The sequence below is a fragment of the Pseudomonas sp. IT-P171 genome (genome assembly GCF_949767765.1).
Classification (GTDB): Bacteria; Pseudomonadota; Gammaproteobacteria; order Pseudomonadales; family Pseudomonadaceae; genus Aquipseudomonas; species Aquipseudomonas fluorescens_B.
On the sequence record NZ_CATKQN010000011.1, the window covers coordinates 514,308 to 571,978 of the forward strand.

Below are 57,671 nucleotides of genomic sequence, written 5' to 3' on the forward strand. Positions count from 1 at the left end.
GGCCAGCCAGGCGCTGCTCAAGCAGCGTCAGAGTGAGGAACGCCGTCGCCGTACACTCAAGGAGCGCGCGGCGATTTCCGGTGAAGAGTGGGAAAAATCCAGCACCGATGTCTCGGTGGCCCAGGCCGATTTGATGCGCAACCAGGCTAACCTGGGTTTTGCCCAGGCCAATGTGCATCTGGCCATCGCCGCATTGGCCGAGGCTGAGCACGACCTGGAGCGCACGCGGGTCGAATCGCCGGTCAGTGGCTACGTCACCAATCTGCTGACCCGACAGGGCGACTATGCGACCGCGGGTGGTCCGTTGGTGGCGCTGGTGGACAGCGACTCCTTTTACATCAGCGGCTATTTTGAAGAAACCAAACTACCGAGAATCGGGGAGGGCGACCGGGTCGACATTGAATTGATGAGTGGCGAACGTTTTGGCGGCACCGTGCAAAGCATCGCTTTCGCCATTGCCGACCGGGAAAACCTGCCTGGCGGCCGTTTGCTGGCCAACATCAATCCCAGTTACACCTGGGTCAAACTGGCACAGCGGGTGCCGGTGCGGATCAAGATCGACGCCGACTATGCCGGCAAGGACAAACTGCGGGCGGGGACGACGGCGACAGTGACCATCCAGGAAAGCCACAATGCTCAAGATCACCGTTAATCCCCTGTGGGAGCGAGACTGGCTTGCCGGTCTCGCTCCCACAGGGGAATGCAACATAACTGCAGACAAAAAAAAGCCCCGCGACCGAATGAGGCGCGGGGCAAAAAAAGGGTTGGTTGCGGCCAACCAAAAGAGCTCTGTTACTGGCTGGCGACCGTCTCCGGTTGCCAGCCGCCGCCAAGGGCCTTGTAGATCGCGACAATGCCGCGATACAGATCGACTTCAGCCTGGGCCTGGGTATCTTCCGCCGCCAGACGTTCGCGTTGGGCATCAAGCAGGACGAGGAAGTCCGACGACCCTTCGCGGTAGCGAATTTCTGCCAGGTCGGCGGCTGCGCGGCTGGATTCACTCTGACGAATCAGAGAAATCAGGCGTTGCTGGCGTTTGCCGTAATCGCTGAAGGCGTTTTCCGATTCTTCCAGCGCCAGCAGCACTTGCTGCTCGTAGGTCGCCAGAGCGCCTTCGGCCTCCGCGTCGGCACCGCGCAAGCGAGCTCGAACACTGCCCAGGTCAAACGCTGCCCAGGTGATGCTTGGGCCCAGTGCCCAGGCGTTGGCCGCCGAGGAACCGATCTGCGAACCACGCCCGGCAGTAAAGCCGAGGAAACCACTGAGACTGACCCGCGGGAACAGATCCGCCTTGGCCACACCGATACGGGCCGTGGCCGAAGCCAGTTTGCGTTCGGCGCTGAGAATATCCGGACGACGCTGCAGCAGTTCGCCGGGATCACCGATCGGCAGCGCCTTGGCAATCGCTGGCAATTCTTTCGGACTCAGGTCCACCGTCAGCTTGTCCGGGCGCTCACCCAGCAACGTGGCGATGCGGTTTTTCTGCCGCACCTGTTCAGCCTGCAACTGCGGCACGCTGGCTTCGACGGCCGCCAGGCGAGCATCGGCGCGGACCACATCGAGCTGATCGCCGACGCCGGCATCACGCAGGCTTTCGGTGATCTTGCGCGACTCCTGCTGGTTGTTCAGGTTGGCCAGGGCAATCTTTTCCCGCAGTTGTGCGCCGCGCAGTTGACCGTAAGCATCCACCAATTCGGCAATCATGCTGACTTGCAGTTGGTACAGGTCGGCTTCGGCCGCTTGCTGTTCGGCGTCGCTGGATTCCAGGTTGCGCTGGATGCGACCGAACAGGTCCAGTTCCCAGGCCATGTCCAGACCCAGGTCATAGCGTTCGCTGTTGACCCGTTTGGTGGTCTGGCCCGGAATCTGACCTTTGCCCAGATCACTGCTGACGCGGCTGGTGATGGTCGGCATGGCGTCATTGCTGGCGTCATCGCGAATCGCCCGGGCCGCTTTCCAGCGCGCGAAGGCCACGCGCAAATCACGGTTGCCCTGCAGCGATTGCGTCACCAACTGGTTGAGAGTCGGGTCTTCGAACTGCTGCCACCAGATACCTTCGAAACGCGAGCGGTCGAAGTTCTTCTGGCCGGCAGCGCCATCGGTGGCGGTGGTGATGTTGGCCGGTTCAGTGGCTGGGGTCTTGTAGTCCGGGCCGACGGCACAGGCACTCAGGGCCAGTACCAGCAGGCTCGGCAGGAAGGCTTTCAGGCTCATTGTTGCGCCTCCAGTTTCAGGGCCTTGGCCGCTTTGCGTTTCTCACCGCGCTCCACAAAGTTACGAATCAATACGTAGAACACCGGTGTCAGCAACAGACCGAAGAAGGTCACCCCGAGCATCCCGGAGAACACCGCCACACCCATGGCATGACGCATTTCAGCACCGGCACCGCTGGAGAACACCAGTGGCACCACACCCATGATGAACGCGAAGGAGGTCATCAGGATCGGCCGCAGACGCAGGCGGCAGGCTTCGAGCACCGCAGCCAGCGGGGTCATGCCTTCGTCCTGCTGTTTATCCTTGGCGAACTCGACGATCAGAATCGCGTTCTTGCACGCAAGTCCCACCAGTACGATCAGGCCGATCTGGGTGAAGATGTTGTTGTCGCCTCCCGAAGCAATCACACCCGTGATGGCCGACAGCAGGGTCATCGGTACGATCAGGATCACTGCCAGTGGCAGGCTCCAGCTTTCGTACTGGGCCGCGAGTACCAGGAACGCCAGCAATACGCAGAGCGGGAACACGAACAGCGCGGTGTTGCCGGACAGAATCTGCTGGTAGGTCAGGTCGGTCCACTCGTAGGTCATGCCGTTCGGAAGTTCTTCCTTGAGCAGTTTCTCGATGGCCGCCTGAGCCTGGCCGGAGCTGTAGCCTGGGGCTGCTGCACCGTTGATTTCAGCGGTGATGAAGCCGTTGTAGTGCATCACGCGGTCCGGGCCCGAGGTGTCGCTGACCTTGATAAAGGTCGCCAGCGGGATCATCTCGCCTTTGTTGTTACGCACTTTCAGCTGACCGATCTGGTCCGGCTCGAGGCGGAACTGTTGCTCAGCCTGAACGTTGACCTGATAGGTGCGACCGAAGCGGTTGAAGTCGTTGGCATACAGCGAACCCAGGTAGATCTGCAGGGTGTCGAAGATGTCGCTGACAGCCACGCCATGGGTCTTGGCTTTTTCCCGGTCGATAGCGGCATCGACCTGCGGCACGTTCACGGTGTAACTGGTGAACAGCGCGGCCAGTTCCGGCACGTTGTGGCTCTTGGTGATGATGTTCATGGTTTCTTTGTACAGCTCGTCGTAGCCCAGGTTGCCCCGGTCTTCGATCTGCAGGCGGAAACCACCGATGGTGCCAAGGCCTTGTACCGGCGGTGGCGGGAAGATCGCCATGTAGGCTTCCTGAATCCCGGCGAACTGACCGTTCAAGGCACCGGCAATCGCACCGGCGGACATGCTCGGGTCTTTACGCTCGTCGAACGGTTTCAGGGTCACGAACACAATGCCGGCGTTCGGGCTGTTGGTGAAACCGTTGATCGACAGGCCCGGGAACGCTACAGCGCTTTCCACACCAGGCTGTTTCAAGGCCAGGTCGGACATGCGTTTGATCACGTCTTCGGTGCGGTCCAGGCTCGAAGCGTCCGGCAGTTGCGCGAACGCCACCAGGTATTGCTTGTCCTGGCCGGGTACGAAACCGGTCGGGGTGTGAGCGAAACCGAAGAAGGTCAGCACCATCAGGCCTGCGTACAACAGCAGGGCAATACCGCTGCTGCGGATAACCCGGGCTACGGTGCCGACATAGCCATGGCTGGCGCGTTCGAAGAACCGGTTGAACGGACGGAACAGCCAGCCGCCCAAAAGCTTATCAAGCACTTTGGTAAAGCGATCTTTCGGCGCATGGTGGCTCTTGAGCAGCACGGCGGCCAGGGCAGGGGACAGTGTCAGCGAGTTGAACGCCGAGATCACGGTCGAGATGGCAATGGTCAGGGCAAATTGTTTGTAGAACTGGCCGGTGAGTCCGGAAATGAACGCCGCCGGGATAAATACCGCACACAGCACCAGCGCCGTCGCGATGATCGGTCCGGTCACCTCTCGCATGGCTTTCTTGGTGGCTTCTACGGGCGTTTCTCCCAGCTCGATGTGCCTTTCCACGTTCTCCACCACCACGATGGCGTCGTCCACCACGATACCGATGGCCAATACCAATCCGAACAATGACAAGGCGTTCAGCGAGAAGCCGAACAGGTGCATGACCGCAAACGTACCGATCAGCGAAACCGGCACCGCCACCAACGGAATGATCGAGGCACGCCAGGTTTGCAGGAACAGGATCACCACCAGAACCACGAGGATCAGTGCTTCGAAGAGGGTGTGAACCACCGCTTCGATGGAACCGCGCACGAAGATCGTAGGGTCATAGACGATGCTGAAGTCCATGCCTTCCGGGAAGCTCTTCTTCAGCTCCGCCATCTTGTCGCGCACTTCGTTGGAGATTTCGATCGCGTTGGAACCCGGACGCTGGAAGATCGGGATCGCCACCGCCGGTTGGTTGTTCAGCAAGGAGCGCAGGGCGTATTGGCTGGAACCCAGCTCAACGCGTGCGATGTCTTTCAGACGTGTGATTTCACCGTCGTCGCCGGAGCGAATGATGATGTTCTCGAACTCTTCTTCAGAAACCAGGCGACCTTGGGTGTTGACCGACAACTGGAACGCAGTGGCATTCGGTGCAGGCGGGGCGCCCAAGGCACCGGCAGCCACTTGACGGTTCTGCTCACGAATCGCGGTGACCACATCGGTGGCGGTCAGGTTGCGCGAAGCGGTCTTGTTCGGGTCGAGCCACACTCGCAGGGAGTAGTCGCCCATACCGAACAGTTGCACATCACCAACACCGCCCAGGCGCGCCAGCTCATCCTTGATATTGAGCAAGGCGTAGTTGGACAGGTAGAGCATGTCGTAGCGTTTGTCCGGCGAGGTCAAGTGCACAACCATGGTCAGGTCGGGCGATGCCTTGTCCACGGTGATACCGATACGCGTCACTTCTTCTGGAAGCTTCGGTTCGGTCCGGGTCACGCGGTTCTGCACCTGCACCTGTGCGTTGTCCAGGTCAGTGCCCAGCGCAAAGGTGATGGTCAGGGTGATCTTGCCGTCAGCGGTGGACTGCGAGGACATGTACAGCATGTTCTCGACGCCGGTGATGGCTTGCTCCAGTGGAGCGGCCACGGTTTCACCGATGACTTTTGGGTTGGCGCCCGGGAAGTTGGCACGGACCACAACGGTCGGCGGCACGACTTCCGGGTATTCGCTGATCGGCAACTGGAACAGCGAGATGGCGCCGGCGATCAGGATCAGCAGCGACAGAACCGCTGCAAAGATCGGCCGTGAAATGAAGAATTGGGAAAAATTCATCGGAGTTGTTGTCCCTTAACCGCGTGGAGTCGCAGCAGCCAGTTTCACAACCGAACCCGGCGCGGCCTTGGCAGGCGCGACTTGGGGCAGGTTGCTGGCTTCCAGCGCTTGTCGTTGTTGTGCGAGTGCCGCGAGGGTTTGTTCGCTGGCCATCGGGATCACTTCAGGGGTGACTGGCGAACCGGGACGTACCCGTTGCAGGCCCTTGACGATGATCGTGTCGTCCTTGTTCAGGCCGTTGCGCACGATGCGCAGACCTTCGATTTTCGGACCCAGCTCGACCGCGCGGTAGGCGGTTTTGTTGTCGGCATCCATCACCAACACGAACTTTTTACCCAGGTCGGTGCCGACGGCTTCATCGTTGATCAGCACGGCGGAGTAGGTGCCGCTGCCAACCAGTTTCAGACGGGCGTAAAGGCCAGGGGTGTAAATGCCGTCGGTGTTGTCGAACACTGCGCGACCGCGGATGGTGCCGGTTTTCGGGTTGACCTGGTTGTCGACGAAGTTCATCACGCCCTGGTGCGGGTTGCCGTCCTCATTGGAAAGGCCCAGGTACACCGGGGTGGTGGCGCCGCGTTTGCCCTGGCGAGCGAGCTGGGTGTATTTGAGGAACACACGCTCGTCGGCGTCGAAGTAGGCGTAAACCTTGTCGGTGGACACAACGCTGGTCAGCGCGGTGGTATCGGCGGTGACCAGGTTGCCAGCGGTGATTTTCGCGCGGCTGACGCGGCCGCTGATTGGCGCGGTGACGCGGGTGAAGCTCAGGTTAAGTTTCGCCAGATCCAGTTGCGCTTGAAGGGCACCCACTGCGGCGCGGGCTTCTTGTGCCGCACTTGTGCGCGAATCGGCCAATTCGGCGGAAATCGCGTTGCTGGTGCGCAGACGTTCACCGCGCTGGGCTTCATTTTCACTGCGGGTGGCATTGGCGCGGGATTGGGCAACCAGCGCTTCGAGGCGGCGGACCTCAGCCTGGAACGGGCGTGGGTCGATCTGGAACAGCAAGTCACCTTTCTTGACCAGTGCGCCTTCGGTAAAGGCCACATCATCGATCTGGCCGGAGACCCTTGGGCGAATCTCTACCGTTTCCGGCGCTTCAAGGCGCCCGGTGAATTCGTCCCACTCGTTGACCGGTTGTTCCAGCACCTTGGCGACACTGACTTTCGCCGCAGGCATGGTCGCGGCAGACTCCGGAGCCTTGCCGCAAGCGCTCATCACCAGCACGGCCAACATGGCCAAGGGGAAGCGCAAATGTTTGAGTGACTGTTCCATGGATGCATCCGCCAATGTATTGAGATGGGCGGATGATGCTCGGCGAGGTGGTATGGCACGAATCGAATGAAGCGAAGGTAACTATCATTCGGAATGATATAAGGTCGAAGCAAGCCCTCTAGCATGCGCCTGCCGTACGAGGGCGATCAATGTGCTTGACGGCAATTCTGTGTTGCCGGGAATGCAAGTAATCGGCGTGAGACCGAGTCGCTTCCCTCGTGGGCAAGCCGCGCGCCTACAGTCAATTGCATACTCCTGTAGGCGCGAGGATTGCCCGCGAAGGGGGCGTATACCCCAACAAAATGCCAGGCTCAGGACAGGCTGTCCGGATCCCCGAAGAACATCTGAATCCGCGACCTCAGCCAGCGTTCTCCTGGATCATTGTCCTGCGACCCACGCCATGCCATGTGCAATTCAAAGCTGCGCACCGGCAACGGCGGATCTTCCGCCCGCACACCGCCGGCTGCCGTCAATGCTTCCGCCGTGTAATCCGGCACGGTGGCGACAATGTCAGTGCCGCTGATCAGCGTGCTCAACCCGTTGAACTGGGGCACCGCGAGCACGACATGCCGTTTGCGTCCGAGTTTTTCCAGTTCTTCATCGATAAAGCCGCTGAGGTCACCAGCGAAAGACACCAGCGCGTGGGGGCGTTCGCAGAAGTCGTCCAGGCTCAACGGCCCCGGCACCGTATCGGCACGCAACAGCTTGGGCAGGCTGCGACGCAGCACTTTGCGCTTGGCGTTGGCCGGCAAGTCGGCGGTGTAGCTGACGCCGATTGAAATCTCGCCCGAAGCCAGCAGGCTCGGCATCAGAATGTAGTTGGCACGACGCACCACCAGCACAATCCCCGGTGATTCGGCGCGCAGGCGTTTGAGCAGCATCGGCAGCAACGCGAATTCGACATCGTCCGACAGGCCGATGCGGAACACCGCAGTGCTGGTCGCCGGGTCGAATTCCGCCGCACGGCTGACGGCGGTGGAAATCGAGTCCAGGGCCGGCGAAAGCAGGGCGAAGATCTCCACCGCCCGGGCGGACGGTTCCATGCTGCGGCCGGTGCGCACGAACAACGGGTCATCGAACAGCCCGCGCAGGCGCGAGAGCGCCGCACTGATGGCGGGCTGGCCGAGGAACAATTTCTCCGCAGCGCGGGTCACACTGCGTTCGTGCATCAATGTTTCGAATACGATCAACAGGTTCAGGTCGACACGACGCAGGTCATTACGATTCATCTGGAGTCCTGGCAGAGTCATCAAGCTTGACGAGAGCGGCCATATGAGAACAATGGCCGGCATGAATATTACGGGGAAAGGCTGCTACTCTGCACCGAGTAATTCAGTTTTCCTACAAAGGCTGCTTCGGTTTCTTACGACATTTGAAGATGTCGCCGTCGCTGCGGAATCAATGACAGGCATGTCGACTATTAATAGCCACTGATAGTCTTGGGTAGAAAGCCCAGATAGAGTTCAGGGCATTAGAGGTTTCTTTGACGAGGTTTGCGATGTCCCGCACGATCCGTTTTCACAAGTTTGGTCCAGCCGAGGTGCTCAAATGCGAAGAGCATGCGGCCGCTCTCCCTGCGCCGGGCGAAGTGCAGGTGCGCGTCGAGGCGATTGGCATCAGCTGGTACGACATTCTCTGGCGCCAGAACCTGGCCTCGTCCCACGCTCGTTTGCCTTCAGGCCTCGGCCATGAAATGTCCGGCGTCGTGACGGCGGTCGGCGAGGGCGTCGATGACCTGGCGGTCGGTGACAAGGTCGCCAGTTTCCCGGCTGAAAGCCCGAACGACTACCCGGTCTATGGCGAGCAGATCGTTTTGCCACGCTCGGCGCTGACCCGCTATCCGGACGTGCTCAACCCGATCGAAGCGGCGGTGCATTACACGCCTCTGTTGATTGCCTACTTCGCTTATGTCGATCTGGCACGGGTCAAGCCAGGGCAGTTCGCCCTGGTCACCGACGCCAGTCACTGTGCCGGACCTTCTTTCGTCCAATTGGGTAAAGCCCTGGGCGTACGGGTGATTGCCGCCACGAAGACGGCCGAAGAGCGTGAATACTTGCTGTCGCTGGGTGCCGAGAAGGTCATCGTCACCGAGGAAGAAGATCTGCTCATGCGGATCAACAAGATTACCGATAACCGCGGTGTCGATGTGGTGTTCGATGGTTTGGGTGGCCCTCAGATGTCTCTGCTCGGCGATGTGCTCGCACCTCGCGGCAGCCTGGTGTTGTACGGCCTGCAAGGGGGCAACCAGACGCCATTCCCGGCCTGCGCAGCGTTCCAGAAGAACATTCAGTTCTTTGTGCACTGCATCGGCAACTTCACCGGCAAGCCGGAACTGGGCATCATTCAGGATCAGGCCGCACTGCAACGTGCCTTGCGCGACATCAACCAGATGACCGCCGATCGCGTTCTACTGCCACTCAAGACCCGGGTCTTCCCGTTTTCCGAGTTTGTCGAAGCACACCGCTACATGGACGAATGCCCATGCCGCGAACGGGTCGCCCTGCAAGTCGAACCTGCGTAACACCCTCTCTGAAAAGTCCGTGCCCCGCACGGACTTTTTTTATGCGTACGGGAAAATGAAACGTCCCTGTCGATCAGGTCGGTTCAGCAACTGAACTGGTTTTTGCTCTTGATCTGTATCTTCTAATCGTCATCTAAGCCCTGATAATTGAATGATTACTTTCATCTCAAGGAAAGAGTCATGTCTGGGTATCGGTTTGATACTTTTCAATGCACATCGTTAATATATTTCCGACAAACCGTTGATCGTTGTGCAGTTGCCAAACAATCATCTGCGACTTCTTTCTTTATTTCTTGTGCTAAATGTCTGTGGGATGTTGTCGGACATTTCCTAGGATCTCCCTTCCAGCCCAGGAGCGCCGGTATTACGGGTCTTTGCGGCGGCCTGTCTGTTGCCGGGACAACCGCACCGAGCAGGCATTTCAAATAATTACAGAAGCTTAAGTGTTAGCATTTGGGAACAACGTCCAGCACTTCAATCGTGGCAGCTAATCGATTTGCGCCGTGCATATCGTTGTTTGCTCACGGTTGAACTTATGAGTATCAGGTAGATAAAGATGACCCTTATCCATGACCAGGCGATGAGTTATGTCTATCAGCAAGTGCTGCAACGCTTGCTGAGTTTCTTTTCCCGGGCCGAACGCACAGCGTTGCAGTTGATGATTCAGCGATTAGTGGTCACCGCGGGCGGCATGGATCGCATTGGTGATTACAAGGTGCTGGCCATCCAGTCCGGGTCCCGGGACAGTTGCTACACCCTGGCACTGCTACGCGCCGCGCAGCTCAGTATTGCCGGCAGGGCACCTTCTACCTTCCAGCTGCGTGTGGCTTCATTGCGCATGAACGGCATCAGTTCGACGGTTCAAGACAACATCCATCGCAGCTGCAGCGCCTTGTTCCTCTACGATGATCCCAGGGTCGAAGTATTGATGGCCGATAATCGGGAGGTTTTGCCGTTCAGGCACCTGGCTCCGATTTCGGACGCGGGGCGCGAAGGCAATCGACTCAATCTGCTGATGGTGGGACATCGTCGGTCCCTCGACGGACCGGTCGATCTATGGGACGACGGGTATCTGGCCACTGGCGAATTCGTTGGGCAAATTGCCCGGTGGAACAACGGCGTCGATGCATTGATCAGCAGCGACTCACCGCGTCAGCAGAAACTGTTTATCGAGGGCTTGAAGCGGGCGGCGGCGAAGGCCGGGCTCACGACGTCCAGTCATTCTGGAACCGGTTTTGACATGCTGTTTGCAGTGCTCGACGAACTCGGCAGCGATTGTTACCGCACGTTTTATGACGGAGAGGGCCAGGCGCAATGGCGTCCGGCCGAACAGTTTGAAGCCTGCCGTCGCACCACGTTCATCGACATTCACGACCTGCTGGTCGGCAACCGGGAAGACCGATGGCCGCTGCTCACCGAATTTCTGGGTTTTCAGTCTGACGAACTCACGGTTCAGCTCAGTGACAACGACTACGTCAGTCCCTCTATCTCTGCCCATGTCCGGGGTTTGCAGGCGTGTTTCATGCACGGTGACAGCTATGAATCCGGCGTCGCCGACTACTTGCAGCGAGCCTTGGTGATGATGCGTCGCAAGCGGTTGCCGGAGCGTCTGTGCGAGCAAGCCGTGGAGACCTTTGGCAACCCGGCGAGGCTGTCCGATCAGCGTGCACTGGCTGCGGCCGAGGCGCAGAAAAGCCTTGGGTTGAACGAGGCGCAGCTGGTGTGCCTGCTCTTCGCGCCTTTTGTCGAAAACGGTGCCGGGCTTGAGCGTTTCCTGCGTCAGTGCCACCCTGGCATGCTGGTGGCAATGCCTGACTTGCACCGGGCGATGCAGGGCAACCCGGTGCCGGAACAGATTGTGCACTGGATGGTCGACGTCAGCGGGCTGCCTGTCAGCCTGATCGGCAAGCTGTACCGCATGGGGCCGACGCCTGACGTCGAGGGCAGGGTGACCGACGGGGAGCCGGCCGACGCGCACGGGCAATCCGAAGCCGCCAGTCATGACCATGATGCTGCGGTGGCGGGTGAATGGTCAGCGGGACATTGAAAGGACCTCGCGAGACTGACTTTGCCTATCAGGCGGTGTACCGATACTTGACCCACCTGATCAACGAGCCGGTCAGCGACACGAATGTTCGCTTGCCGTCGTTACGCCAGTTGGCGAATCGACTGGGCGTGTCGATCTCGACTATCCAGTACGCTTATTCGCTGCTGGAAAAAGAAGGGCGTGTCTATTCGGTGGCCAAGTCCGGCTACTACGCGTTGCCGGTGTCCTCGATCAATATGCCGGGCAGTGGCAACGACCTCCTCGAAACCGTCTATGTCAGTGCCAGGCGCCCGGGCATGCTGGTCTTCAGTGCCGATGAGCCGGCGCTGCTGCAGCCTCTCGACAGTCCGTTGTTGCTGCTGGAGCGCGAACTGCTGCGCCAATACCCGCGTCTGCCACAACCACCTTCACAACCTTGCGGCGAGCTCGAACTGCGCACCGCTCTTGCGGCGCGTTACACCACGTCGCCAGTGCGTTGCTGGCATGCCGATGACGTTTATGTTGGCGCAGACTTGCGCGGAGTCCTGGAAATATTGATCGCTGTGCTGGGTCTCAAGGACGCCGCGGTGGTCGTCGAGTCGCCGTGTGACTGGACGATCCTGCGCTTGCTTCAGGCCGCGGATGTTCAAGTGATCGAATGGCCAGTGCAAGCCAATGGCAGCCTGGACGTCGAGCGACTCAAGGAACTGCTGGAAACCCGGCCGGTGCAGCTGGTGATGCTGTCGTCGGGGTTGAGTGCGCCGCGGGGCAGTCTGCCGCCCGACGACAATCGACTGGCCATTGCGCAGTTGCTGGAACAGCATGGCAGTTGGGTGCTGGAAAACGACTGTTACGGCGACCTCGAATTCGAGCCAGGCGGCTTGCGATTCCGCGACCTGCTCGACCCCGGCCGGCTGATCGTGTTCTCCACGTTCGAGAAAATCATCGGTTCGGAAGCGCCGTACGGCTATCTGCTGTCGCGACATTTCAGCGAGCAATTGCAGCGGCACTTCCTGCTGCGCTCATTTCGCCTGTCGCCGATTCGCCAGAAAGCCATTGCCCGTTTGTACGGCAATGGCCGGATCGATCAGCACCTTCAGGTGCTGCGCAGGTTGCTCAAGGATCGCAAGGTGCACATGACGCAGCTATTGCAGGAGCGTCTGGGCGACGCCCTGCATGTCGTCGATCCTCAGGGCGGGGCGACGATCTGGGCACGCTCACTGCGTCAGGTCGATATGCGTCGCGTGTTCCAGCGCTTGCTCAAGCATCATGTGGTGATTGCGCCGGGCGAACTCTTCAGTCTGCAGGGGCTGCATACGCAGCATTTGCGCTTGAGTCATGCGTTCGGCGGAGATCATGACATCGGTGCTGCATTGAGCCTGCTGGGAGATGCCTTGCGACTGGAGTCGGTGGACTGAACACGGCTGTAAACATCGTTTGTGCCCATGGATCGATCCCATCGCGTTGCGGTCAAACTGCCAGTAAACTGCTGTCCTATTCCTGAACCACTCTATTCCAGAGGTTTTGCATGACACTCAGTCCTTTTGCGGGCAAACCGGCACCGGCAGAATCGTTGGTCGACATCCCGCGACTGGTCACGGCCTATTACACTGGCCAGCCCGATGCCGCCATCTCCACCCAACGCGTCGCCTTCGGCACGTCCGGGCACCGGGGCAGCTCGTTTGACCTGAGTTTCAATGAATGGCACGTCCTGGCAATCAGTCAGGCGATCTGCCTGTACCGCGAAGCCCAGGGCATCGACGGGCCACTGTTCGTCGGCATCGATACCCACGCGCTGTCCACCCCGGCCGGCGCCAGCGCCCTCGAAGTATTGGCGGCCAATGGCGTGACCGTGATGATTGCCGAGGGTGACGAATACACCCCGACACCGGCGATTTCCCACGCGATCCTCTGCTACAACCGCGGCCGCACCTCGGGGCTCGCGGACGGCATCGTCATCACGCCGTCCCATAACCCGCCGCAAAGCGGTGGCTACAAATACAACCCTACCAACGGTGGCCCGGCCGACACCCACATCACCAAATGGATCGAAGCCAAGGCCAACGAGCTGCTGGGCAACAAGCTCGCCGGTGTCAAACGCATCAGCTACGAACAGGCGCTGAAGGCCAGCACCACCCATCGTCATGATTACCTCAACACCTATGTGGCCGACCTGATCAACGTGATCGACTTCGATGCCATTCGCGGTGCCAAGTTGCATCTGGGCGTTGATCCGCTGGGCGGAGCAGGGGTTCGCTACTGGTCGGCGATTGCCGAACATTACAAGCTGGACCTGGACGTGGTGAACAAGCAGGTCGATCCGACATTCCGTTTCATGACGGTCGACTGGGATGGCCAGATCCGCATGGACCCGTCATCCAGCCACGCCATGCAAGGCCTGATCGGCTTGAAAGAACGCTTCGACGTGGCGTTCGCCTGCGATCCGGATCACGACCGCCACGGCATCGTGACCCCGTCGGGTGGTTTGCTGGCGCCGAACAGTTACCTGGCGGTATCGATCGACTACCTGTTCCAGAACCGTCCGCAATGGCGCGCTGATGCGGCCGTGGGCAAAACCGTGGTCAGCAGCGGTCTGATCGATCGCGTGGCCAAGCGTCTGGGCCGTCGCCTGTACGAAGTACCGGTCGGTTTCAAATGGTTTGCGGACGGGCTGTTCGACGGCTCGCTGGGGTTTGGCGGAGAGGAAAGTGCCGGCGCGTCGTTCCTGCGCAAGGACGGCGGTGTCTGGAGTACAGACAAGGACGGTTTGATCCCGGCGCTGTTGGCGGCAGAAATGACCGCTCGTACCGGTCGTGACCCAAGCCAGGCTTATCGCGCGTTGACTGACGAACTGGGCGAACCGTTCTCGGTGCGAGTCGACGCCAAGGCCAATCCGGAACAGAAAGCCCTGCTGAGCAAGTTGTCGCCGGAACAGGTCACCTCGACCCAGTTGGCGGGCGAAGCGATCCAGAGCATCCTCAGCCATGCGCCGGGCAACGACCAGGCCATCGGCGGTCTGAAAGTCATGACCGAAAACGGGTGGTTCGCGGCGCGTCCATCGGGTACGGAGGACATCTACAAGATCTACGCCGAAAGTTTCGTCAGTGACGAACACCTGAAGCAGTTGGTGGCTGAAGCGCAAACATTGGTGGATGGCGCTATTTCCGCGAAGTAATCGAGTGCCCTGTGGTGGGGGAGCAAGCTTCCTGGCCACAATGGCTTATAAAAAATGGGCGGCCATTTCTGGTCGCCCATTTTTTTGCCCTGCATTTACCCCATCAAGCCAGGTCCACCAACACAATCTCACTGTCCTCAATGGCCGTTACCCGCAACACCTGCTCATCGGCCACTGCAACACCGTCTCGAGCTTGTGCGCGCAACCCATTGATTTCAATCACTCCCGTGGCTGGCACGAGGTAAGCACGACGGCCGCTGTCCAGCCGATACTCGGCTGACTCGCCAGCCTTCAGGTTCGCGGCCACCAGCCGCGCATCCGCACGAATCCGCAGGCTTTGGTCGTCGCCGCTCTTGCCGCTGGCCAGCGTCACGAAACCTTCGCGCTGGCCTTTCGGGAACGGCTTGGCACCCCAAGACGGTGCCAGGCCGGTTTCGTTCGGGATGATCCAGATCTGGAAGATTCTGGTTTCGGTGGCTTCCAGGTTGTACTCGCTGTGTGCGATCCCGGTGCCGGCACTCATGACCTGAACGTCGCCCGCTTCGGTGCGGCCTTTGTTGCCGAGGTTGTCTTCGTGGGTAATCGCGCCTTCACGAACGTAAGTGATGATTTCCATGTCCCGGTGAGGGTGTTTCGGGAAGCCGGTGCCGGAGGCGATCACGTCATCGTTCCACACCCGCAGGTTGCCCCAGTTCATACGTTTTGGGTCGTGGTACTCGGCGAACGAAAAGTGGTGATGAGCATCCAGCCAGCCGTGGTGGGCGCCGCCCAGGGAGTTGAAAGGTCTGAGTTCGAGCATGATCGTCTCCTGAAATGGGTTTTTGATGGCGAGCATCATCCATCAGGGACTGATCGATAAAAAGCGTAAAAAATGCCTCAGTATCATCGAATAAATTGATGTTAAATAGCCTCGAAACATTCTCACCCGGCCTTCACTTCATCGCATAAGCCAATGACCTGTAAGCATTTCACTAGAACTCAACGGCAAATGCAGACACCATAGTCATCAACAGCCTCACACCCTGGAGTCAGTCCGCGTGCCGCAACACACCCCCGATCTTCCTCCTGAACTTCGTCCCTTGGCCGAGATGCCGCTGCTCAAGCGTCTTGCGGCCCGGTTCTTCGGCCATGGCCTGACCCGGCTGCGCGCGCAACACCGCGCGTCATGGTTGCATGGCCAGGCGGATGGCTTCCGCAGTGGCCACATCGCGGGGGTGGATTATGGCTATAAGGAAGGCAAGCTCGAAGGGTTGGAGGAAGGTCGGCAGGTGTTGCTGATCCGAGATTCGCGTTCGACCGAACACCGCCCACCGAGCGTCGACGACAACCTGTTCGATGATTGGCGCCTACCGCTGAGTGCTGACTTGAAAAAGCGCATGAAGGCTGACGTCGCCCGGTTTCTGCCAGCCCATGCCCAGCCCAGCGCTGCACAGTGGAAGATGATTTTCAGCGACACGCCATCAACATCGGTGATCGCCGGCGCGGGGGCGGGCAAGTCCACCACGCTGGTGCTGCGTATCTTGCTGCTGACTCACTACCTGGGTTTCGAACTCGACTCGATGACCGTAGTGACGTTTACGCGTGAGTCGCGCAAGGACTTCATCAATAAGCTGATCGAGCTGTTTGCGCTCTGGGGCCGAGAGCTGAGCTTCAAACAAGCACGGGATCTGGTGCGGACCTTCCATTCGCGAATCCTGCCGATGGTGCGCAGTCTGCCGGGCTTCGAACGGCTACAAGCCTTCGAAAACCTCAGCCACCGCTCTCAAAATAGCGATGAGGAGGCCGACAGCAATCCGTTCGACCTTCGCATCAATGACGCCCAGCGTCAGCAGCTCAACGCCTGTTATCACAACCTGCACACCCGCGATGAACGTTTTCGCAATCTGATCACGCCGTTATCCCGCCATGCCTTGCAGCTCAAGGAATTGGAGCGCGATCACCCGGACGTGCAAAAGCGCATGGCCGTGACCGAACTGGCCGCGAAGCGAGATGAAGAGTTGTGCGATTTCATCGAGGACTTGTGGTTCCGCGCCGGTGCCTGGCCGATCAAGGGCATCGAGCCCAATCGTCAGTCGTTCGATATCAACGGCTCGACGTTTCACTGCCATGGCTACATTCCAAGCCTGGACGCCTGGGTGGTGCTGGGGTTCGATCCGCGGGAAAATCCGCAGGTCAGCCGCCCGAATGCCAAGCTCAGCGTTCGTGCCGAGTGGGCTGTAAAGCGAACACTGTTTCAAGCTTTCTGTCGTAAGCCTTTGATATGGCTGGATAGTTACGAATCTTCAAAACGTGTTTTGGCTTCGCTCGCAGGGGATGCCAGCGCCGGGCCGGGGTTCGATTACAAGGTCAAGGGCGAACTCGGTTCCGCGCCGTTGCTCGACTGTTTCGTCGCGGCGGCCGGATTTATCGAGAACCTGGGCCTGGATGTTCCGGACGCGGTTGGCCAGATGAGTTTCGCCAAGGACGACCCGGACCGTTTTTTCTTCGAAGCCTTGAGTCTTTACTGGCGTGCGCTGGAAGATCATCTGCTGGATCAAAAACCACCGGTGATGACCTACAACCGCATGTTTGCCTTGTTCAGCGAGCACTCCCCGGAAAATCAGAAGCTGCTGAGCGACGAATTGCTGCGACCGCTGTCGCACCTGATGATCGACGAATTTCAGGATGTATCGCCGCAGATCGTTTCCTGGATTCGTGCCAGCCTGGCGGAAATTCGCAGTCGTGGCCCGGCCATGCACGTCGGTCGCGGCGCCCAGCGTTCGTCGCTGCTCTGCGTGGGTGATGACTGGCAGTCCATTTATGGATGGCGCGGCAGTTCACCCACGTACTTTATGGAGTTCAACAAGGAATTCCCGTCGCCGAGCACCACCAAGGTCATGCTCAGTGACAATTATCGTAGCCATCAGCACATCATCGATGCCGCCGAACATATCGTGCGCGCCGCGCCCGCCATTGCCGGGAAAAAGGCCAAGGCCAGTGGCGAGGCCAGGTCGTTGCTTCCAGTGAATGTGCTGGATCGCGACGATAAGGGCATGGCCATGCGGCTGATGGAGCACTACAGAAAGGGTGACTCAATCTTGATGCTTTATCGAAAAAGTAGCGATAAGTCATTGATAGAAGAGCATATTCAGCCTGTGGTTAATGTTGATTCTAGCTTGCCGTACGAGTCGCGTCGATTGAAGCAATTGACCTATCACAGCGCCAAGGGCCTTCAGGCCGATGCGGTGTTTCTGCTGGGAGATTGTCAGCACCTGACCAGTTCGCCTTACAAGAATCAGGTCTACCGCATGGCAGGTCTGGGCAAGGCTGGCGACAGAGAAGCTTACGATAACGCACAAAAAGACGAGATTCTGCGACTGGCCTATGTCGGCATCACGCGTGCGGTGAGCCATTGCTACTGGTACGTCGATGGTCAGGACACTCCGGCGGCGAACATGCCGAAGGCTTCCGATAAGATCGGCAAGGGCAAACCATTCTTTGCCGATCACCGCGCGGGCAAGGCTGTTCAATCAGCGGACAATAAAAAGCCCACCTGACGTGCAATGCTGTTCACTTAAGCGCGCTCTTGGATCGTGCATACCTTTGTGGCGAGCGAGCTTGCTCGCGCTGGGCTGCGTAGCGGCCCCAAAAATCTGACAACTATTGCCGAGTTTTGTGAGTGCTACGCACTCAAGCGGGAGCAAGCTCCCTCGCCACAAGTTTCCTTTGATTCAAGACACTCTTAAGTGAACAACATTGCACCTGACGTGGGCTTTTTTACGACTGGCTCAGCCTTCAGGCATAACTCCTGAGGGCCGCCGGTGGAATGAAAGACTCAAGTTCATCCTCCACCGCTTCGATTATGCGTTCCACATCCGCGGCATTCATGACTGTTGCGCAGGGTATACCAGCGATGGCGATCATGGTCTCGCCACTGGCGCGGTCAAACAGACGGGCGATCATGCTGCCCGGTGCATCCATGCTCGCCTCAAAACCCATGGGATGAAAATGCCAGCGCATCAGCTGGCAGGCGTTTGGAAAGGTGACTTTACTGAACCCTTTATTCATATGTTGCCCGCCTTCTTCATCGAGCGCTTCCGTTAGCTCATGTTAGGAGGGAAGAGCCTTCATTGGCTCAACCGGTGACTGCATTTAAAAGTAGCATCCGGATGTGAAAATAATGTGGATTTTTCAGGCCGTTTAGCGATTGGTTCAGTTTTTTTTGATTCAGATCACAGCGCCACAATGATAGGCAAAAAGCCATTATCGAATCGACGTTGAAGCCGGGGCTGAATTTCGGCAAGCTCGCTTTTTTCTCATCGAGACCTTTATGCCCGCCGATGATGATGGTCCGCTGCAAACCCAGGCCACGAGCGAGACGGTCATGCGCTATCACTTGCGCTGGAAACACCGGGACCTGGACGGGGTCATGGCGCTTTATCACCCGGATGTTCAGTACAACGACTTTTTCCAGAACCGTGTGATGGGTCTGGACGAGTTGCGCGAGTATGTGCGCAGCAGCATGCCACGCGATCCCGATGAAGCGCTGGAGCACTCGGACCGCATTCGACTGGACGGCAACACGGCATTCATTCAGTACCGCATTACCCTGCGCGGTGGCGAAGGGTTGGTGTCCTTTCGTGCCAGTGAGGCGATTACCGTGCGCGACGGGCTGATCTGGCGGGTCAATGAGTACGCCTCGCTGATGCATGAGCGCTCCGTCAGCAAAACCGCCAACAATCAGCGTCCGGCCGCCAGTCGGCTCGGGTTGTCGCCGCGTCAGCTGAGTTTCATGGCGCAAGACCTGCAACAGTATTTCCAGCGTCAGCAGCCCTATCTGGACCCCGAGCTCGACCTGCAACGGGTGGCGAAGGAGTGCGGCTACAGTCGCAATCAGATTTCCTATCTGCTGAATCAGGTGCTGGGCCAGAGTTTCTATCGCTACGTTAACCAGGCCCGGTTACAGCATCTGCTCGCCACACTGGACACCGCCACGCCGCCGCTGCGGATCGATGAACTGGCGTTTGCCGCCGGCTTCAATTCGCTGTCGGCGTTCTATAGCTGTTTCCGTCAGCACACCGGCCTGTCGCCGAAGGCCTACGCTAAACAAATTTCTTTGCGTGCACGCGCGCAAGACAGCCTCTGAGCCCACGCACTAGGATCAACGCCATCGAAACTTGAGTGGCGGAGTCTTGCATGCCGGCGTGGCGCACTATCAGTTTGTGGATGGACCAGCTCGACGAGCCATTGTTGGCGCGTCCGGCGCTGGAACAGGATCTGGACGTCGACGTCGCCATCATTGGCGCGGGCTACACCGGCCTCTGGACCGCCTACTACCTCAAACGTCTGGCGCCAGGCCTGGACATCGCCATCATTGAAGCGCAGACCGCCGGTTTTGGTGCCTCGGGCCGCAACGGCGGCTGGCTGATGGGCAATATCCTTGGCGAAGACCGCTTGCTGGCCGATCTATCGGCCGAACAGCGCCGCGCCTCTTATGATCTGCTGCACAGCATTCCGGATGAAGTGGAGATTGTCCTCGAACGTGAAGGCATCGACTGCGATTTTCGCAAAGGCGGGGCGCTGTATTGCGCCGCGCGCTATCCGGAACAGGAAGCCAGCCTGCGGCACTATCTCGACAAGCTCTACCAACAAGGCCTGAGCGAAAGTGATTACCGCTGGCTCAGCCCGGAGCAGTTGGCTCAGCAAATCAGAATTGCCAAGCCATATGGCGGTATCTATGCACCGCACGTCGCAACCCTTCACCCGGCAAAACTGGTACGAGGACTGGCTCGGACGGTGGAGCGCATGGGCGTCAGGATTTACGAAAACAGCCCGGTCACCCATTGGCAATCGGGCAGCCTGCGCACGGCAAAAGCGACCGTGCGCAGTCGCTGGATCGTTCCGGCGGTAGAAGGTTACGCGGCTACCTTGCCACCGTTGGGCCGTTACCAGTTGCCGGTGCAAAGCTTGATTGTGGCAACTGAGCCGCTGTCCGCTGCCACCTGGGACGAAATCGGCCTGAGTCGCGGCCAGGCGTTTGGCGAAAGCAGCCGCCAGGTCACTTACGGTCAGCGTACGGCGGATAACCGTCTGGTGTTCGGTGCGAGGGGCGGCTATCAGTTTGCCGGCAAACTGCGTCATGACTTCGACCTGACTACCAGCGAAGTAGAACTGCGCCGTTACCTGTTCGGCGAGCTATTCCCGCAACTCAAGCACGTACGCATCACTCACGGCTGGGGCGGCAACCTGGGCATGTCCCGGCGGTTCAAGCCGCACATGTTGTGCGATCAAGCGAGCGGCATTGCGATTTCTGGCGGTTATGGCGGGGAGGGCGTCGGCGCCAGCAACCTGGGCGGGCGAACCCTGGCCGATCTGATCCTGCAGCGCGATACCGACCTGGTTCATCAGCCGTGGGTCATCCCTCAAGGCGGTCTCGATGCGCTCAAAGCCTGGGAACCGGAACCCTGCCGCTGGCTCGGCTACAACGCGATCATCCGCAGCTTCGTCCATGAAGACCAGACCCTGGCCAACCCGGCTACCGCGCCCTGGCGGCGCAAACTGGCCAGTGGGGTTGCCGGGTTCATGGAAGGTTTCATGCAGTAAAGCGCTCTCTACATCGAAAGGTATTCCCATGAGCATCACGCAATTCAAGAACACCGCCACCCTGAAGCTGGAGGAATCAAACCCGGTCGCCGTGCCGCTGGGCACCCCCGTGGCGGTGGCGTCCACCACCAGCGTCGAACGGGACGATGGCGTCGAAACCGGCGTCTGGGAATGCACCCCCGGTCGCTGGCGTCGGCAGATCGTGGCCCAGGAATTCTGTCATTTCATCCAGGGACGCTGCACTTTCACCCCGGACGACGGTGAAACCCTCTCCATAGAAGCCGGCGATGCACTGATGTTGCCAGCCAACAGCCTCGGTATCTGGGACATCCAGGAAACCGTGCGCAAGACCTACGTTTTGATTTTTTGATCCTCTGATTGCCTGCCAACAAAAAAAACCTACACAGGAATCCACTCATGATCCGAAAGACCCTGGCACTGGCCCCACTGGCGCTCGTCGTGTCCCTCAGCCACGCAGCCGAGACCGTCAAGATCTACAACTGGTCGGACTACATCGCACCGGACACCACGAAAAACTTCCAGACAGCGACCGGCATCGGCTTCAGCTACGACGTTTATGACAGCAACGAAACCCTCGACGGCAAGTTGATGACCGGTAAATCCGGCTACGACGTGGTGTTCCCCTCCAACCACTTCATGGCCCGGCAGATTCAGGGCGGGGCGCTGAAGAAGCTCGACAAGAGCCAGTTGCCGAACTGGAAGAACCTGAATCCGGTCTTGCTCACGGCCTTGCAGACCAACGACCCGGGCAACGAGCACGGCTTTCCATATCTATGGGGCAGCACCGGCATCGGCTACAACATCGCCAAGGTCAAAGCGGTGTTGGGCGATAACGCCCCCGTGGATTCCTGGGACCTGATCTTCAAGCCCGAAAACATGGCGAAGCTGCAGAAGTGCGGCGTGGCGATCCTCGACAATGGTCCGGAATTGCTCCCGGCAGCCCTGAACTACCTGGGCCTGCCGCATCACAGCAAGAACCCGGAAGACTACAAAAAGGCTGAAGCGCTGCTGATGAAAGTCCGGCCTTACGTCAGCTATTTCCACTCGTCCAAGTACACCAGCGACCTCGCCAACGGTGACATCTGCGTGGCCGTCGGTTTCTCCGGTGACATCCTGCAAGCCGAAAACCGTGCGAAGGAAGCCAGGAACGGTGTGGACATCGGCTATGCGATTCCCAAGGAAGGCGCCGCCATCTGGTTCGACATGGTCGCCATGCCCGTCGATGCCCCGGACGAAAAAGCCGGTTACGCCTTCATGAACTACCTGCTGCGCCCGGACGTCATGGCCAGCATCAGCAACTACGTGCATTACGCCAATGGCAACGAACAGGCTGACAGTCTGATCGACCCGGCGATCAAGAACGACACCAAGGTCTACCCGAGCCCGGAAATGATGGGGAAATTGTTTGCACTGGAAGCGATGCCGCTGAATATTGACCGGATCCGCACGCGGGTATGGAACAAGATTCGCACCGGAAGCTGACAGGCTGGATCGAGACCATCGGGACAGGACGTCCCGTTGCGCGATCAGCCAGTGGGCTCGACCGTGCAACTCATTCGTCCCGAGCCCGGCATCTGGAAAAAAGCATCGTTGCCGTCTTGCCAGAAGCTGTAGTTCCCCCGATTGTCCCTGGCGTTGTATCGGGTCGCGGCATCATCCGGCACCTGGATAAGCGTGACCGAGGTATTTGCCCATTTCAGGTAAACGACACGCGGCTCGACATTGAAGAAAGTGGCGCCAATCAACGCGTTGAGCCCTGCGCAACGCAAGGCTATGGGGCCATCGGTGAGTCTGCTCGGATCCCTGGTTCGCGCAATCGCCGAGCCCTGACGAAGCTGATGCGCACGTTCGGCATAACGTCGGATCGTGCAGGCCTTGGGCTCTGCCCCGGCGCCACACTGATTGCGGGCGTCAGCCCAGAACCGCTGTTCGATCTCGACTTTTTCAGGACTCGGCACCGAATGAACGTCCGTAAGCGCCAGGCGATAAAGGCGCGTCAGTTCAATATCCATCTGCTTCAGTTGGGGGTCGCGACAGATAAGCTTCTCCACGGCGGCGGTGGCCCTGGCGCAATCGAAGCTGGTCGCCAGGACCGTAGAAGTCCCGGCCATGGCACAAAGGTTCGTCGCCGCGCACGCGCTGGCGGCGAGGAGGGCGGCTAAAAAGGGCGTGAGCATTTTCATGCAGGCTTCACCCGGATCATTTCGTGAGCCCCGTGAAGAACGATAACTCGGTATTTCAGTGTGGTCACATTCCTCGAAAAGTCTAATTTTTCACTGATCGAAGTGTACGAAACACAAGATGAATAGTCGGACGATTGCGCCCTGAACAACTTACCCTTATTTAATAATTAAATTATCGATTGTCCGACAATAACGCCGGCTCATTATTTTACATTCAATGTTTGATCAGCATGCCTATTGTTTCCGGGCACTTTCCCGATCACTCAAACTTGACGTCAAAAAAGGAGTGGACGTTTGATTTCCAATTGTGTCAGTTTTCTTTCGCCTTCATTGGGCGAGTGATAGGACGATCTCGCCAGAGATTGTCGCTATCTGACTAAAACTGTTCCATGGCAATACAAGGAAGTGTGTTTATGTCGAAAGTAAAAAGTAACGCTATCGAGAGTGCCGGGCTGGCCTTTCAGCCCTTGCAAGTATTGGCTGCCTCTAGTTCCGCGTTCAATCAGATCAATGGTTTCAGCCATCAGTACGACCGTGGCGGCAACCTTACGGTCAACGGCAAACCGTCGTTCTCCGTCGACCAGGCTGCCACCCAGTTACTGCGCGACGGTGCGGCCTACCAGGACAAGGACGGCAGCGGCAAAATCGAACTGACCTACACGTTCCTGACCTCGGCCTCGTCGAGCACCATGAACAAACACGGGATTACCGGGTTCAGCCAATTCAGCGCTCAACAGAAAGCCCAGGCCGTGCTCGCCATGCAATCCTGGGCCGACGTGGCCAAGGTGACGTTCACGGACAAGGCCACCGGCGGCGACGGTCACATGACCTTTGGCAACTACAGCGGCGGTCAGGACGGCGCGGCGGCATTCGCCTACTTGCCCGGTACGGGCGCAGGTTACGACGGGACCTCCTGGTACCTGACCAACAGCAGCTACACGCCCAACAAGACCCCGGAGCTGAACAACTACGGCCGGCAAACCCTGACCCACGAAATCGGTCATACCCTGGGCCTGGCCCATCCCGGCGACTACAACGCCGGTGAAGGCGCACCGACCTACAACGACGCGTCCTACGGGCAAGACACCCGCGGCTACAGCGTCATGAGCTACTGGAGTGAAAGCAACACCAGCCAGAACTTCAGCAAGGGCGGTGTCGAAGCCTATTCGTCGGGCCCGCTGATGGACGATATCGCAGCCATCCAGAAGCTCTACGGCGCCAATACGACCACCCGGACCGGCGATACCACCTACGGTTTCAACTCCAACGCCGGTCGCGATTTCCTGAGCGCGTCTTCGTCGTCGGACAAGGTCGTGTTTTCGGTGTGGGACGCGGGCGGCAAGGACACCCTGGATTTTTCCGGGTTTACCCAAAACCAGAAGATCAACCTCAATGATGCCTCGTTCTCCGACGTTGGCGGCCTGGTGGGCAATGTGTCCATTGCCAAGGGCGTTACCGTCGAAAACGCCATCGGCGGTTCGGGCAATGATTTGCTGATCGGTAACGGTGTATCCAACGAGCTGAAGGGCGGTGCCGGCAACGACATCCTTTACGGCGCGGGCGGTGCAGACACGATGTGGGGCGGCGCCGGTTCGGACACCTTCGTGTTCGCGGCCAGCAGCGACTCCAAGCCGGGTGCGGTCGATCAGATCCTCGATTTTGTCAGCGGTCTCGACAAGATCGACCTGAGCGGTATCACCAACGGCGCAGGCCTGCATTTTGTGAGCGCCTTCACGGGGGCGGCGGGCGATGCAGTGCTGACCACCTCCGGTGGCAACAGCCTGTTGTCGGTGGACTTCTCCGGGCATGGCGTGGCTGACTTCCTGGTCAGTACCGTTGGCCAGGCAGCATTCTCGGACATCGTGGCCTGATTCAAGGCAAAAGGAGGGCGGCGCCGAAAGCGCCGCTCTTTGTCCCTTGAGCCGCAACCCTGAGTAAAACGCCTTATGATCCCAGACGCTTTGACCTGCAAAGCAACCGCGTGGCTTTTCGCGACGCTCATGATGTTTTTTGGAGATGTAGCCATGGCAAGCAGCCTGAAGTTGGCAGACCCGTCGGAACTGGCGGGAAAATGGCGGGTGACGCAGCAGGGCAACCCATCGAACGTTTGCCCCCTGGAATTCAAAGCTAACCAGACCTTGGGCGACGGCACCGAGTGCCTCGCTGGATGGCTGGGAGAGCAGCCGATCGGTTGGTTTCCCGAGCCCGACGGCATCGCGCTCACCGGTAAGGAAGGGTCGAAGTTTGTGTTTTTCAGTCGTCAGCGTGACGGACTGTATCGAGGCACTTCGAAAACCGGACTGGTCATTGAACTTGAGCACCCGCTGCATTAATCGAAACCCTCCAAGTTGTTATTAAAGTGTAAGTAACAACCTCGCCAGGCAGGCGAGGGATAACACCTCAGGAAGAGCGCATGAAGATGGCTAAGAATCCGGTCACCGCACCGTTAATTATGGCGCTGGGCGACTACAAGAGCATTCTGATCAGCGTCGGCTGTTTTACGGCGCTGATCAACATTCTGATGTTAGTGCCCTCTATCTACATGCTTCAGGTTTATGACCGGGTATTGTCTTCACACAATGAAACCACGCTGGCCATGTTGTCGCTCATGGTCGTCGGGTTCTTTGTGTTTATCGGTTTGCTGGAGATTATCCGTAGTTTCATCGTGATTCGTATCGGCAGCCAACTGGAGCGACGCTTCAACCTGCGGGTGTATCAGGCGGCTTTCGAGCGCAACCTGTTCAGGGGCGAGGGCAACGCCGGGCAGTCGCTGGGGGATCTGACGCATATTCGTCTATTCGTTACCGGCCCGGCGCTGTTTGCCTTCTTCGATGCGCCTTGGTTTCCGGTGTACCTGTTCGTGATTTACCTGTTCAACGTCTGGCTCGGCGTGTTTGCCACGGCGGGCGCGGTGTTGCTGATCGGGCTGGCGTGTCTCAACGAGGCGATGACCAAGAAGCCGCTCGGTGAGGCGGCGGTTTTTTCCCAGAAGTCCAGCCTGATGGCCACCAGTCACTTGCACAACGCGGAAACCATTCAAGCGATGGGCATGCTCGGCGCCTTGCGCCATCGCTGGTTCCAGGTGCACTCGCGGTTCCTCGGCCTGCAGAATCAGGCCAGTGATACCGGCGCGGTCATCAGCTCCCTGAGCAAAACCTTGCGCCTGTGCCTGCAATCCCTCGTGCTGGGACTTGGCGCATTGCTGGTGATCAAGGGCGACATGACGGCCGGGATGATGATCGCCGGCTCGATCCTGATGGGACGGGTGCTGAGCCCCATCGACCAGTTGATCGCCGTATGGAAACAATGGAGCGGCGCGAAACTCGCCTATCGGCGTCTCGACGCGCTGCTTCAAGCCTTTCCACCAAGCGACGACGCCATGGCGTTGCCGGCGCCGAAAGGGCAGATCACCTTCGAACAGGTCAGTGCCGGTCCTCCCGGACAACGGGGCGCGACGTTGCACCTGGTCAGTTTCCAGCTCGGCAGCGGTGAAGTGCTGGGCGTGCTGGGTGCCTCCGGTTCCGGCAAGTCGACGCTGGCCCGAGTGCTGGTCGGCGTGTGGCCGACCCTCGGTGGCACCGTGCGGCTCGACGGCGCCGACATCCATCGCTGGAATCGCGACGAACTCGGCCCCTACATCGGTTACTTGCCGCAGGACATCGAATTGTTCAGCGGCAGCATCGCGCAAAACATCGCCCGGTTCCGTGAGGCCGATCCGCAAAAAGTCGTGGAAGCGGCCCATCAGGCGGGCGTCCATGACTTGATCCTGCGCCTGCCTCAAGGCTACGACACGGTGCTTGGCGAGGATGGCTGCGGGTTGTCCGGCGGTCAAAAACAGCGCGTGGCGCTCGCGCGAGCCCTGTACGGCAAACCGAGCCTGGTGGTGCTGGATGAACCGAACTCCAACCTCGACACCGTCGGCGAAGCCGCATTGGCCGGCGCGATTGCGCAAATGAAAGCCCAGGGCACCAGCGTGATTCTGGTGACTCACCGTTCTTCGGCGCTGGCCCAGGCGGACAAATTGCTGGTTCTCAATGATGGACGTTTGCAGGCGTTCGGCCCGAGCCAGGACGTGCTCAAGGCGCTAGCCGGCGCTCTGGAACAAAAGCCCGCGCAGGCACCGGCCGGGCTGAGCATGAGCCGGCAGTATCCGTCCTCGACAAGGAATTCGGGCGTATGAGCAACAACAGCGAAGCTACCCTGGAACACGATTACATCGCCGAGCGCCCTGAACGCGATGCGCGCTATTTCGCCCGCGTGGGCTGGATACTGGCGATTGTCGGTGCCGGCAGTTTCTTTACGTGGGCCAGCCTCGCGCCGCTCGACCAAGGCATTCCCGTGCAAGGCACGGTCGTGGTCTCCGGTAAACGCAAAGCCGTGCAATCGATGAGCAGCGGCGTGGTCAGCCAGATTCTGGTCCGCGAAGGCGAGGCGGTGAAGCAGGGCCAGCCGTTGTTCCAGCTCGACCGCACGCAAGTCGTCGCCGACGTGCAATCCCTGCGGGCGCAATACCGCATGGCCTGGGCCAGCCTGGCGCGCTGGCAAAGTGAGCGGGACAACCTCAAGCAGGTGAGTTTTCCCGTAGCGCTGAGCAGCGATCCTGACCCGCGCCTGGCGTTGGTGCTGGAAGGTCAACGGCAGCTGTTCAGCAGTCGCCGCGAAGCGTTTTCCCGCGAACAGGCCGCCTTGCGCGCCAGCATCGAGGGCGCCGGGGCGCAACTGGCCGGCATGCGTCGCGCCCGTTCGGACCTGTCGGCCCAGGCCAGCTCGCTGCAACAACAACTGGGCAATCTGCAGCCGCTGGCGGACAACGGCTACATCCCGCGCAACCGGCTGATGGAGTACCAGCGCCAGTTATCGCAAGTTCAACAACAATTGGCAGAAAACACCGGTGAAAGCGGTCGAGTAGAGCAGGGAATCCTCGAATCGCGCCTTAAGCTGCAACAACATATCGAGGAATACCAAAAAGAAGTCCGCACTCAACTGGCCGATGCGCAGCTCAAAAGCGTGACCCTCGAAGAGCAACTGACCTCTGCCGGATTCGACCTGCAACACAGCGAGATCATTGCCACAGCGGACGGCATTGCGGTCAACCTCGGGGTGCACACCGAAGGCGCCGTAGTGCGTCAGGGCGAAACCCTGCTGGAGATCGTCCCGCAAGGCACCCACCTGGAAGTCGAAGGGCACCTTCCGATCAACCTGATCGACAAGGTCGGCACGCACCTGCCGGTGGACATTCTGTTCACCGCGTTCAACCAGAACCGCACACCGCGTGTACCCGGCGAAGTCAGCCTGATTTCCGCCGACCAGATGGTCGATGAGAAAACCGGTGTGCCGTATTACGTGCTGCGCAGCAGTGTCAGCGATCAGGCCATGGAAAAACTCAACGGGCTGGTGATCAAACCCGGCATGCCCGCGGAAATGTTCGTGCGCACCGGCGAGCGTTCACTCCTCAACTATCTGTTCAAACCGCTGCTCGACCGCGCAGGTTCCGCGTTGACCGAGGAATAAGGATGTTCCGCTGTATGAATAAGCTTTCCTTCTTCGCCGCGAGTCTCGCGTTACTGACCTGCAACGCTTCAATGGCCATGGGCCCGTTCGACATCTACGAACAAGCGTTGCGCAATGATCCGGTGTTTCTCGGCGCCATCAAGGAACGCGATGCCGGCCTGGAAAACCGCGCCATCGGCCGCGCCGGGCTGTTGCCACACCTGGGTTACACCTACAACAAGGGCCGCAACACTTCCAAGGTCACCTACCTCAACGAGCGCGGACAAAATCAGCGCGATGATCGCAACTACAGCAGTTATGGCTCGACCTTGACGCTGCAACAGCCGTTGATCGATTACGAAGCCTATGCGGCGTACCGAAAAGGCGTAGCGCAATCGCTGTTCGCCGATGAAGCCTTTCGCGGCAAGAGCCAGGAATTGTTGGTACGCGTGCTGGAAAACTATACCCAGGCGCTGTTCGCCCAAGACCAGATCGACATTGCACTGGCGAAAAAGAAAGCCTTCGAACAACAGTTCCAGCAGAACGAACACATGTTCCGCCAGGGTGAGGGCACGCGCACCGATATTCTCGAGGCTGAATCCCGTTACGAACTGGCGACCGCCGAGGAAATCGAGGCGCGCAACGAGCAGGATGCGTCCTTGCGAGAACTCGGTGCGCTGATCGGTGCGCCGGCCATCGACATCGCCGATCTGGCGCCGCTTGATCACGACTTTCAGACCTTCACCCTGCAACCCGCCCGATACGACACCTGGCACGAGATGGCCGTGGCGAATAACCCGAACCTGGCGTCGCAGCGCCAGGCCGTGGAAGTGGCGCGCTACGAAGTCGAACGCAATCGCGCCGGGCACCTGCCGAAAGTCAGTGCCTACGCCTCGGTGCGGCAGAACGAATCGGAAAGCGGCAACACTTACAACCAGCGCTACGACACCAACACCATCGGCATCGAGGTCAACGTGCCGCTGTATGCCGGCGGTGGGGTTTCCGCCTCGACACGCCAGGCCAGCCGCGCCATGGAGCAGGCGCAGTTCCAGCTTGATGGTCAGACCCGGCAGACACTGATCGAACTGCGCCGGCAGTTCAGCGCGTGCCAGTCGGGGGTGAGCAAGTTGCGGGCCTACCAGAAAGCCCTGGCGTCCGCTGAAGCACTGGTGGTCTCGACGAAGCAGAGCATCCTTGGCGGTGAACGGGTCAACCTCGATGCGCTCAATGCCGAACAACAGCTCTACACCACACGCCGCGACCTGGCCCAAACGCGGTACGACTATTTGATGGCCTGGATCAAGTTGCATTACTACGCCGGAACCCTGAGCGAGCAAGACCTGGCCAAAGTTGACGAGGCGTTTGGGCAAGGCCCGCCGTCACGCCGCAAGGATATCTAGGGCAATGCAGAGTCTTGAGTCAAGGAAACCTGTGGCGAGGGCACAGCGGTACAGCATTCCAACAACAAGAGAGGCTTTACCATGGGTGTGTACGACTACAAAAACTTCGGCACGGCAGATTCAAAGGCGTTGTTCACCGACGCCATGGCGATCACGCTGTACTCCTATCACAACCTCGATAACGGCTTTGCCACCGGTTACCAACACCACGGCTTTGGCCCCGGTTTGCCGGCAACGCTGGTCACCGCACTGATTGGCGGCACCGACTCCCAAGGCGTAATCCCCGGCGTGCCATGGAATCCGGATTCGGAAAAAGCCGCGCTCGACGCGGTGCAGAAGGCTGGCTGGACGCCCATTACCGCGACTCAATTGGGTTATGACGGCAAGGTCGATGCCCGCGGAACCTTCTTCGGCGAGAAGGCCGGATTCACCAGCGCCCAGGTCGAAATCCTCGGCAAGTACGACGCCCTGGGCCATCTCAGCGAAATCGGCATCGCCTTTCGCGGCACCAGTGGTCCTCGGGAAAGCCTGATCAGTGACTCGGTCGCCGACGTGATCAACGATCTGCTCGCCGCATTGGGGCCGAAGGATTACGCGAAGAACTACGTGGGCGAAGCGTTTGGCGACTTGCTGGGCGATGTCGCGGCATTGGCCCGTGCCAACGGCTTGTCGGGCAAGGATGTGCTGGTCAGCGGCCACAGCCTCGGCGGTCTGGCGGTCAACAGCCTGGCGGACCTGAGCAACGACAACTGGGCCGGGTTCTACAAGGACTCCAACTACATTGCCTACGCCTCACCGACCCAAAGCAGCACCGATAAAGTGCTCAACGTCGGTTATGAGAACGACCCGGTATTCCGCGCGCTCGACGGCTCATCCTTCAATCTGTCTTCAGTGGGCGTGCACGATGCTCATCAGGACTCGGCGACCAACAACATCGTCAGCTTCAACGATCATTACGCCTCGACGGCGTGGAACGTGCTGCCGTTTTCCATCCTCAATATCCCGACCTGGATTTCTCACCTGCCCACGGGTTATGGCGATGGCATGGCCCGGCTGATCGAGTCGAAGTTCTATGAACTGACCAGCAAGGACTCGACCATTATTGTCGCCAACCTGTCCGATCCGGCGAGCAGCAACACCTGGGTCCAGGACCTCAATCGCAACGCCGAGACCCATAAGGGCAGCACCTTCATCATCGGCAGCGACGGCAACGACCTGATCCAGGGCGGCAAGGGCAACGACTACCTGGAAGGCCGCGATGGCAATGACACCTTCCGCGACGGTGGTGGCTACAACATTGTGCTGGGTGGCAAGGGCAACAATGTGCTGGACTTGCAGCAGTCGGTGAAAAACTTCGATTTCGCCAATGACGGCGCCGGCAACCTGTATATCCGCGATGGGCAGGGCGGTATCAATATCACCCGCGACATTGGCAGCATTACCACCAGGGAGCCGGGGTTTCTCTGGGGACTGTTCAAGGATGACGTGAGCCACAGCGTTACGGCCAACGGTTTGGCGGTGGGAAACAACCTGACTCAATACGCCTCGACGCTGAAGGGCGGAGCGGGCGCCGATACGCTAAAGGCTCACGTGAGTGGTGATTGGTTGTTTGGCCTGGACGGCAACGACCATTTGATCGGTGGTCAAGGCAACGACGTGTTTGTCGGCGGCGCGGGGAATGACCTGATGGAATCGGGCGGCGGGAGCGACACGTTCCTGTTCAGTGGCGCGTTTGGCCATGACCGGGTGTTGGGTTATCAGGCGAATGACAAACTGGTGTTTCTCGGGGTTCAGGGGGTGGCGCCGGATGATGATTACCGGGCTCATGCCACGGTGGTCGGGAACGATACGGTGCTAACGTTTGGCGGTGATTCTGTGACGTTGGTCGGGGTGGGGCTGGATAGCCTGGGCGGTGTTGTTATTGCCTGAAGCTGATGTGACGTCTGCAAGGGACACATCGCGGGCTTGCCCGCGATGAACGATAACGCGGTCTTCAGTCTTCCTTGCGAACCGTAGCCACTTCATCAACCTTGACCTTCACTTTCGTCCCGGAAATATCTTCAAATTCGTAAAAACCTTCCGTGTTATTGGCTTTCGGCATGTCCTTGGTCAAATACTGGGTGCCGTTCTGCAGTGTCACTACCGTTGGCGTCGAGCAACCAGCAAGGGCCAGCAGCGCCGCCATAGCCAGGGGCAAACCCAGAGCCTTGATATTCATAACCACCTCTCATCCTCCAAAAAACAGCGCGACTGCTGCGAATCCTTCAATCGTCACTGTACCTCTAACGCGGTTGGTACGATGGATCGCGGGAAAGTTCGACAGGCAGTCGAAATAATCCCGATCACGCCGCCGCTTATCATTTTCCGTTTGCACCGGACAGGGCGTTGCTGGTATCTGTACGCATAACCAGTATTCGCTCCCCATGGCCCTGTTTTCCTGTGACCCAGAATCCGCTCGACGATCCGTTCTATTACTTGAACAACTTCACGCAAGTGCTTGATTGGCTTGAGCACCGCTATGCCGATGTGCTGACGGTCGAGGAGCAAACCTTCATCCGTGAATTCAACCGGTTGCCCCGCGAGTCCAGGGCGCTGCTGGTACGGATGGTGATGCGCAAGGGGATTCATTTTCGGGCCGGCAAACTGCATTACCTCGAGATTGGCGACATCGCCAGCGCCGCCGGGCCATTACTGGAACTGGGCTGGATCGATGAGCAGGCGCCGCTGTCACTCGAAACGCTATTCGACGTATTGCTCAAGGCGGAAATCGTGCAGTGCTTCGGCACCGTCATTGATCAGCCCAAAGGCAAAAAGACCGAGTGGCTCCCGCCCCTGAGCGAGCGATTTCCCGAAGCACTCAGTTTTAGCCAATGGTGCGCCCCCCTGGAAGACCGGTTGTTCAGCCTGACCATCATGGGTCTGTGTGATCGTCTGCGCCTGATGTTCTTCGGCAATCTTTATCAGGACTGGTCGGAGTTCGTACTGGCCGACCTCGGCATCTTTACCTACGAAAAAGTCGAGTTCTGCGCGGAATCCCGAGGCTTGCGCAGTCGCGAGGACGTGGATGCCTGTTTCTTCCTTCACGAATGCCAGCAGCGATTGGAAGCGGGCGAGGCGGTGGCGGGGATTGTCGAGCAGATCAACGGGCTGACACTCACCAATCCCTGGTTGCAGAAACGGCGCGGCAAGCTGTTGTTCCAGATCGGTCAGCACTGCGAGCGCGTGGCGGATTTTGCCAATGCGCTGGGGATTTACCGCAACTGCACGTGGCCCGGTGCGAGGGCGCGGTTGATTCGTGTGCTGGAGCGCTGCGGCGAGTATCAACTGGCCATGGAACTGGCCACAGTGGCTGGCCAATCGCCGGAAAGCGCTGCCGAACAACAGCAACTGCTGCGCGTATTGCCCCGGCTGCGGCGCAAGCTTGGCGGGCCGCCAGCAAAACGTTCGTCCCCAAGGGAAATGCTGCGCCTGGAGCTGCAACTGCCCAGAGTCGATCCCGCGCTATCGGTGGAGTTCTACGTACAGGCGCATCTGGCGGAGGATTCGGCACCGGTGCACTACGTCGAAAACAGCCTGATCAACTCGCTGTTCGGGTTGCTGTGCTGGCCGGCGATCTTCGCGCCCTTGCCCGGGGCGTTTTTCCACCCGTTCCAGCGTGGGCCGGTGGATCTGCTTAATGAAGACTTCCATGCACGACGCGCCGATCTGTTCAAGGCCTGCCTCGCCGAGCTCGATGACGGGCGTTACCTCCAGACGATCCGGGAACGGTATGCCGCCAAGTGGGGCGTGCAATCGCCGTTTGTGTTCTGGGGCGCGTTAACCGAAAACCTGCTCGACCAGGCGCTTGATTGTCTGCCGGCCGAGCACCTCAAACACTGGTTCAACCGTTTACTGCTGGACATAAAGGCCAACCGCGCCGGCATGCCGGACCTGATTCAGTTCTGGCCGCAGCACAAGACCTATCGCATGATCGAAGTCAAAGGCCCTGGCGATCGCCTGCAAGACAACCAGTTGCGCTGGCTCGAGTTCTGCCATGAACACCAGATGCCGATTGCCGTCTGCTACGTGCAATGGGCGGAGCAGAGCGCTTGAGCTACAGCATCGCAGTGCGGGCGTTGTGTGAGTTCACCGCCAAGGTCGGCGACCTCGACCTGCGCTTCACACCCTCGCCGACTGCGCTGGAAGGCATCGTCGGCCACCGGACGGTGGCGTCCCGGCGCAGCGACGGATATCAGGGTGAAGTCGCGCTTGAAGGCCAGTATCAAACGTTGAAGGTCAAGGGCAGGGCGGACGGCTACGATCCGGTGCAAAACTGCCTGGAAGAAGTGAAAACCTACCGCGGTGACCTGAGCAAACAACCGACCAACCACCGTCAGCTGCACTGGGCGCAGGCCAAGGTCTACGGCTGGTTGATGTGTCAGAAACTGGATCTGGCGCAGATCAACCTGGCGCTGGTGTACTTCGACATCGTCAGCGAAAAGGAAACCTGTCTGGTCGAAGCGTTCAGCGCTGAAGAACTGAAGGGGTTTTTCGAGCATCATTGCCAGCTGTTCCTGCGCTGGGCTGAACAGGAGATGGCCCATCGCGAAGCGCGCAACGGCGCGGCTCAGCAACTGGCATTTCCCCATACCGATTTTCGTCCGGGGCAACGGCATCTGGCGGAGTCCGTGTTCAAGGCCGTCAGCACCGGCCGTTGCCTGATGGCCCAGGCGCCGACAGGTATCGGCAAGACCGTCGGCACGCTGTTTCCAATGCTCAAGGCCCTGGCGCCGCAGCAGCTGGACAAGGTGTTTTTCCTCACGGCGAAAACCCCCGGGCGCAAACTGGCGCTCGATGCGACGCAGGTCATTCTCGACAGCGCGACTGCGCCACCGTTGCGTGTTCTGGAAATGATTGCCCGGGACAAGGCCTGCGAGCATCCGGACAAGGCCTGCCATGGCGAATCCTGCCCGTTGGCCCAGGGTTTCTATGATCGGTTGCCGGCTGCGCGCCAGGTCGCCAGCGAGCTGTCACTGTTGAATCAGAACGCCTTGCGCGACGTCGCCCTGAAACACAGTGTCTGTCCTTACTACCTGAGCCAGGAAATGGCCCGTTGGGCCGACGTGGTGGTCGCTGACTACAACTACTATTTCGATTTCAGCGCGCTGCTGTTCGGGCTGGCCCAGGCCAACAACTGGAAAGTCGCGGTACTGGTGGACGAAGCCCACAATCTGGTGGAGCGCGGGCGGCAGATGTACAGCGCCAGCCTTGACCAGTCGACGCTCAACGGTGTGCGCAAAACCGCTCCCGAGCCATTGAAGAAAGCCTTGCAACGGGTCAATCGTGAATGGAACGCCCTGCATAACCTGCAACTCGCGCCATACCAGGCCTACGACAAACCCCCGGAAAAACTGCTACAGGCATTGTCGTCATGCAGCGCGAGCATCGGCGACTATCTCAATGATCATCCCCAGGGCCTGGACAGCGCCTTGCAGAATTTCTATTTCGACATGCTGCAGTTCTGTCGCGTCGCCGAGCTTTTCGATGAACAGTTCCTGTTCGACATCAGCAAACGCGACCTTGAGCGCAAACGCAACCTGTCGCAATTGTGCCTGCGCAACGTGGTTCCCGCCGGTTTCATCCGACCCCGCCTGACGGCGGCACGCAGTACCGTGCTGTTTTCCGCGACGTTGAGCCCTCGTCATTACTATGCCGATTTGCTCGGGACGCCCGCGAGCACAGTCTGGATCGACGTCGAATCACCGTTTCACGCTGACCAGTTGAAGGTCCATATCGTCAGCCAGATTTCCACGCGGTTTGTCCATCGACAGTCTTCTCTGGCGCCGATCGTCGAACTGATCGCCAGGCAGTTCACCCAATGCCCCGGGAACTACCTGGCGTTTTTCAGCAGCTTCGATTACTTGCAGCAAGTGGCGCAGTTGCTGGCCGAGACACATCCACACATCAATCTCTGGTCGCAATCCCGAGGCATGGGGGAAGGGCAGCGTCAAGACTTCCTCGATCAGTTCACCGCGCACAGCCAGGGCATCGGCTTCGCGGTGCTGGGCGGGGCGTTTGGTGAAGGCATCGACTTGCCCGGTGCCCGGTTGATCGGCGCCTTTATCGCCACCCTCGGACTGGCGCAACTCAACCCGGTCAATGAACAGCTGAAACATCGTATGGCGGCGATTTTCGGAGCCGGTTATGACTACACCTACCTGTTTCCCGGCGTGCAGAAAGTCGTTCAGGCAGCAGGACGCGTCATCCGTACCCAACAGGATCAAGGGGTGGTGATGTTGATCGATGATCGCTTTGGCGACAGCAAGGTCAAACAGCTGCTGCCGCGCTGGTGGTCGGTTGCCCCGTCGATTTTGCTCTCTGTCGAGTAGGAACTTTTACCCAAAAAAACATCGACATACCTTGAAAGCTCTCACCGTTTGAACAATGGGTGAGTACACGCTTTATTGATTCGGCAAGCCATCACTTTCAAGCCCGACTTTGATAAGGAAATCAAGGCATGTCAGAAGCAAAAATGTATGAGTACACCCCCGACCAGATCACGCAGGCATTCGATGAAATCATCGCGACGATTTTCAGCGGTATCACCGTCGAAGCTGTACCCAAAATGCTGGTCGTGGCTGGGATCGAGGCGTCAGGCAAAACTTACTTGCTGGAAAAGAGCCTGCTGCCTACTGGCCGCTATAAAAACTACGTGCGCCTGTATCTGACCGAGTACAGGAAAAAGCACCCTCAGTACGCGCAGATAATCAAAAAGGGCGTTTTGCATGCTTACGAGCACACTGAGGAGTTTGTTCGGGAAGTCTGCGCAAAGATCTTTGCGCAGGCGTTCGACAGTAAATACAACATCATCATGGAAAGCGCCTTCGACAGCCTGGATTTCGCTGCCTTTCCGCCGTTGGCGACCGCTGCCGGGTATCAGTTCGAGACTCACATTGTTGGCTGCACTCAAGAATTCGCTCATGTATCGAGCATTAAACGAGGGCTAAAGAGCCTGGAAGTGCAGGACCTGGAAAGATTTCTCACGGCGGAGAAGCTGGATATCAGCACAGGCCTTTCGCAAGCGATCATTCTGGCCTTCGAAACGGCGGCAAAAGCGGTCAGCGGTTCGCAAATGTTTGTCTATGAGCGTGGATTCGGAGCGTTGAACGAACGTATCCTTCGTGCACATAGCGCCTATATCAAAAACAATGATGGTTCCGTCACCACAACGACTACCGGGATGAATTTTACCTATAGCATCTACTCCAACATTATTCAGAACCTCGTCTTCGCAAGAAACGATCGCAACGAAATAATTAAAGAATGCCATTTGGCATTGCTCAAAGCCTCTACCCATGCCGCGGACGTCCCACAATTTGTCTATAACGACTTGTACGCCTACCTCGTCAGGTACGTGTATCGATAGCTTCGGGGAGGCAAGCGTCTTATTGCCGGCTTCGTACCATCCTGATTTGTCCCATACTCCAAAAAACATTCCTGACGTGAGGGCTCAATGAGCGAAGATCGAACCAAGGCCAGCACCATCGAGGACGGGCGTTTTCGCCTGTTGATCGACGCGGTGATTGACTACGCGATCTACATGATTGATCCCGACGGCATCATTACCAGCTGGAATGCTGGCGCCAAGCGCTTCAAGGGGTATGAGGAAGCCGAGATTCTCGGCCAGCATTTCTCGCGTTTCTACACCGAAGAGGATCGCCTCAAAGGAATGCCCCAACGGGCGCTGGACACGGCGATCCGCGAGGGACGGTTCGAGGGCGAAGGCTGGCGGGTTCGCAAGGACGGTACGCATTTCTGGTGCCATGTAGTGATCGATCCGATTTTCGATGCGGCGGGCACCTTGTTGGGATTTGCCAAGATCACCCGGGACCTGACCGACCGCAAGATGGCCGAAGAAGTCCTCAAACAAAGCGAGCAGCAGTTCCGGCTACTGGTTCAAAGCGTCACGGACTACGCCATCTACATGCTCGACGCCGATGGACGCCTGACCAACTGGAACCCTGGTGCCCAGCGCATCAAGGGGTACCTGCCCGAAGAAGTCATCGGCCAGCATTTTTCGATGTTCTACACCCCGGAAGATCGCGAAGCCGGCGAACCGAAGCGCACGCTGGACATTGCGGTACGTGAGGGGCGATTCGAAAACAAGGGCTGGCGGCTGCGCAAGGACGGCACACGGTTCCTGGCGCATGTCGTGGTCGATCCGATCTGGGGCGAAACCGGCACGTTGCTCGGTTTCGCCAAGATCACCCGTGATATCACCGAAGCGACCCACGCCCAGCAAGCCCTGGAACAAACCCGCGAGGCGCTCTTTCAGGCGCAAAAGATGCAGGCCATCGGGCAACTCAGCGGAGGCATTGCCCATGACTTCAATAACCTGCTGACAGTGATCCTCGGCAATCTGGAAATCGTCCGCAAGCGCGTGGGGGACGATCCGAAAATCACCCGGTTGCTGGACAACGCCACTCAGGGTGCCCAGCGGGGAGTTTCGCTGACCCAACGCATGCTGGCCTTTGCCAGGCGCCAGGAACTGAAGACCGAGCCTGTCGACATACCGATGTTGGTGGAGGGCATTACCGGACTGTTGCGCAGTTCCCTCGGGCCTTCCGTGGTGCTCGAAACCCGCTTTTCGCAAGCGCTCGAACCTGTGCTGGCCGACGTCAACCAGCTCGAACTGGCGGTCCTGAACCTGGTGACCAACGCCCGGGATGCAATGCCCCACGGCGGGAAAATCCTGATCAGCGCCAAGTCTGAAGAGGCCGGGGATCACTCTTCGCTCGCGCCAAAGTCAGGCCGCTATGTCTGCCTGAGCGTCGTTGATACGGGGGAGGGCATGGATGACGCCACTCTTTCCACGGCGATGGACCCGTTCTTCACCACCAAGGGGGTGGGCAAAGGCACGGGGCTGGGATTGTCGATGGTGCATGGCTTCATCGAACAATTGGGCGGGCGATTCATTCTGAAAAGCCAAGAGGACAAGGGAACCACGGCCGAACTGTGGATACCCGTCGCCACAAACAGTTTGGCTGCCAAGCCTGCCCAGGAGGACGCCGCGCTGCCGGTGCCGCGCCTGTGCGTGCTGGTGGTGGACGACGACAATCTGGTGCTGACCAGTACTTGCCTGTTGCTCGAAGATTTGGGGCATCGGGTGATCAGTGCAGTCTCCGGGGCTCAAGCGCTGAAGGTGTTCGACAGCGAGCAGACCATCGATCTGGTCATTACCGACATGGCCATGCCACAAATGGATGGCGCGCAACTGGCGCAGGCAATCCGAAGCATCAAACCGGACCTGCCGATCATCCTCGCCACGGGTTACGCGGAGCGGCTGGAAGGCTTTGCGACCAGACTCCCGCGCCTGTCGAAACCATTTACTCAGCTGAATCTGGTGGAGGTCATTGCCTCGACGATGAAATGACTCATTGTCCGGTCGCGGAGCCTGCGTTCTTTTTGAACCCGCGCAAGTTCATGGCAAACAGGCAAAATTGCAACACGATCAACGCGTAGGCCTGTGTGTGATAGCCCCAGATCACCCATAAAATGTTGCTGAGGATAAAACAGATGAACCCCCAGACCCGGCGCCTGGGGTTTCGTGAACCGATCAGCCAGGCCGCCAGCACCGTGACCAGCATTGCTGGCCATTGCACCCAATCAAGATCGTCCATTGCAGACCCCTTGCAGTTTCAATCCAGCTGAACTTGTCAGTAGGCGTTTCTTCTAAAGGTTTTCCATTCTGTGTGTGACTCCCTTGCCAAGAATACTGACTGAAACCCCAGCCGAAGAAGCCTTGACCGAACACAACGCCAAGATGTTCGGCTCGCCCAAGGAACGTCTGGATTTCTACCGCCGGGAAATCCAGTACGAAACCAGCATTCTGGCCAATCGCACCGATGCCTACCTCGCGGCGCAATCGTTTCTGGTGATTGCCTTCGCATCGTGCATGTCCAACCTTAATCCCGAGTGGGGCAAACTCTTCACCCTGGTGGTGCCGCCGTTTCTGGCGCTGCTGGGGCTGCTCAGTTCACTCAACGCCTGGCCGGGCATTCGCGCGGCGTATGACATCATCGATCACTGGCACTTCAAGCAGAGTGAACTGCTGCGCAGCGAACCCCTGATGGGACTCGCTTACGACGAGTCGCCGTTGTTCAGCGAAATGGAGTCCTCCCACAAGGGCTATCGCAAGTCGCTGTTGTTCTCGGTGCGCACACCCTGGATTTTTGCCACGTTCTGGGTATTGCTGGGCAGTTACGCGGTTTTTATCCAAGTGACCAATCCTGGCGCATAAGACGCAAAAGTAAAAAGGCCCGGCAAGCGCCGCAATGCTGTTCACTTAAGCGCGCTCTTGGATCGTGCATACCTTTGTGGCGAGCGAGCTTGCTCGCGCTGGGCTGCGTAACGGCCCCAAAAATCTGACAACTATTGCCGAGTTTTGTGAGTGCTACGCACTCAAGCGGGAGCAAGCTCTCTCGCCACAAGTTTCCTTTGATTCAAGGCACTCTTAAGTGAACAACATTGCGGCAAGCGCCGGGCCTTTTTTTGCCTGTCACTTTGATCAGGCTGCCAGATTGGCTGCACTCATTTCTTTCTTGTACTGAGCCTTAAGACTCTCCATTTGCGCCCCCAATTCTTCGAGGGTGGCTTTGCCCAGCAGTTTTTTGGCCTGAGGAAACATTTCCGTTTCTTCCTCTTCGATGTGGTGTTCCAACAGCTCCTTGACCACTTTCACGCGGCCGGCGAACTCCACAGAGGACGGATCGGTGACTTTCAAGTCAGGCAGCACCAGCGAGTCAACGGTGCGGTGTTCTTCCTTGGCTTCGTAATACATGACGTCCTGTTCCTTGCCGCCCGCTTTTTTATACGCGGGGTACAAGACTTCCTCTTCGAGACGGGTATGGATAGTGATCTCCATTTCAAGCTTGGCCAGCAGCTCGGTGCGTTTCTTTATACCGCGTTCAGTGGTTTCGCTCAGTTGGGTCAGGATGCCCTTTACGCGTTCATGGTCGGCTTGCAAAAGGTCAATGGCGTTCATGGTCGATTCTCTCGAATAGTCACGGGGATGAGCGCAAACGGTCTCAAGGCCGAAGGTCGCTCATAGTCCTGGAGCATTTGTCGTGCCGACTGACCACTAAAACAAGTACCTTTAAAATCAATAGCTTGAAGTCGCTGATGGCGAACTGTAGTCATGCAGGCTGCATGAGTCCGGATTTTGACTCATGCAGTTCGCGGCTTTCTTTTTACAGCGCAATCCGCCCGGTTTTTTCAGTGCGACCACTGATCAGATTCGCCACTCACGCAACTGAACTCGCCGTGAACCCTCGCTCCCTTAATACAGACACCGATGCCTTTCTTTATCGAACAGCGAGGATGCAGCCCGGGTTGAAGCATTGCGATCTATGGCGCCGGACCGGTGGGTTTGTTGAGTGCGGCCTGCGCAAAAATGCTCGGTGCCGAGCAACCTGGTTCCAGTGATGTACCGCTGACCGAGAACCTGGAAACCACCCCGATACCGGCACTCTAGATTCGCCCCGTTGTGAACGCGGGTTTATGTGGCGAGGGAGCAAGCTCCCTCGCCACACCGGTTTGCTCCGACTGCTCGCTTTAGCTCAAGTCTTTTGTTTTTTGCGATGCTCATACCACGCCAGCATCGGTTGCGTGCTGATGCCATGGATGAGGATGCTCAGCGCAACCACCGACAACGTGAGGTCAGTGCAAAGCGCTGCGATTGAAGGCGCGAGCCCATGGTTAAGGGCATAGAAAAGGTAATACAGGCTGCCGATGCCGCGAATGCCGAACCAGCCGATCAACAGGCGCTGGCGCCCGTCCAGCAATCCACGCCAGGGCAGGGCGGCGACGCTCAGCGGCCGGATCAGGCAAAACAACACGCCGCCGATCAGCAGCGCTCGCCAGTCCCAGTGCCCAATCAGCACGACACCAAGCAGTGTCACCAGAAACACTTCCATGGCGCGTTCGACCAGACCGCCGAAGGCGAGCATGTCGCCCATCATGATACCGGCGGCGACCTGCGTGTCTTCAAGACCTTCGGTGTCGCCATGAACGGCCTGGTGCGGTTCGACATTCTGATGGCCGACCACCGGCTGGACTCGATGCTCGGCGGGCAGTTCGTCGTCGCCGGTGGATTGGACTTCCACATGGCGAAGCCCCAGGCCCGCGGCGAACACGGACAAAAAGCCGTAGCCATGAATCGATTCGGCAGCGACGTACGCCAGGGCGATCAGCGCGAGGGCCAGGTAGTCGTTGGGGGAAAGAGTGCTGTCGTCATTTTTGATCCGCAGTACCAACGTCAGGCGACCAATGCCGCGCCCCATCGCATACCCCGTGAGCAAGCCGGCAGGGACGGCCCAGAGCAGGCTGCGCAACGCCCAGTCGCCCAGCCAGCCGGGGTTGCCGTCGTGTTGCAACAACAGCAACCCGAGGATCACGAACGGAAAGGCAATTCCGTCGTTGAGCCCCGCTTCACCGGAGAGGCCGAATCGCACACTGTCGTCATCCCGGGCGTCGTTGACTTGCACCAGCGCGGCGAGAACCGGGTCGGTGGGTGCCAGTATCGATCCAATCAACACGGCCGCGCCCCAGGACAATTCGAAACCGTAGTGCAGCAGCAGCGACACGCCGGTAATGGTCAACACCATCACCGGGCCAGCCAGTCCCACGGCGATGCGCCAGTTTTTGTCCTTGAAGGGCGAGCGCAATTTCAGGCCGCACACAAACAACGAAAAGAGCACCGCGACTTCCGTCAGGTGCTCCATCCAGGTCGAGGCGTCGTTCATGTCCAGCTTCAACAGGCCGAGTGCTGTCGGCCCGATAGCGATCCCCAGCATCAGGCACACCGCCGAGGTGGTCACCGGCATCCAGCGCAGGTACGACGACGTCAACGCCAGTGTCAGCAGCACCGCACCCAACACCGCCACCCAGAGAATGAAGCTCATGCGCTGTACTCGCTGGACAGGTGTTGCGATGTTGGGCCGTGGGCGATCAACCGACAGTCGCGCGCAGGTATTCAGGTGTCAGGACGTTGAACCACACCAGGATCATTTCCACCAGGACAGTGACTAGCACCAACAACCCGACACCCCACACGCAGGCGGCATTCAGCAAGCCCTGTTCCTTGCGTTCGTGCATGAAGGTCGGCATGCCGACAAACAGCAAAAACGTCGAGTAGATCGAGGCCGCCCCGAGCACGGCGATCGCCAGCCAACGACTCGGGTACAGACCGGCAAAGCCTGCAAGGAAAAACGGGGTGACGGTATACGCGGCAAAACCGATGCACTGGTTGATCGTCGGCCGGGCATCGAACGTACGGGACATCCAGCGTATGAACAGCCCCATCAGCGCCACGCCGGCGACAATGGTCACGTAAAGCAGCACGCATAATTGCAGCGCGCTACTGCTGCTGAGCTTCACCGTTTCGTTTTCGGCCAGGCTCCATCCGACGTAGGTGGTCCCGATAAACAGGCACACGGCAGGGATCAAGGCGAGCAGCAACAAATGAGCGAGGTAGTGGCGCGGGTGGGCTTCCTCTTCCTTGCGGATATCCGTCCACGCGAAATTCGGTTGGGTAAACAGTTTGACGATAGGTGCGGACATGACGACCTCCTGATCGGGGGGCGGCCCCCGTGACAGGGTCCCCTAAACGTATTGAGGGGCGCGCATTGTCAGGGGTTCACTTTTTCTGGCCGCCGCCGTGGAGTGTTCCGATAGAGGGAATGTTTGCTCGCGGGGAAGGTCAACCGAGCAGCTCTCTGTCGGGAGAATTGCCATGAGCGTCAGCCACTCCGTGGTCGAGTATTTGCGTCAGAACGATTTGCTGCTGACCACTGCAGAGTCCTGTACCGCCGGAAAAATCGTCACGCTTCTGGCGGAGGTGCCGCACAGCGGTGAGTTGATCGAGAGCGGCTACGTGGTCTATTCCCCCGAAGCGAAACAACGTTTGCTCAACGTCAGCCCTTCGACGATCGAAACGTTCAACCTGACCAGTTGTGAAGTCGCCCGGGAAATGGCAGAAGGGGCACTGCGCGACAGCACCGCCAATGTTGCCGTGGCGACCACCGGCATCCTTGGTCCGGAAGACGTCGATGGCATACCGGCCGGCACCATTTGTTTTGCCTGGGCCTATCAGACCCGTCATGGGCGCAGCGTCTTCAGTCAGCAGGAGCGGTTTTTCGGCACTCGGACTCAGGTGCAACTGATGGCCGCAGAACATGCCTTGAAGCTGCTGCCGGACTTCCATCGGCGTGCGTTGGCCGGTGAGCGAGGGGCAGGAGAAAGTCGTGAGCGATGAGTGTTCCCTGACCAATTCGATGCCGGTCATCGTCACGTTGATTGCGATTGATGCCGAGCTGTCGCGCCCTGAGCCGCTTGTGTGGCGAGGGAGCTTGCTCCCGCTGGGCTGCGAAGCAGCCCCCAAATCCGACATCCAATGCCATTTTTGTAAGCGCAGCGCACTCAAGCGCGAGCAAGCACCATGTTGTTCCTTCAAAGCATCGGTTTGCCACCGGTAATCCCATAGCGCTGACCGGTGATGTAGCTGGCCTCATCCGACGCCAGCAGCACATAAATCGGCGCCACTTCTACCGGTTGTCCCGGCCGTCCCAGGGGTGTCTGCCCGCCAAAATTCTGCACTTCCTCATCCGGCATGGTCGAGACGATCAACGGTGTCCAGATGGGCCCCGGCGCCACGCAGTTCACCCGGATGTTTTTCGGCCCCAGCATTTGCGCCAGGCCGGCTGTGAAATTGGCAATCGCGCCCTTGGTCGTGGCGTAGGGAAGGAGCGTCGGCTTGGGCATGTCCGAATTGACCGAGCTGGTGTTGATGATCGAACTGCCGGGTTTCATGTGCTTCAGCGCCGCCTGGCAGATCCGGAAGATGGCGGTGATGTTGACGTCGAAGGTCATCACCCATTCTTCGTCCGGGATGTCCTCGAAGTTTTCGTGGGTCATCTGGAACGCGGCGTTGTTGACCAGAATGTCGATACGGCCAAAACGCTCGACGGTTTTGTCGACCAGCGCCTGGCATTGCGCTTTGTGCGCGATGTCGCCGGGCAGCAACACGCACTGACGCCCGGCCTGTTCGACCCAGCGCGCGGTTTCCTGCGCATCTTCATGTTCGTTGAGGTAGGCCACGGCGACGTCCGCGCCTTCACGGGCGAAGGCGATCGCGACTGCGCGGCCGATCCCGCTGTCGGCGCCGGTGATCAGGGCAATTTTGCCGTCCAGGCGGCCGGAGCCTTTGTAGCTCTGCTCGCCACAATCCGGATACGGGTCCATTTTCTTCTGGGAGCCGGGGACCGGCTGGCCCTGCTTCTTGAAAGGTGGTTTTGGATAGTCAGTCATCGGAAATCTCCGTTCTCAAGGCAGAAGAGTCAAAGGGTGGACCCCGCTCTTTTGTCTTGAGTTCGGTTGGATTTCGGACGGTTGCTGAAACCTTCAAATCAACCCGACCTCCTGTGGGAGCTAGCCTGCTAGCGATGGCGTCGGATCAGTCAGCGTCTATGTCGACTGACACTCCGCCATCGCTAGCAGGCTAGCTCCCACGGGGGGGGATTGTCTTTACCTTCAGATGGAATCAGGCCTTGAGATTGATCAGGCTGCGCTCCATCCGCGCAATCCCTTCTTCCAGCAACGCGCGCGGACAGCCGAAATTCAGGCGGACGAACTGTTTGCAGTCATCGCCAAAATCCAGGCCTGGGCTGAGCCCGACCTTCGCCTGTTCAAGGAAGAACTGCTGCGGATTCTCCAGACCCAGCGCCGAGCAATCGAGCCACGCCAGATAAGTGCTCTGCGGTACGTTCATGGTGACGCCCGGCAGCCGGGTGCGAACGGCATCGACCAGGTAATCGCGGTTGGCTTGCAGGTAACCCACCAGCTCGGTCAGCCACGGCCCGGCTTCGGTATAAGCCACGCGTGTCGCTTCCATACCCAGCGGGTTGACGCTATCGACCATGCCGCAACGGGCGTGGTTGACTCGCTCACGCAAAGCCCGGTCCTGAATGATCATGAACGAGGTCTTCAGGCCGGCGATGTTGTAGGCCTTGCTCGCCGACATCAGCGTAATGGTGCGCCGGGCGATTTCAGGGCTCAACGACGCGGTGGGAACATGTTTGCGCCCGTCGAAGCACAGTTCGGCGTGGATTTCGTCGGAGATGATCCAGGCGTCCTGTTCGCGGCAGATGTCTGCCACCGCTTGCAGTTCGTTCCGTGGGAACGCCTTGCCCAGAGGGTTGTGCGGATTGCTCAGCAGCAACGCGCCGCCACCGGCCAGCGACTGGCGCAAGGTATCGAGCGGCGTGATGTAGGTGCCGTCAGCCTGTGTGTCGAAATTCAGTTCAACCTTGTTCAGGCCCCAATGGCCGGGGGCATGCCGCAGCGGCGGGTAGTTCGGAACCTGGACCACGACGTTCTGTTGCGGTTGCACCAGTGCGTTCAGGGCCATGTTGAAACCCGATTCCACACCCGGCAGGAAAATCAGTTCCTGCGGCTCGACGCGCCAGGTGTATTTGTTCCAGAGGTCGGCAACGATGGCGTCGCGCAAGTCGTCCTGCGCCACGCTGTAGCCGAGCAATGGATGCTCCAGACGTTTTTGCAGGGCCTGGATAATCACCGGCGGCGCGGCGAAGTCCATGTCGGCGACCCACATCGGCAGAACCTCGGCCGGGTAGCGGCTCCACTTGGTGCTGCCAGTGTTGTGGCGGTCGAACACCTGATCAAAATCGAAAGTCATGCTCATCTCATAAAGGCCGGGATTAATTCGGCAGACATGATAAGGCCAAGCCCCTGTGGGAGCGAGCCGTGTGGAGAGGGGATTTGTGGTGAGGTGTTTTGTGGCGAGGGGATTTATCCCCGTTCGGCGGCGAAGCCGTCGTAGATCCTGTCAACCCGGTATGACCGAAAGAATGCAGGGGGCTGCTTCGCAGCCCAACGGGGATAAACTCCTCGCCACAAAGGCTCTCCCACGGGGGAAAAACCTGGGCCGGCGGTCGGTTTTCACACAGTCTTCGACTGCATTGTCTAGAGTTTGAAGTGTCGGTAGCTACGCTGCCGCCGCCGTGATTGCCCCGAAAAACCCGGCACAAGTACCGGGTCTTCACCTGATCAGGAGTGCACGATGGATCTCAACCGTCGTCAGTTCTTCAAGGTCGCCGGTATCGGCCTTGCAGGCTCGAGCCTGGGCGCGCTGGGCATGGCCCCGGCGCCGGCCTTCGCCGAGCAGGTGCGCCACTTCAAGCTCACCCACACCCATGAAACCCGCAACACCTGCCCGTACTGCTCGGTAGGCTGCGGCTTGATCATGTACAGCCAGGGTGATGCCGCCAAGAATGTCGCGCAAAACATCATCCACATCGAAGGCGATGCCGACCATCCGGTCAATCGCGGCACGCTGTGCCCGAAAGGCGCGGGCCTGCTGGATTTCATTCACAGCCCCGGCCGCCTGCAATATCCGCAGGTGCGCAAGCCGGGCAGCACGGAGTGGACGCGCATTTCCTGGGATGAAGCGCTGGATCGCGTCGCCGACCTGATGAAGGCCGACCGCGACGCCAACTTCATCGAGAAAAACGCCCAGGGTCAAACGGTGAACCGCTGGCTGACCACTGGTTTTCTTGCGGCTTCGGCGGCGTCCAACGAAGCGGGTTACATCACCCACAAGGTCATTCGCAGTCTCGGCATGCTGGGGTTTGATAACCAGGCGCGTGTCTGACACGGCCCGACGGTGGCAAGTCTTGCCCCGACGTACGGCCGTGGTGCCATGACCAATACCTGGACCGATATCGCCAACGCGAATCTGATCCTGGTGATGGGCGGCAACGCAGCAGAAGCGCACCCATGCGGTTTCAAATGGGTGACCGAAGCCAAGGCGCACAATGCCGCGCGGCTGATCGTGGTCGACCCGCGATTCACCCGCACTGCGTCCGTGGCCGACTATTACGCGCCGATTCGCACCGGCACCGACATCGCCTTCATGGGCGGGCTGATCAATTACCTGCTGACCGAGGACAAGATCCAGCACGAGTACGTGCGCAATTACACCGACGTGTCATTCATCGTCAAAGCCGGGTATGGCTTCGAGGACGGAATCTTCAGCGGGTACGACGTGACCAAACGCGCGTACACCGACAAGTCCGGCTGGGGTTATGAACTCGGTGAAGACGGCTTCGTCAAGGTCGACCCGACCCTGCAAGACCCGCACTGCGTCTATCAATTGATGAAGCAGCATTACAGCCGCTACAACATCGAATTGGCCAGTCAGATTTGCGGCATGCCCGTGGACGCCATGCAAAAGATCTGGGAAGAGATCGCCACCTGCTCGCAACCGGGCAAGACCATGACGATCCTCTATGCCCTGGGCTGGACGCAGCACTCGATCGGTTCGCAAATCATTCGCAGCGCCGCCATGGTGCAGTTGCTGCTGGGCAACGTCGGCATGCCGGGCGGGGGCGTCAATGCCTTGCGCGGGCACTCCAATATCCAGGGGTTGACGGACCTCGGGCTGCTGTCCAATGCGCTGCCGGGCTATCTGACGTTGCCGCAGGACGCGGAGCAGGACTACAACGCCTACATCACCAAACGCACGCAAAAACCATTGCGGCCGGGGCAGCTGTCCTACTGGCAGAACTACAGCAAATTCCACGTCAGCCTGATGAAAGCCTGGTACGCCGGCAACGCTACGGCCGAGAACAATTGGGCGTACGACTATTTGCCGAAACTCGACATCCCCAACTACGACATCCTCAAGGTGTTCGACCTGATGGGGCAGGGCAAGGTCAACGGTTACATGTGCCAGGGCTTCAACCCGATTGCCGCGTTGCCCGACAAAAACCGGGTGATGGCGGCGCTGGCCAGGTTGAAATGGCTGGTGGTGATGGACCCGCTGTCCACCGAGACCTCGGAATTCTGGCGCAACGTCGGGCCGTATAACGATGTGGAAACCGCCGGCATCCAGACCGAAGTGATTCGCCTGCCTACCACCTGTTTCGCCGAGGAAGACGGCTCTCTGGTCAACAGCAGTCGCTGGCTGCAATGGCACTGGAAAGGCGCCGACGGCCCTGGCGAAGCGCGCACCGACGTGCAGATCATGAGCGAGCTGTTCCTGCGCCTGCGTCAACGCTATCAAGCCCATGGCGGCACTTATCCCGACCCGATCCTCAAACTGTCGTGGCCCTACAGGATTGCCGACGAACCGGCGCCGGAAGAGCTGGCCAGGGAGATCAACGGCTACGCCACCACCGACTTCACCGATGCGACGGGTGTGGCGATCAAGGGCAAGGCGCAACTGGCCGGCTTTGGTCAACTCAAGGACGACGGCAGCACCGCGTCAGGCTGCTGGATCTTTTGCGGCAGCTGGACCGAGGCCGGCAACCAGATGGCCCGGCGCGACAACAGCGATCCGTATGGCATGAAACAGCATCAAGGCTGGGCCTGGGCCTGGCCGGCGAACCGGCGGATTCTCTACAACCGCGCCTCCTCCGACCCGCTAGGCAAACCGTGGGACGAGAAAAAACGCCTGGTGTGGTGGAACGGTAAAGTCTGGGGCGGCACCGACGTGCCGGACTTCAAGGCCGACTCGCCACCGGAAGCCGGGATGAATCCGTTCATCATGAACCCTGAAGGCGTGGCGCGGTTCTTTGCCGTCGACAAGATGAACGAAGGCCCGTTCCCGGAACACTACGAGCCGTTCGAGACGCCCATCGGCATCAACCCGCTGCACCCGGAAAACAAGAAAGCCACCAGTAACCCGGCGGCGCGGATCTTCGATTCGGTATGGGATTCCCTCGGCGTGGCCAAGGATTACCCGTACGCCGCCACCAGCTACCGGCTGACCGAGCATTTCCACTTCTGGAGCAAGCATTGCAAGCTCAACGCCATTTCCCAGCCGGAGCAGTTCGTCGAGATCGGCGAGGTGCTGGCCAAGGAAAAAGGCATCGTTGCCGGTGACCGGGTGCGGGTCAGCAGCAAACGCGGGCATATCGAAGCGGTGGCGGTGGTGACCAAGCGGATACGCCCGCTGCAGGTCAACAATCAGGTGGTGCACCAGATCGGCATCCCGTTGCACTGGGGATTTACCGGGCTCACGCGTCACGGTTACCTGACCAATACCCTGGTGCCGTTCCTCGGCGATGGCAACACCCAGACCCCGGAATCCAAGTCATTCCTGGTCAACGTGGAGAAAGTCTGAATGGCCAGCCAAGACATCATTGCCCGCTCGGCCACCACGACGGTTTCGCCGTCAGTGCGCAATCAGGAGGAAGTGGCCAAGCTGATCGACACCACCAAGTGCATCGGCTGCAAGGCCTGCCAGGTCGCCTGTTCGGAATGGAACGAGCTGCGCGACGACGTCGGTCACAACCTCGGCACCTACGACAATCCCCAGGACCTTAGCGCGGAAACCTGGACCCTGATGCGTTTCACCGAGCACGAAACCGACGCCGGCAACCTCGAATGGCTGATCCGCAAGGACGGCTGCATGCATTGCGCCGAGCCGGGCTGCCTGGCGGCGTGCCCGAGTCCGGGGGCGATTATCAAGCACGCCAACGGTATCGTCGATTTCGATCAGGACCACTGCATCGGCTGCGGTTATTGCATCACCGGCTGCCCGTTCAACATCCCGCGGATCTCGCAAAAGGATCACAAGGCCTACAAGTGCACGTTGTGCTCGGACCGGGTCGCTGTAGGCCTGGAACCGGCCTGCGTGAAAACCTGTCCGACCGGGGCGATTGTGTTCGGCACCAAGGACGACATGAAGGAACACGCCGCCGAACGCATCGTCGATCTCAAGAGCCGCGGCTTCGCCAACGCCGGGCTGTACGATCCCGAGGGCGTGGGCGGCACGCACGTCATGTATGTGTTGCATCACGCCGACACGCCGGTGCTCTATGCCGGTCTGCCGAATAGCCCGACGATCAGTCCGCTGGTGGAATTGTGGAAAGGCGTGAGCAAACCGTTGGGCTTGCTGGCCATGGGGCTGGCGGTGTTGGCCGGGTTCTTCCACTACGTGCGCGTTGGCCCGCAGATCGTCGAGGAAGACGAACTTCCGGTCCTCAAAGACCCTGCGGTGCATGAAGTCGATCCGGCGGTGCACACCTTCGATCCGCGCGGGGAGGACAGACCATGATCCGCAGACAGATCCTGCGCTACACCTCGAACCAGCGCACCAATCACTGGCTGGTGGCGATCTTTTTCTTCATGGCGGCGTTGTCGGGGCTGGCGTTGTTTCATCCAGCGTTGTTCTGGCTCAGTCACCTGTTCGGCGGCGGGCCATGGACGCGCATCCTGCATCCGTTCATGGGTGTGGTGATGTTCGTGCTGTTCCTGGGGCTGGTGATTCAGTTCTTTCGGGCGAACTTCTTTATCAGCAATGACCGCTTGTGGCTGCGCCGCGTCGGGCGAGTGATCCAGAACGAGGAGGAGGGCGTGCCGCCGATCGGCAAGTACAACCCGGGGCAGAAGCTGCTGTTCTGGACCTTGCTGCTGTGCATGCTCGTGCTGCTGTTCAGCGGGCTGGTGATCTGGCGGGCATATTTCAGCGAGTATTTCGGCATCACCTCGATTCGCTGGGCGATGTTGCTGCATGCCTTGGCGGGATTTGTATTGGTGTTGAGCATCATCGTGCACATCTACGCCGGTATCTGGATCAAGGGCTCGGTCAGCGCCATGGTGCATGGCTGGGTCAGCCGTGCCTGGGCAAGGAAACACCATGAGCTCTGGTACCGGGAAGTCACGCGCGATGAACACCCCGAACGGCCGGTCAGCAAAAAAGGATAAGCCCCTTGGCGACAATTCTTCAGCCTGGCGAGATTGAAGCGGCGGCGAGTTCTCCGCCGTTTCTGCACTTGCCGCCGAACAACCTGTTCGCGTTGCGAGCACAGCGACTGGAACGGTTGGCTGAGGGGCATCCTTTGGCCAATTACCTGCTTCTGGTGGCAGGCCTGTGTGGTGTTCAGCAGCAGTTGATGGACGATCCCCCCGTCGCTACGTTGCCGGACCCCGAACGTCTGCGGGTTTGCCAGCAGCATGGCTTGCCGCCGTTCGCTGCCGACGGCCTGGTACGCGAGGACGATTGGTTGCCTTGGCTGCATGCGCTGTTGCAGCGTTATCGGCCACCGTCGCAAATGGAAGTCGAGAGCGCGCTAGCCCGTTTGCGAAATGCCAGCGTCGGCCAACTCAAAGCCTGGGCAATTGCTTTGGTCAGCGGCCAGTTTGCGTTGCTGCCGGCGGAGTTGGTGCCATTTCTGGGCGCCGCGTTGCAGGCTGCCTGGAGCCATTGGTTACTGAGCACGCCTGATCTGGCCTTGAAACCCGGCGACAGTCTCAGCCAGTGTCCGGCCTGCGGTTCTCCGGCGATGGCCGGGGTGATTCGGCATCGCGGCAAGCACAACGGCTTGCGCTATCTGGTGTGTTCGCTGTGTGCCTGTGAATGGCATGTGGTGCGGGTCAAATGCGTGTATTGCGAGCAGAGCAAGGGTCTGGAATATGTCAGTCTTGATGATGATCGCCATGCTGCCAATCAGGCGCCGTTGCGCGCCGAGGTTTGTCCCGGTTGTCGCAGTTATCTGAAATTGTTGTATCTGGAAAATGATGCTGAAGCTGAAGCGCTGTCGGGGGATTTGACCAGTCTGATGCTGGACATGCGCCTGGAGCAGGAAGGGTATCAGCGGGTGGCGCCGAATCTTTTGTTTGCGCCTGGGGGGGATTGAAGCTTTCTTGCTGGGGCCTCTCGGCGACATCTCCATTTCTTCGGTAACGGCCGCCTATGGTTCCGCTCTTACAGCGGGTTACTTGGAAAAGCGCCAACTAACCAAGCGCTATTGCCCCGTTCGTTCGGAACCCGATCTCCTGTGGGAGCTAGCCTGCTAGCGATGATCGTTAACGATAACGCGGGCGATCTGAATCAACGCGGTGTCTGGACGTCCATCGCTAGCAGGCTAGCTCCCACAGGGGATTGTTGGCGGGCATGACACGGGTGTTTCCCACCAATGATCCTGACAAACTTCAGGCCGGCTATCAGGCCGCCTCGCTTTTGCTTTTGATCTTGATCTGCCCCGTCGGAAGGCCGAGCGCAGGTTCTGCGCTCAGTCCAAAAAAAAGGTCGGCTGTCAGGTCGCCATCGTACGAGCGCCAGGCATACGCAAATTCATTGCGGGAGCGAGCCCGCTCGCAAAGAGTCCCAGCGACTACACTCAGGCGGTCAGCCGTTTACGGGAGCCCCTGATGCCCTCCAGATCCGCCAACCCGGCCTTGCGATTGCCTTCCATCGACAGTTTGCTGCGCCATCCGGCATGCCAGCCACTGTCCGAGCGCTATGGGCGCGAAGCGCTGCTGGGCAGTTTACGGCAACTGCTGGATGACCTGCGTGAACCGGTCATTTCAGGGCAACTCGACGCCATCGAAATCACCCCCGACACGTTGGCGGGCAGGGCTGGCGAACGCCTTGCCCGGCAGCATCGCAGCCATGTCCGTCGCGTATTCAATCTCACCGGCACCGTGTTGCACACCAACCTCGGTCGCGCGTTACTGCCGCAGGAAGCGATTGACGCGGTGCAGATGGCCGCCCGCTATCCGCTCAACCTGGAATTCGACCTGCACAGCGGCAAGCGCGGCGACCGCGACGACCTGATCGAAGGCCTGATCCGCGAACTGACCGGTGCCGAAGCGGTCACCGTGGTCAACAATAACGCCGCCGCCGTGCTGCTGACGCTCAACAGCCTGGGCGCGCGCAAGGAAGGGATCATTTCCCGGGGCGAACTGATCGAAATCGGCGGTGCGTTCCGCATTCCCGACATCATGGCCCGGGCCGGGGTGAAGCTGCATGAAGTCGGCACCACCAATCGCACCCACGCCAAGGATTACGAAGCCGCCATCGGCCCGCGCAGTGGATTGGTGATGCGCGTGCATGCCAGCAACTACAGCATTCAAGGCTTCACCACGAGCGTGCCAACTGCCGAATTGGCGGAGCTGGCGCACAAACACGGTTTGCCGCTGCTCGAAGACCTCGGCAGCGGCAGCCTGCTGGACTTGACTCGCTGGGGCTTGCCCGCCGAACCGACGGTGCGCCAGGCACTGCTCGACGGTGCAGACATTGTTACCTTCAGCGGCGACAAACTGCTCGGTGGCCCGCAGGCCGGGCTGATCGTGGGTCGCAAAGACCTGATCGCGAAGATCAAGAAGAACCCCCTGAAAAGGGCGTTGCGCGTCGACAAACTGACCCTGGCCGCCCTCGAAGCCGTGCTGGGTCTTTACCGCGATCCGGATCGCCTGGCGGAACGCCTGCCGAGTTTGCGTCTACTCATCCGCCCGCAGACAGACATCTTCGCCCAGGCCGAGCGCCTGCAACCATCGCTGGCCAGGGTGTTGGGCGAGGGCTGGCGCGTCAGCGCAGTGCCATCGCTGGGCATGATCGGCAGTGGCAGCCAACCCGTGGCGCGCCTGCCGAGCGCGGCACTGTGCCTGCGACCGGAGGTCAGCAAGCGCCTGCGCGGACGACGGTTGCTTGAGCTGGAGGCTGCCTTCAGAAAGCTGGCCATTCCCGTGCTCGGTCGCCTCGATGATGACGCGCTGTGGCTGGATCTGCGGCAACTGGACGACGAGCCGGCATGGCTGGCGCAGCTCGATCAACTGCAGGTGACCGGGTGATCGTCGGCACCGCAGGGCACATCGATCACGGCAAGACGTCTTTGCTGCAGGCCTTGACCGGTCAGGCGGGCGACCGTCGCCGGGAAGAGCGTGACCGAGGCATGACCATCGACCTCGGTTATCTGTATTCGGCGCTCGAACCCGGCGCGGCCCTGACCGGTTTTATCGACGTGCCCGGTCATGAACGCTTCACCCACAACATGCTGGCTGGAGCGCAAGGCATTGATCTGGCGCTGCTGGTGGTGGCCGCCGATGACGGCGTCATGCCCCAGACCCGGGAACACCTGGCCATCGTCGAACTGTTGGGCATTCCCCGGGCGCTGATTGCGATCACCAAATGCGACCGGGTCGATACTTTTAGAGTGCAGGCCGTGCGCGAACAGATCGCCGCTTTGCTCGCGCCCGGTCCTTATGCCGGCGCGCCACAGATTGCGCTGTCGAACACGACCGGCGAGGGTATCGAAACGCTGCGCCAGGCCTTGCTGGATGAGCAAAAAGAAGTGCTCCAGCGCCATACCCTCGGCGGATTTCGCCTGGCAATTGATCGGGCTTTCAGCGTCGCTGGTGCGGGAATTGTGGTGACCGGCACGGCGTTGTCCGGGCAGGTGGCGGTTGGCGACACACTATTGCTCGGTCCACAGGGCAAACCGGTGCGGGTGCGTGGCCTGCATGCGCAGAATCAGGCAGCCGACAGCGCCACGGCGGGCCAGCGAGTGGCGTTGAACCTGAGCGCTGAGCGCCTGTCACTGGAGCAGATTCACCGAGGGCACTGGCTGCTGGCCGAGTGGCTGTATGCGCCGACCCAGCGGCTGGACATCAACCTGCATCTGTTGATCAGCGAAGCCAGGGCGTTCGAACATTTTCAGCCTGTGCACGTGCACCTCGGGACTCAGGACGTAACGGGGCGAGTGGCGTTACTGGAGGGTTCCAGCCTGGCGCCGGGTGAGCGCATGTTCGCGCAACTCCTGCTCAATGCCCCCGTGCAGGCGGTGCACGACGACCCTTTGATCCTGCGTGACCAAAGCGCTCAGCGCACCCTCGGCGGTGGCCGGGTGCTGGACCCGTTCGCGCCATCGCGACAGCGCCGAAGCCCAGAGCGACTGGCGCAATTGCAGGCGCTGGCCTCGACGACACATCTGGAAGAGGTCTTGCCGGCGTTGCTGGCCAACAGCGACACCGGGCTAGACCCGCAGCGTCTGGAACGTCAGTTCAACCGCCCGCGCAGCACCTGGCATTTACCCGAGGATGTCCGCCTGATCGATACGCGCCAGGGACAACTGTTGTTCCGCACACTGCGCTGGGAAACGCAAAAAGCATTGCTGCTGGAACATCTGGCGCGCTTTCATCAACTGGAACCGGATCAAATGGGCCCGGACCGGGATCGCCTGCGCCGGTTCGCCGGCACGGCGCTGGACCGTGCGACGTTCGTCAGCCTGATCGACGAACTGCTGGCCGCTGGCACTCTCGCTGCCAGCGGACCGTGGCTGCACTTGCCCGGTCATCAAGTACGCTTGAGCGCGGAGGACGAAGCCCTGTGGCAACACTTGCAACCGTTGTTCGAACAGGCCGGATTCGATCCCCCGTGGGTGCGTGACCTGGGTTTCGATGAGGTGACGGTGCGCTTGCTGCTGCGCAAGATGGCGCGCCTGAGCCTGGTGCATCAAGTGGTCCGCGACCTGTTTTATACAGACGCAATGCTGCGTCGTATGGCGGCTATGCTCTTGCAACTGGCGGCGCAAAACGAGGTGATTCAAGTCACGGCGTTTCGCGATGCGGTGGGCCTGGGGCGCAAGCGCAGTATCCAGATTCTCGAATACTTCGACCGGCTGGGCCTGACCCGACGCTTTGGCGACAAACGTCATATCCGCCTCGACAATGCCCTGGCGCAACGGGCAGAAAACTGACTTCAAGGAAGGCAATCGCGCCCGGTGGCGCGGCCGGGCTTCAAACCCGGTTGGGGACGGCATCCGTTCCCGGGCAGGTTCGACTCCGGCTGCCTTCCGCCAATTTCCCTTCACAGATGCCCGAAGTTCAGCGGGTACTGGATGACCACGTACACCCGGTCGATGTCATCGCCTGCCTGGGCGGTGTTGGCTCGATGGGACACATGGGACAATTGCAGGGACAATCCTTTGGCCGTGCCGGACTGCACGACGTAGCGCAGGTCTATGTCGCGCTCCCAATGCCGGCCGCCATCGCCTTGTTGCGGCATGTAGTCACCGACGGACTCATCAAAAGGGTTGTAGGCGCCGCCCTTGGGCGCATGGGTGCCGTCGATCTGGCTGCCCATGACGTAACGCGTCATGAAATTCAGGCCGGGAATCCCTAAGGTGCCCAAATCGAGGTCGTAACGTGCCTGCCATGAGCGTTCATTGGCGCCGTTGAAGTCGGCGTACTTGATCGAGTTGGCCAGGTAGATCGAATCGCCGCCGACAAAATCGAATGGCGTGTCGCCCGTGATTTTTTGATACGCCAGCGTGAAGGCATGTGCAGCGACGGTGTACTTGCCCGAGAGACTGAACGCGGTGTTATCGATGGCGCCGGCCAGCGCTTTGCCGGTGTCCTGCGTATGGTAGAGATTGGCGTCGAGGAATACCCCGGGCTGCTTCAGGTGCAGGTTGGCGTAATACTGACGCCAGGTGTCGCTGAGTTCGGAGGCGTAGAGCGCACCGCCGACGGGGCGTTGGGTGAACAGGTCGGTGCCGAGAAATGTAATGCCGCCAGCCTCGGTGTTGGCGCCATAGCCATAGAAGTCGCCTTTGCCCGAAGAACTGTCCTGGTTCTTGAACGCCGTGAAATGACCGGCCACCAGATTCAGGTCGTCGATTTCGCGGCTGTTCAGCAGCAAGCCTGTGGCGTATTCCGGTTGCAGGCGTTTGTCCGCGGTGTCGAATACCGGGGTTTCGACCATCATTTCACCGAAGGCCAAGGTGGTTCGGGAGGCTCTGATTTTCAGCGCGCCACCGCCACTGGAG

The 57,671-nt window shown here is 59.4% G+C and carries 43 protein-coding genes, 1 tRNA gene and 1 pseudogene (2 of these 45 cut by a window edge); 30 read left to right on the forward strand and 15 right to left on the reverse strand.

Translation table 11 applies throughout. The annotated features are described in order from the left end of the window. Positions 1-652 carry the 3' portion of an HlyD family secretion protein gene (locus tag ACM6I5_RS10810; protein WP_017338748.1) on the forward strand. The gene continues 314 nt to the left of window position 1, outside the view, so the window shows 652 of its 966 coding nt (coding positions 315-966); its start codon lies off the left edge, out of view; its stop codon occupies positions 650-652. Positions 653-792: 140 nt separating this feature from the next. On the opposite strand, the gene ACM6I5_RS10815 is transcribed toward ACM6I5_RS10810, so the two are convergent. The 4 genes from ACM6I5_RS10815 to ACM6I5_RS10830 all read right to left on the reverse strand — a co-directional run bounded on the left by ACM6I5_RS10815 (position 793) and on the right by ACM6I5_RS10830 (position 7,891). Beyond that, a complete protein-coding gene (locus ACM6I5_RS10815; RefSeq protein WP_017338749.1) occupies positions 793-2,214 on the reverse strand; it encodes an efflux transporter outer membrane subunit in 1,422 nt (473 codons plus the stop codon). Beyond that, positions 2,211-5,393 (reverse strand): efflux RND transporter permease subunit, encoded by a 3,183-nt coding sequence (locus ACM6I5_RS10820; protein ID WP_017338750.1) that lies wholly within the window; start codon positions 5,391-5,393, stop codon positions 2,211-2,213. Before ACM6I5_RS10820 ends, ACM6I5_RS10815 begins: the two co-directional genes overlap by 4 nt. Positions 5,394-5,408: 15 nt before the next feature. Then, complete coding sequence (gene mexE, locus ACM6I5_RS10825) at positions 5,409-6,662, reverse strand: multidrug efflux RND transporter periplasmic adaptor subunit MexE (protein WP_414883799.1); 1,254 nt, start codon at positions 6,660-6,662, stop codon at positions 5,409-5,411. Between the two features lie 311 nt (positions 6,663-6,973). After that, positions 6,974-7,891 carry a LysR family transcriptional regulator gene (locus tag ACM6I5_RS10830; RefSeq protein WP_017338753.1) on the reverse strand — a complete coding sequence of 306 codons (918 nt, stop codon included), beginning with the start codon at positions 7,889-7,891 and terminating at the stop codon, positions 6,974-6,976. A gap of 269 nt (positions 7,892-8,160) precedes the next feature. Between ACM6I5_RS10830 and ACM6I5_RS10835 the strand changes: the two genes are divergently transcribed. The 4 genes from ACM6I5_RS10835 to pgm all read left to right on the forward strand — a co-directional run bounded on the left by ACM6I5_RS10835 (position 8,161) and on the right by pgm (position 14,384). Then, complete coding sequence (locus ACM6I5_RS10835; protein ID WP_017338754.1) at positions 8,161-9,183, forward strand: zinc-dependent alcohol dehydrogenase family protein; 1,023 nt, start codon at positions 8,161-8,163, stop codon at positions 9,181-9,183. A 556-nt stretch (positions 9,184-9,739) separates the two neighbouring features. After that, positions 9,740-11,230: a hypothetical protein gene (locus ACM6I5_RS10840; RefSeq protein WP_414883800.1), complete on the forward strand. Its 1,491-nt coding sequence runs from the start codon at positions 9,740-9,742 to the stop codon at positions 11,228-11,230. Then, positions 11,227-12,627: a PLP-dependent aminotransferase family protein gene (locus ACM6I5_RS10845; RefSeq protein ID WP_414883961.1), complete on the forward strand. Its 1,401-nt coding sequence runs from the start codon at positions 11,227-11,229 to the stop codon at positions 12,625-12,627. Before ACM6I5_RS10840 ends, ACM6I5_RS10845 begins: the two co-directional genes overlap by 4 nt. Positions 12,628-12,737: 110 nt before the next feature. Next, positions 12,738-14,384, forward strand: coding sequence for a phosphoglucomutase (alpha-D-glucose-1,6-bisphosphate-dependent) (gene pgm, locus ACM6I5_RS10850; RefSeq protein ID WP_017338757.1), 1,647 nt, complete (start codon positions 12,738-12,740; stop codon positions 14,382-14,384). Positions 14,385-14,487: 103 nt separating this feature from the next. Here the strand turns inward: pgm and ACM6I5_RS10855 are convergent, their stop codons facing one another. Beyond that, on the reverse strand, positions 14,488-15,183 hold the full coding sequence (locus tag ACM6I5_RS10855; RefSeq protein WP_414883801.1) for a pirin family protein: 696 nt from the start codon (positions 15,181-15,183) through the stop codon (positions 14,488-14,490). 238 nt (positions 15,184-15,421) lie between these two features. Between ACM6I5_RS10855 and ACM6I5_RS10860 the strand changes: the two genes are divergently transcribed. After that, a complete protein-coding gene (locus tag ACM6I5_RS10860; protein ID WP_414883802.1) occupies positions 15,422-17,920 on the forward strand; it encodes a UvrD-helicase domain-containing protein in 2,499 nt (832 codons plus the stop codon). 238 nt (positions 17,921-18,158) lie between these two features. On the opposite strand, the gene ACM6I5_RS10865 is transcribed toward ACM6I5_RS10860, so the two are convergent. Beyond that, positions 18,159-18,431, reverse strand: coding sequence for a DUF1652 domain-containing protein (locus ACM6I5_RS10865; protein WP_031318908.1), 273 nt, complete (start codon positions 18,429-18,431; stop codon positions 18,159-18,161). Positions 18,432-18,693: 262 nt separating this feature from the next. Here ACM6I5_RS10865 and ACM6I5_RS10870 point away from each other — a divergent pair, with 262 nt between their 5' ends. Genes ACM6I5_RS10870 through ACM6I5_RS10885 form a run of 4 tightly spaced genes read left to right on the forward strand, consistent with a single transcriptional unit; the run spans position 18,694 to position 22,469 of the window. After that, positions 18,694-19,509 carry a helix-turn-helix domain-containing protein gene (locus ACM6I5_RS10870; RefSeq protein ID WP_414883803.1) on the forward strand — a complete coding sequence of 272 codons (816 nt, stop codon included), beginning with the start codon at positions 18,694-18,696 and terminating at the stop codon, positions 19,507-19,509. A gap of 50 nt (positions 19,510-19,559) precedes the next feature. Further along, entirely contained in the window at positions 19,560-20,966 is a 1,407-nt protein-coding gene (locus tag ACM6I5_RS10875) for an NAD(P)/FAD-dependent oxidoreductase (protein WP_414883804.1), read from the forward strand. A 28-nt stretch (positions 20,967-20,994) separates the two neighbouring features. Continuing rightward, positions 20,995-21,336 carry a cupin domain-containing protein gene (locus tag ACM6I5_RS10880; protein ID WP_017338763.1) on the forward strand — a complete coding sequence of 114 codons (342 nt, stop codon included), beginning with the start codon at positions 20,995-20,997 and terminating at the stop codon, positions 21,334-21,336. A 47-nt stretch (positions 21,337-21,383) separates the two neighbouring features. Next, positions 21,384-22,469 (forward strand): polyamine ABC transporter substrate-binding protein, encoded by a 1,086-nt coding sequence (locus ACM6I5_RS10885; protein WP_414880492.1) that lies wholly within the window; start codon positions 21,384-21,386, stop codon positions 22,467-22,469. 44 nt (positions 22,470-22,513) lie between these two features. Here ACM6I5_RS10885 and ACM6I5_RS10890 read toward each other — a convergent pair whose 3' ends face one another. Further along, positions 22,514-23,170, reverse strand: a complete 657-nt coding sequence (locus ACM6I5_RS10890; RefSeq protein WP_414883805.1) for an MliC family protein — start codon at positions 23,168-23,170, stop codon at positions 22,514-22,516. 413 nt (positions 23,171-23,583) lie between these two features. Between ACM6I5_RS10890 and ACM6I5_RS10895 the strand changes: the two genes are divergently transcribed. From ACM6I5_RS10895 to ACM6I5_RS10920, 6 genes are all read left to right on the forward strand, one after another. Continuing rightward, entirely contained in the window at positions 23,584-25,041 is a 1,458-nt protein-coding gene (locus tag ACM6I5_RS10895; RefSeq protein WP_414883806.1) for a serralysin family metalloprotease, read from the forward strand. A gap of 75 nt (positions 25,042-25,116) precedes the next feature. Next, positions 25,117-25,503, forward strand: a complete 387-nt coding sequence (locus tag ACM6I5_RS10900; RefSeq protein WP_414883807.1) for an AprI/Inh family metalloprotease inhibitor — start codon at positions 25,117-25,119, stop codon at positions 25,501-25,503. An 80-nt stretch (positions 25,504-25,583) separates the two neighbouring features. Further along, the gene (locus ACM6I5_RS10905) at positions 25,584-27,350 is read left to right on the forward strand and encodes a type I secretion system permease/ATPase (RefSeq protein ID WP_414883808.1); all 1,767 of its coding nucleotides are present in this window, start codon (positions 25,584-25,586) and stop codon (positions 27,348-27,350) included. Continuing rightward, complete coding sequence (locus ACM6I5_RS10910) at positions 27,347-28,681, forward strand: HlyD family type I secretion periplasmic adaptor subunit (RefSeq protein ID WP_414883809.1); 1,335 nt, start codon at positions 27,347-27,349, stop codon at positions 28,679-28,681. Before ACM6I5_RS10905 ends, ACM6I5_RS10910 begins: the two co-directional genes overlap by 4 nt. 2 nt (positions 28,682-28,683) lie before the next feature. Next, positions 28,684-30,060: a TolC family outer membrane protein gene (locus ACM6I5_RS10915; RefSeq protein ID WP_414880489.1), complete on the forward strand. Its 1,377-nt coding sequence runs from the start codon at positions 28,684-28,686 to the stop codon at positions 30,058-30,060. A gap of 81 nt (positions 30,061-30,141) precedes the next feature. Then, positions 30,142-31,989 (forward strand): polyurethanase, encoded by a 1,848-nt coding sequence (locus ACM6I5_RS10920; RefSeq protein WP_414880488.1) that lies wholly within the window; start codon positions 30,142-30,144, stop codon positions 31,987-31,989. Between the two features lie 64 nt (positions 31,990-32,053). Here ACM6I5_RS10920 and ACM6I5_RS10925 read toward each other — a convergent pair whose 3' ends face one another. Continuing rightward, complete coding sequence (locus tag ACM6I5_RS10925) at positions 32,054-32,278, reverse strand: YgdI/YgdR family lipoprotein (protein ID WP_414883810.1); 225 nt, start codon at positions 32,276-32,278, stop codon at positions 32,054-32,056. A gap of 221 nt (positions 32,279-32,499) precedes the next feature. Between ACM6I5_RS10925 and ACM6I5_RS10930 the strand changes: the two genes are divergently transcribed. The 4 genes from ACM6I5_RS10930 (at position 32,500) to ACM6I5_RS10945 (ending at position 39,472) form a co-directional block, all read left to right on the forward strand. Then, positions 32,500-34,152 (forward strand): VRR-NUC domain-containing protein, encoded by a 1,653-nt coding sequence (locus tag ACM6I5_RS10930; protein WP_017338773.1) that lies wholly within the window; start codon positions 32,500-32,502, stop codon positions 34,150-34,152. Next, the gene (locus ACM6I5_RS10935) at positions 34,149-36,428 is read left to right on the forward strand and encodes an ATP-dependent DNA helicase (protein ID WP_414883811.1); all 2,280 of its coding nucleotides are present in this window, start codon (positions 34,149-34,151) and stop codon (positions 36,426-36,428) included. The genes ACM6I5_RS10930 and ACM6I5_RS10935 overlap by 4 nt, the downstream gene beginning before the upstream one ends. A gap of 128 nt (positions 36,429-36,556) precedes the next feature. Beyond that, positions 36,557-37,465: a zeta toxin family protein gene (locus tag ACM6I5_RS10940; RefSeq protein ID WP_017338775.1), complete on the forward strand. Its 909-nt coding sequence runs from the start codon at positions 36,557-36,559 to the stop codon at positions 37,463-37,465. 87 nt (positions 37,466-37,552) lie between these two features. Continuing rightward, entirely contained in the window at positions 37,553-39,472 is a 1,920-nt protein-coding gene (locus tag ACM6I5_RS10945; RefSeq protein ID WP_414883812.1) for a PAS domain S-box protein, read from the forward strand. Position 39,473: 1 nt separating this feature from the next. On the opposite strand, the gene ACM6I5_RS10950 is transcribed toward ACM6I5_RS10945, so the two are convergent. Beyond that, positions 39,474-39,719 (reverse strand): hypothetical protein, encoded by a 246-nt coding sequence (locus ACM6I5_RS10950; protein WP_414883813.1) that lies wholly within the window; start codon positions 39,717-39,719, stop codon positions 39,474-39,476. 83 nt (positions 39,720-39,802) lie between these two features. Here ACM6I5_RS10950 and ACM6I5_RS10955 point away from each other — a divergent pair, with 83 nt between their 5' ends. Continuing rightward, positions 39,803-40,339, forward strand: coding sequence for a hypothetical protein (locus tag ACM6I5_RS10955; RefSeq protein WP_017338778.1), 537 nt, complete (start codon positions 39,803-39,805; stop codon positions 40,337-40,339). A gap of 267 nt (positions 40,340-40,606) precedes the next feature. Here the strand turns inward: ACM6I5_RS10955 and ACM6I5_RS10960 are convergent, their stop codons facing one another. After that, on the reverse strand, positions 40,607-41,083 hold the full coding sequence (locus tag ACM6I5_RS10960; RefSeq protein WP_017338779.1) for a hemerythrin domain-containing protein: 477 nt from the start codon (positions 41,081-41,083) through the stop codon (positions 40,607-40,609). Between the two features lie 351 nt (positions 41,084-41,434). Between ACM6I5_RS10960 and ACM6I5_RS10965 the strand changes: the two are divergent. Then, a pseudogene (locus tag ACM6I5_RS10965) lies at positions 41,435-41,509 on the forward strand (hypothetical protein); the annotation flags it as partial. Positions 41,510-41,657: 148 nt separating this feature from the next. Here the strand turns inward: ACM6I5_RS10965 and ACM6I5_RS10970 are convergent. After that, complete coding sequence (locus ACM6I5_RS10970; RefSeq protein WP_414883814.1) at positions 41,658-43,001, reverse strand: cation:proton antiporter; 1,344 nt, start codon at positions 42,999-43,001, stop codon at positions 41,658-41,660. A 46-nt stretch (positions 43,002-43,047) separates the two neighbouring features. After that, positions 43,048-43,659, reverse strand: a complete 612-nt coding sequence (locus ACM6I5_RS10975; protein ID WP_414883815.1) for a Yip1 family protein — start codon at positions 43,657-43,659, stop codon at positions 43,048-43,050. 172 nt (positions 43,660-43,831) lie between these two features. On the opposite strand from ACM6I5_RS10975, the gene ACM6I5_RS10980 reads away from it, so the two are divergent. Then, the gene (locus tag ACM6I5_RS10980; protein WP_414880481.1) at positions 43,832-44,353 is read left to right on the forward strand and encodes a CinA family protein; all 522 of its coding nucleotides are present in this window, start codon (positions 43,832-43,834) and stop codon (positions 44,351-44,353) included. 194 nt (positions 44,354-44,547) lie between these two features. Here the strand turns inward: ACM6I5_RS10980 and ACM6I5_RS10985 are convergent, their stop codons facing one another. Continuing rightward, entirely contained in the window at positions 44,548-45,405 is an 858-nt protein-coding gene (locus tag ACM6I5_RS10985) for an SDR family oxidoreductase (RefSeq protein WP_017338784.1), read from the reverse strand. Between the two features lie 232 nt (positions 45,406-45,637). After that, positions 45,638-46,792: a MalY/PatB family protein gene (locus ACM6I5_RS10990; protein WP_414883816.1), complete on the reverse strand. Its 1,155-nt coding sequence runs from the start codon at positions 46,790-46,792 to the stop codon at positions 45,638-45,640. Positions 46,793-47,176: 384 nt separating this feature from the next. Between ACM6I5_RS10990 and fdnG the strand changes: the two genes are divergently transcribed. The 7 genes from fdnG to ACM6I5_RS11025 all read left to right on the forward strand — a co-directional run bounded on the left by fdnG (position 47,177) and on the right by ACM6I5_RS11025 (position 56,702). Next, entirely contained in the window at positions 47,177-50,242 is a 3,066-nt protein-coding gene (gene fdnG, locus ACM6I5_RS10995; RefSeq protein WP_414883817.1) for a formate dehydrogenase-N subunit alpha, read from the forward strand. Continuing rightward, positions 50,243-51,178 (forward strand): formate dehydrogenase subunit beta, encoded by a 936-nt coding sequence (gene fdxH / locus ACM6I5_RS11000; protein WP_017338788.1) that lies wholly within the window; start codon positions 50,243-50,245, stop codon positions 51,176-51,178. It abuts the gene before it with no gap. Then, entirely contained in the window at positions 51,175-51,828 is a 654-nt protein-coding gene (locus tag ACM6I5_RS11005) for a formate dehydrogenase subunit gamma (protein ID WP_017338789.1), read from the forward strand. Before fdxH ends, ACM6I5_RS11005 begins: the two co-directional genes overlap by 4 nt. Positions 51,829-51,833: 5 nt before the next feature. Next, positions 51,834-52,760, forward strand: a complete 927-nt coding sequence (gene fdhE, locus ACM6I5_RS11010; RefSeq protein WP_414883818.1) for a formate dehydrogenase accessory protein FdhE — start codon at positions 51,834-51,836, stop codon at positions 52,758-52,760. Positions 52,761-53,274: 514 nt separating this feature from the next. Further along, on the forward strand, positions 53,275-54,696 hold the full coding sequence (gene selA / locus ACM6I5_RS11015; RefSeq protein WP_017338791.1) for an L-seryl-tRNA(Sec) selenium transferase: 1,422 nt from the start codon (positions 53,275-53,277) through the stop codon (positions 54,694-54,696). Further along, positions 54,693-56,600 carry a selenocysteine-specific translation elongation factor gene (gene selB / locus ACM6I5_RS11020; RefSeq protein WP_414883962.1) on the forward strand — a complete coding sequence of 636 codons (1,908 nt, stop codon included), beginning with the start codon at positions 54,693-54,695 and terminating at the stop codon, positions 56,598-56,600. Before selA ends, selB begins: the two co-directional genes overlap by 4 nt. A gap of 6 nt (positions 56,601-56,606) precedes the next feature. After that, positions 56,607-56,702, forward strand: a tRNA-Sec gene (locus ACM6I5_RS11025). A gap of 8 nt (positions 56,703-56,710) precedes the next feature. Here ACM6I5_RS11025 and ACM6I5_RS11030 read toward each other — a convergent pair. Next, positions 56,711-57,671, reverse strand: the 3' portion of a protein-coding gene (locus tag ACM6I5_RS11030; RefSeq protein ID WP_414883819.1) for an OprD family porin. The gene runs 362 nt beyond the window's last position; 961 of the gene's 1,323 nt are visible here — the last part of the coding sequence; the start codon falls outside the window, past its right edge; its stop codon occupies positions 56,711-56,713.

Coding starts and splice junctions, on each gene's coding strand:
- ACM6I5_RS10920 (WP_414880488.1), top strand. CDS start 30,142: ATGGGTGTGTACGACTACAAAAACTTCGGCACGGCAGATTCAAAGGCG.
- ACM6I5_RS10960 (WP_017338779.1), bottom strand. CDS start 41,083: ATGAACGCCATTGACCTTTTGCAAGCCGACCATGAACGCGTAAAGGGC.
- ACM6I5_RS10925 (WP_414883810.1), bottom strand. CDS start 32,278: ATGAATATCAAGGCTCTGGGTTTGCCCCTGGCTATGGCGGCGCTGCTG.
- ACM6I5_RS10980 (WP_414880481.1), top strand. CDS start 43,832: ATGAGCGTCAGCCACTCCGTGGTCGAGTATTTGCGTCAGAACGATTTG.
- ACM6I5_RS10835 (WP_017338754.1), top strand. CDS start 8,161: ATGTCCCGCACGATCCGTTTTCACAAGTTTGGTCCAGCCGAGGTGCTC.
- fdxH (WP_017338788.1), top strand. CDS start 50,243: ATGGCCAGCCAAGACATCATTGCCCGCTCGGCCACCACGACGGTTTCG.
- ACM6I5_RS10900 (WP_414883807.1), top strand. CDS start 25,117: ATGATCCCAGACGCTTTGACCTGCAAAGCAACCGCGTGGCTTTTCGCG.
- ACM6I5_RS10975 (WP_414883815.1), bottom strand. CDS start 43,659: ATGTCCGCACCTATCGTCAAACTGTTTACCCAACCGAATTTCGCGTGG.
- ACM6I5_RS10830 (WP_017338753.1), bottom strand. CDS start 7,891: ATGAATCGTAATGACCTGCGTCGTGTCGACCTGAACCTGTTGATCGTA.
- selA (WP_017338791.1), top strand. CDS start 53,275: ATGCCCTCCAGATCCGCCAACCCGGCCTTGCGATTGCCTTCCATCGAC.
- ACM6I5_RS10865 (WP_031318908.1), bottom strand. CDS start 18,431: ATGAATAAAGGGTTCAGTAAAGTCACCTTTCCAAACGCCTGCCAGCTG.
- ACM6I5_RS10890 (WP_414883805.1), bottom strand. CDS start 23,170: ATGAAAATGCTCACGCCCTTTTTAGCCGCCCTCCTCGCCGCCAGCGCG.
- ACM6I5_RS10855 (WP_414883801.1), bottom strand. CDS start 15,183: ATGCTCGAACTCAGACCTTTCAACTCCCTGGGCGGCGCCCACCACGGC.
- pgm (WP_017338757.1), top strand. CDS start 12,738: ATGACACTCAGTCCTTTTGCGGGCAAACCGGCACCGGCAGAATCGTTG.
- ACM6I5_RS10815 (WP_017338749.1), bottom strand. CDS start 2,214: ATGAGCCTGAAAGCCTTCCTGCCGAGCCTGCTGGTACTGGCCCTGAGT.
- ACM6I5_RS10950 (WP_414883813.1), bottom strand. CDS start 39,719: ATGGACGATCTTGATTGGGTGCAATGGCCAGCAATGCTGGTCACGGTG.
- ACM6I5_RS10880 (WP_017338763.1), top strand. CDS start 20,995: ATGAGCATCACGCAATTCAAGAACACCGCCACCCTGAAGCTGGAGGAA.
- ACM6I5_RS10945 (WP_414883812.1), top strand. CDS start 37,553: ATGAGCGAAGATCGAACCAAGGCCAGCACCATCGAGGACGGGCGTTTT.
- ACM6I5_RS10840 (WP_414883800.1), top strand. CDS start 9,740: ATGACCCTTATCCATGACCAGGCGATGAGTTATGTCTATCAGCAAGTG.
- ACM6I5_RS10990 (WP_414883816.1), bottom strand. CDS start 46,792: ATGACTTTCGATTTTGATCAGGTGTTCGACCGCCACAACACTGGCAGC.
- ACM6I5_RS10970 (WP_414883814.1), bottom strand. CDS start 43,001: ATGAGCTTCATTCTCTGGGTGGCGGTGTTGGGTGCGGTGCTGCTGACA.
- mexE (WP_414883799.1), bottom strand. CDS start 6,662: ATGGAACAGTCACTCAAACATTTGCGCTTCCCCTTGGCCATGTTGGCC.
- ACM6I5_RS10895 (WP_414883806.1), top strand. CDS start 23,584: ATGTCGAAAGTAAAAAGTAACGCTATCGAGAGTGCCGGGCTGGCCTTT.
- ACM6I5_RS10985 (WP_017338784.1), bottom strand. CDS start 45,405: ATGACTGACTATCCAAAACCACCTTTCAAGAAGCAGGGCCAGCCGGTC.
- ACM6I5_RS10905 (WP_414883808.1), top strand. CDS start 25,584: ATGAAGATGGCTAAGAATCCGGTCACCGCACCGTTAATTATGGCGCTG.
- ACM6I5_RS10885 (WP_414880492.1), top strand. CDS start 21,384: ATGATCCGAAAGACCCTGGCACTGGCCCCACTGGCGCTCGTCGTGTCC.
- ACM6I5_RS10940 (WP_017338775.1), top strand. CDS start 36,557: ATGTCAGAAGCAAAAATGTATGAGTACACCCCCGACCAGATCACGCAG.
- ACM6I5_RS10875 (WP_414883804.1), top strand. CDS start 19,560: ATGCCGGCGTGGCGCACTATCAGTTTGTGGATGGACCAGCTCGACGAG.
- ACM6I5_RS10820 (WP_017338750.1), bottom strand. CDS start 5,393: ATGAATTTTTCCCAATTCTTCATTTCACGGCCGATCTTTGCAGCGGTT.
- ACM6I5_RS11005 (WP_017338789.1), top strand. CDS start 51,175: ATGATCCGCAGACAGATCCTGCGCTACACCTCGAACCAGCGCACCAAT.
- ACM6I5_RS10870 (WP_414883803.1), top strand. CDS start 18,694: ATGCCCGCCGATGATGATGGTCCGCTGCAAACCCAGGCCACGAGCGAG.
- ACM6I5_RS10910 (WP_414883809.1), top strand. CDS start 27,347: ATGAGCAACAACAGCGAAGCTACCCTGGAACACGATTACATCGCCGAG.
- ACM6I5_RS10915 (WP_414880489.1), top strand. CDS start 28,684: ATGTTCCGCTGTATGAATAAGCTTTCCTTCTTCGCCGCGAGTCTCGCG.